Below are 57,671 nucleotides of genomic sequence, written 5' to 3' on the forward strand. Positions count from 1 at the left end.
GACTTTACATGCTTTAGTGATTTGGAAAAATAGGAGCAGAAAAATGCGTTAAAGAGAGCTTTAAATACCCTTTGAAAAGCATTTGAAGACCCTTTAAAACTCTTTGAGAAAAAATAAATTGGTACAAAACCTGCTGGCAAGCTACAAATACAAAATTCAATGGAGCGGGCGATGGGATTCGAACCCACGACCCCAACCTTGGCAAGGTTGTGCTCTACCCCTGAGCTACACCCGCTTACCGATTCGATATATATCTTGTCTGTATGGCGTAGGCTTCTACGAATTGCAACAAAAAAATATCATTTTAGTTTGATTTATTTTGTCCATGTTTAAATAAAATGAAATAAAGATTGATTTTAGAAAATTCTTCAGTAATAAATTATTCCTTTTTTAATTTTTGCATGGAGAGGGGTGGAATATAATGTTGAAGAGAATAAATATATTAGGGATTATCATTGCAACTGTTTTTATGATGAACAGTGTTGCAAAGGCCGATGACCAAGTTAAACACGTTAAAGTTGCAATAACGCAAATTATGGTCCATCCTGCTGCGGATGCTGTTCGTAAAGGTGTGGAAGATGTGCTTGCAGCAAATGGTTATAAGCAAGGTGAAAATTTTCAACTTACCTTTTTATCAGCGCAGGGTAATATTTCAACAGCAACGCAAATTGCACGTAAATTTGTTGGTGATAAACCCGATGTTATTGTAGCAATTACCACGCCTTCAGCACAAACGATGCTTGCGGCAACAAAAACAATTCCTATCGTCTTTGCAGCAATTTCTGATCCTATCGGAGCTAAAATCGTTTCTTCACTTACCAAACCTGGCGGTAATATGACGGGGAGTTCTGATCGTATAGATGTTGCAGAAAGTGTTAGACTTTTACAAGAAGTAAAACCAGATTTGAAAAAAATTGGTTATCTTTATAATGCTTCTGAGGCAAATTCTGTTTCGACACTTAAAACGTTAAAGGATGTAGCAAAAAAAGCTGGAATTGAAATTATTCCCTCATCGGCACCAAAGCCTTCAGATGTGCAGGCAGCAGCACGCGCTTTAATCGGTAAGGTCGATATTATTTTTGTTCCTGCTGATAATACGATTTTATCTGTTTTAGAAGGTGCAATAAAGGTCTCAGAGGAAGCCAATATGCCTGTATTTACTGTTGATGCTAATACTATCGGGCGCGGGCCTTTTATGACGCAAGGTGTGAATTTCTATGATGTAGGGGTTGATGCTGGGAAATTGGTTGTGCGTATTCTAAAGGGTGAAAAGCCTGGTGATATTGATGTTGTGCAGGCGGCTAATAATGACATTCGAATTGATTTGAAAGCAGCCCAAAAAGCAGGGATTATTATTCCGCAGGCAGTTATTGATCGTGCAACAAAAGTGATTCAATAACTTTTATTGATAGAGTGTTGATACAATAAAAATACGTTAAGTTTTCATGGGGATTGTCTTTACATGAATATATTTGCGTTTTCTGGTGCTGTGGAATTAGGCCTTATTTATGCGTTTGTTGCTATAGGGGTTTATCTTTCATTTCGGGTTTTAGATTTTCCTGATTTAACGGTTGATGGATCGTTTCTTCTTGGATCCTGTGTCTGTGGTGTTTTGATTCTCTTGGGTTTCAATGCATGGACAGCTATGGCATGCGCTTTTTGTGCAGGTATGGTGGCTGGTTTATTAACAGCTATGTTGAATTTGCGTTTTGGCATTTTGAATCTTTTAGCTTCTATTTTAACAATGTCGGCACTTTATACGGTTAATCTTCGTATTATGGGAATTATGGGAGGGTCTAATGTTAATTTAGCTCTTGCTGATACGGCGTTAACGCCCTTTTATAATCTGTTTGGTTTGTCTGATATTTTTGTGCGTCCTCTTTTCGTTGGTATTGTGTTGCTCGTTATGGCGTTTTTGATTTGGCGCTTTTTGGAAAGTGAAATTGGTCTTGCTATGCGTGCAATGGGAGCTAATCCACGCATGGCGACGGCGCAAGGTGTTCATACATCAGCATTGATATATTTTGGAATGGGGCTTTCCAATGCGTGTGTGGCACTTGGTGGTTCTCTTTATATTCAAACTGCGATTGCAACAGATATTACCGGTGGAATTGGAACAATTGTTTTTGGATTGGCAGCCGTGATTATCGGTGAAACTCTCTTTCGTACGCGCAATATTTTTTGGATTATAATCAGCTGTATTGTAGGGTCTGTGCTTTATCGTGTGGCGGTGCAATTTGCATTTGAAGCAAATGGCATTGGTATTGATACGTCGACAGATCTTCAGTTGATTACTTCACTGTTGGTTATTTTAACCCTTATTGTGCCACGCTATTGGAGGAGGCATAAACGTGATTGAGTTTTTTCATGTTGGGGTCACATTTAAACCGCAAACACCTTTGGAAAAACAGGCTTTAATTGATATTAACCTGAAAATTGATCAGGGTAGTTTTGTTACGGTTATTGGTTCAAATGGTGCTGGTAAATCAACTTTGCTCAGTGTTTTAGCGGGTGCAACGCTTCCTTCAACAGGGAAAGTGGTTATCAATGGACAAAATGTTTCTAGGCAATCAGTCAGTGAACGCGCTGGAAAAATTGCTTGTGTTTTTCAAGATTCGTTAGAGGGAAGTTGTGGTTCTTTAACAATTGAAGAAAATTTGGCTCTTGCTGCTCTTCGAGGAAGTCGTCGTGGTTTGCGTGCGGCGTTAAATTATGAGAAACGGCAATTTTTTCGAGAGAAAATTGCTCAATTAGGCATTGGTCTTGAAGCGTATATTCATAATCCTATGGATAGTTTATCAGGTGGGCAACGCCAAGCAGTTTGTCTTGTGATGGCAACGTTAGCACATGCGGATGTTTTATTGCTTGATGAACATACCTCAGCACTTGATCCTGGAATGGCTGATTTTGTGATGCGGTTGACTGAAAAAATCGTTGAAGAGAAAAAATTAACGACTATCATGGTGACTCATTCTATGCGTCAGGCTCTTGATTATGGCGATCGCACCTTGATGTTGCATGGTGGAAAAGTGATTTTGGATGTCTGTCATGAAGAGCGTAAGGGCTTGAATGTCAATGATTTAATTGGCATGTTTCAGAAAGTTCGTGGGGAAGTTCTTGATGATGATGAACTGTTAATGGATTAATAGTGTGGCTCAGAAAAAAGCACATGAAGTTGATCAGTTTCTAATGCGTTTTTCACGTGCTTTTCCTATTGTTCTCATTTATGGGCCAGATCGTGGTCTTATTTGTGAGCGTGCACAATGTTTTGCAAAACTTACACGGGTAGCAATAGAAGATCCATTTTCGACAATTCGTTTGGATGCTGCTGAAATTGATAAAGATCCTGCACGTTTAGAAAACGAAGCGCGTACGTTATCTCTTTTTGGGGGAGATCGTTTGATATGGATCTCTAATGCTGCTAACCAAAAAGGTTTTCTTGCTGCTTTAAAACTTTTAATTGAGAAGCCACCAGAAGCTTGTTTTATTCTCATTGAGGCAGGGGATTTAAAAAAAGGAACAGGGTTGCGCAATGCTGTTGAAACAGCATCAAAAGCGATGGCTTTGCCCTGTTTTGCCGATGATATGCGTTCTCTTGACGGTTTGATTGATGAGGTTTTAGGACAGTTTAAGAAGACTCTTTCTTTAGATGCACGTAGATGGTTGCATGAATGTTTAGGGGCGGATCGCCTTGTATCACGAGGTGAATTAGAAAAGCTTTGTCTTTACGCTGCAAATGTTCATATTACTCTTGAAGATGTGAAAGCTGTTGTAAGCGATGTCAGTGCTCTTTCTCAGGATGAAGTCATTGATGCTCTTTTATTGGGCGATATATCAGGCTTTGAAGCGCATTTTAACCGACATGCAGCAGTGCAGGGGGCACTTTTTTTAATTTTGAGTACAGCTCAAAGGCATTTTCAGCAATTACAGCTATTGCGTTATCAGGTAGAGGTTGAAGGAAAATCGTCTTTTACGGTGGTTTCTGAAGCTCGTCCTCCCATTTTTTTTCAACGGAAAAAGGTCGTTGAACAAGCTTTAAAATATTGGAAATTAGAACAAATTTCTTATGCAATGGAAAGAATTCAGAGTGCTGTTTTAGACAGTCGTAAAAATCCACTTTTGAGCGAAGCTATCATTCGTCAAGTTTTGTTAGGGCTTACAATTATTGCACGACGCCAGATGGCAGCTTAACAGCCTAGAAATATAATGATTTTTTATTTTTGGTATACCACAGAGGCATTTTCAGTAATTAAAACTGTTATGCTATCAAGTAGAGGTTGATGGAACTTGTATTTTTGAGGATGCATTTTAGGAGCTTGAAAGCTTGATAGAAATTTTTCTTCAAAAGAAATAGTTTATTTTCAAAAGGCCATTTTGAAACAGTTTTATTATTTTGTTGTGTCGTAAAGTACTGTTTTTTAGAGTAGTGATACGAGGCTCATATCAAATTTTATGTATTCGATGTTTTTTTGTGTGGATATTTGGTGAATATTAGTTGGTTCATAGAGTCTTAATGGAGTAACACCCCCATGTAAAACAGAGTATCTCAAACAACAGAAGACACTTGTATGGTAGATTCATACGCTTTCTTAGAAATATTTTTCAATGCGCGTCATATCTATTTCGCGGCGGTGTTTATGGATGGTGTAGAAGTAAAGTTCCTTGTGAAGAATATAAAACCCATAGAGCAACTCTATCTTTACGCTTAATAAAAGTGAAAGTCGACACTCATTATATACTTTGCTAGCCTCTAATGTTGCTACAGTTTTTAGCATTAGAGAGCGTTTTCATCATTTTTTCTCACATGTCTTCTTGTGACGTGTAGACAAGAGATTTTAATTGATAAGAGGGTTTGTGATGGAAGAATTTTACAGTATTCGAAGTTATGATTCAAATTGAAAAAAAGTATTATTTTTATAAATCAATGTATTATAGATTAATTGAATCACTTAAAATAGTGAGCCAGAGGAATCTTTTAGACAAGAAAATGAATTGTTTGCAGATCGGTATGAATTAAGAATCTTCATGGGATGAGAAGAAAGTCAAAATAGATTATGATGAAAACCACAGCACCTATGGGGAAACTTTTATGTTTGATACAGAGATGATTATCTTAGCAATGAATGTGTCTCATAAACAGAGCTAACCATTGTTTATTATTAATAATTTATTATTTTTCATATTAAATCAATCAGAACAATGTCTTTTGCACGTCATAAGCGGGGGGGCGTGTGGATAAAAACTGTACAAGAAAGCACTAAAAATGCTTCTTATGAATGCTCTCAAATTCCAAGGTTTTTTGCAACATTGGGGGCAGGAAAATATAATGATAGTGTTTTATTAAGTGTAAAGAGGGTCGTGCTTAATGGATTTATAGTTATAACATTTACGAACATTGTCGTGAGATAGGCTGGGGAGCGAGATGCCTTTTTAAAACAAACGCATGAATTTGTAATCCAAATCTATTCTGTTGAGGGCGTTCTATTTTACGCGAGGGTTGTGATTCCATTAAAGGGATGTTCAGTGTTTTTGTTATCAAACTTTTTCTTTATTGAGAGGGCGTGTTTTTCTCATATTTATTTGATTTATGGTATCCGGAATCGGGAGAGGAAAATGTTTTTAATGGTATCTTTTGGTATGCGTTGTTTTACGGTGTTTTCAATATTCGCGAAACTCATGTTGATGTTGTAGGTGGAGGCGTAATACGTTTTTATATAGGTCTAATGTACAAATTAATGAACGTATCGGGATAATTGGAGAAGAGTTAGTGTCCGCTTACGCTTTTGATGTGTTTTTTTGTGAGTAAATTAGTAAGATAAAGTAAACTGATGAGATTTTATGTAGAGTCGTTGTTATCCTAATTGAGAGTGCATTTTATTTTGTTTCGGTGATGCGCTTTGATCAGTAATTAAGAGGGAGTTTTAGAGCGTGATGTTAGATTTCTCGTCATTTATTTTTTATGTGTTTTCTAGGTAAAGTGATCTGTTGTCAGCTTGCGCAGGTGATAATTGGTAAACTGCGTTATTCTTTATTCCCTAGTTGTCATTTTTTAATGTTTTACGCATAATTCTTGAACAAACAAACAAGAAAATTGTGATTTTACAATTGTCTTTATTGCCATTTGCAAAGAATCTTTGAAGGTGAAAGATGCTCCATATTCAGTTTGAAAAAATAGCACTCATTGGGATCGGTCTGATTGGGTCTTCTTTAGCAAGAGTGATTAAAAAGAAAAATCTTGCGGCTCAGATTTCTATTGCAACACGTCGTCCAGAAACCCTGAAAAGAGCGCGTGAATTGGAGCTTGGGGATTTTTATACGACAGATAATGCAAAAGCTGTTGAAGGAGCAGATTTGGTTATTCTTTCTGTTCCTGTTGGGGCTAGTGCAGAAGTGGCAAAAACCATTCGTGATCATTTAAAACTTGGAGCGATTGTGAGTGATGTTGGTTCTACGAAAGCGTTGGTTATTGCGGAAATGGCACCTTTATTGCCCAAAACGGTTCATTTTATTCCAGGGCATCCAATTGCTGGAACGGAATATTCAGGACCGGATGCTGGTTTTGCTGATTTATTTATGAATCGTTGGTGTATTTTAACGCCTTTTGCGGATAGCGATGCTGCTGCTGTCGCACAATTAACAGCGTTTTGGGAAGCTTGTGGTGCGCGTGTCGAAAAGATGGAACCTAAGCATCATGATCTTGTTTTGGCTATTGTTTCACATTTACCCCATTTGATTGCGTATAATACTGTTGGGACAGCGAGTGATTTAGAAAAAGTAACAAATTCGGAAGTGATTGCTTATTCCGCTTCTGGTTTTCGTGATTTTACGCGTTTGGCCTCTTCTGATCCCGTTATGTGGCGAGATATTTGTTTGCATAATAAAGATGCTATTTTAGAAATGTTGGGTCGTTTTAGTGAAGGGCTTGCTTTTTTAGAACGTGCAATTCATTTAGGAGATGGTGAGACACTGTTTAACTTTTTTACACGTACGCGTGCTGTGCGTCGCAATATTATTGATGCTGGCCAGGAAATTGATGCTCCTGATTTTGGACGTCAGAGTGTTTCTAAAAAAGGGTGAATAAAAGCAAGGGGGTTTTGTTGAATTTCGTTGGTTTTTTCTAGAAATCAATAAGAAGTTTTTTCTTTCTTCAGTCATAGATTGCAATGAAAAGGAGGGGCGATTGCTCCGATACAGATAATCATGACTTTAAAAGGTTTTATGTGTGCACGATCATCTTGCCTTAGCTCTCTATAGGGCATATGATGTACAGAAGAGGTTACTGATCTGTAGAAGTAACAAAAAAATGAGGTCGTTGTAGAACTTCATAGAGTGGGTTATTGTTTTTGTTTTCGTATAAAGTCGGGCTTGACCGTATTGATTATTAACCTTTATATTGCAACATTGCAAAATGTTTATTTGCAGAGTTTTGATGATTTTTATAAAACTTGAAATAGACTGAGGAAGAGTTTTACCAGAAAGTATTGAGTTTTGTTAAAAAATATCTTTTGGTATAGCTATCGTATTTTTGGTGACGCAGTAAGTCATTATTGGCGTGATAGTGGGAGTGCTTTTGCAAGCCATGTTGCGCTATCGGGGCTTTTAGCATTTTTCCCTTTTTTTATTTTTGGAACATCGTTTGCTCGTTTTCTAGGTGCTTTTACCTATACACCGCAGAAAATTAAAGCACTGGTGCAGTTATTGCCTGATGTTATTGCAGAGCCTTTATCTCAGGAAATTGTTAATGTTTTAACCATTCATCGAGGAGGTGTGTTGACGCTTTCTGTCATTGGAACGGCTTATTTTGCTTCTAATGGGATAGAGGCTTTGCGTACGGCTTTAAATAAAGCTTACCGTGTTACTGATCGACGGAGTTTGTTATTTTGTCGTTTTCAAAGTCTGTTTTTTGTAATCCTTGGAGCTGTTGGTCTTGTTGTGATTAGTTTTTTATTGATTCTGGCGCCTTTGTTGATCAAAATTATGCAAAATCATTCTTTTTTTATGACTGAATATATTGCTGTTATTCGTGTATGGCGTTATACAGTTGCAATCGTTATTTTGTTTATCAGTCTTTTGATTGTTCATAAATGGCTTCCAGCAGGGCGGCGGAAAATTATAGATATTTTACCAGGAATAGTGGTGACAATGTTTATATGGTTTATGGCTTCTATCGCTTTTGCGCAATATTTAACGATGTTTGATTATATTTCTACCTATGCAGGGTTGGCATCTATTATGGTTGCTATTATTTTTCTCTACATATTGAGTGCAATTTTTATTTTGGGAGGAGAAATAAACGCGGCGATAATGTTTTATCGCAAGGATTTGCAACATTCAGATGAATGAAAGAGTTTATTATTGCTTGAAAGCTAAGGTATGAATATCCCAATAAAGCCTGCTATCACTTTGTTGATTGATGCGGATGCTTGTCCTGTAAAAGATGAAGTTTATCGTGTGATGAATCGTTATCAGCTTAAGACATTTGTTGTGGCAAATCGTTCTTTGTCCCTTCCAGATGAAGCACTCATTGAAAGAGTGGTCGTTGCTGGTGAATTCAATGGTGCTGATGATTGGATTGTAGAACATGTGCATGAGGCAAGTATCGTTATTACCAGTGATATTCCTTTAGCAGCACGGGTTGTGCAAGCTGGGGGGTTTTGTCTTTCGCCAACGGGGCGTATTTTTGATGTAAATTCAATTGGTCAGGCTTTGGCGATGCGCAATTTGATGGAAGATTTGCGTGGACAGGGCAGTATAATAGGTGGTCCCCGTCCTTTTTCTCGTAAAGACCGTTCTGCTTTTTTGTCAGCACTGGATCTTGTTATACAACGTTTAAAAAGACGCGGTTATTAAAGTTATAGGGCTTCTTTAATGACTGCTTTTATAAGTGCTTTGGCATCGTCATTGGCCCACGGAGCTGCACCATTGAAAGAAGCAATGAGATATCCCTCTTTATCAATGAGCAATGTAATGGGGAGTCCTAAAGCGAGCCCCTGTTTTCTAACATTGTTGAAAATATCCATTGTTTCATCGCGATAGTAAAGCAAATTATCTGAATGAATATTCTGTAAAAATTGCTGAATTTTTTCAGGAGAAGCAGTTTTATCGATATTAATAGCTATGACATCAAAGTTTTCTCCACCTAATTCACGTTTTAATTGCGCAAGTTCAGGCATTTCTGTGCGGCAAGGTGCACACCAAATAGCCCATAGATTGACCAGCATTGGTTTTCCAGTAAATTCGCTGAGTGTGTGCTCTTTTCCTAGAATATCCTTGAAAGAGAGTTTATTCATATCTGAGGGCGTATCAGCAAATCGTATGTGGCTAAAAAAGCCTTTTGCTGCTTTTCGTATCGCCATCATTTTTTCTGCTCGTGCTTTATCAGTATTTATTTCTTGTGCTTGTGCTACTGAAATGAAATTGAAAAGAAAAAACTCTCTTTTGGTATCGTAGTTTATGGTTGCGTATAAACTCAATGCAATGATAAAGAATGCAAGGGAGAGTTGCCTTTTTTTATTGTTTTTTTCGCTGATGAAAATTTGAAAAATCATAATTTTGTCCTTTGGATGGGTATTTTCAGAATATGACAGATGAGAAGTTAAAGAACCAAATGTGGGGTGGTCGGTTTGCGGCAGCTCCTGCTGCAATTATGGAAGAAATTAATGCTTCTATTGATTTTGATCAAAAACTTTATCGACAAGATATTGAAGGTTCTCTTTCTCATGTGGCTATGTTAGCGCAAACGAAAATCATTTCACAATCAGATTATGAAAAAATTGTTCATGGTTTGAAACTTATTCGCCAAGAAATTGAAGACGGTAAATTTGTTTTTTCACGAAAGCTTGAAGATATTCATATGAATATTGAAGCGCGGCTGAGCGAATTGATAGGTCCTGTAGCTGGGCGTTTGCATACGGCGCGTTCACGCAATGATCAAGTTGCTGTTGATTTTCGCTTGTGGGTATGTGAAGCAACGCAAAAGATAGCACAAGCTTTAAAAGGATTGATAGAGCAATTACTTATTCGCGCAGAACAACATGTTGATACCTTTATGCCAGGCTTTACGCATTTACAATTGGCTCAACCTGTAACATTGGGTCATTATATGATGGCTTATGTTGAAATGTTTGGTCGAGATTTATCGCGGATGCGTGATGCTCTTGAGCGAATGAATGAATCGCCTTTAGGGGCGGCTGCTTTAGCGGGGACAGGCTTTCCAATTGACCGTTTTATGACAGCAAAAGCGCTAGGCTTTCGGGAACCTACACGCAATTCAATTGATAGTGTTTCAGATCGTGACTTTGCATTGGAATTTTTAAGCGCTGGCGCTCTTTGTGCAACACATCTTTCACGTTTAGCAGAAGAAATAATTCTTTGGTCAAGTGAACAGTTTTGTTTTATTCATTTATCAGATGCTTTTTCAACGGGTTCATCTATTATGCCACAAAAGAGAAATCCTGATGCGGCAGAGTTAGTACGAGCGAAAGCAGGTCGATTGAATGGTGCACTTATGGGATTGTTAACGGTGATGAAAGGATTACCGCTTGCTTATTCAAAGGATATGCAAGAAGATAAGGAATATGTGTTTGATGGGGCTTTGAGTTTGGAATTATCACTAGCAGCAATGACAGGGATGATTGCTGATTTGAAAGTGAATAAAAAAGCCATGAAACAAGCAGCGGATTTAGGGTATGCAACAGCTACAGATTTTGCGGATTGGCTTGTACGCAATTTAGGGATTCCTTTTCGCAAAGCACATCACATCACAGGGTGTGCTGTGGCATTGGCAGAAAAAAAACAGTGTCGCCTTCATGATTTATCATTAGATGAACTTCAAGCAATTTGTCCTGATATCAATGCAACACTTTTTGATGTTTTGACCGTTGAAAAATCTGTTGAAAGTCGTAAAAGCTTTGGGGGAACAGCGCCTTCAGAGGTTCTTCGGCAAATTGCGTATTGGAAAAAGCGTCTCGTGAGCGCTTGAGTGATTGTATTTTAAAGGTAAAAAAGAAATCGAGATGAGGAAAGAGGACAGATGAAAATTATATTAAAGGGGTTGATGATTGTCCTTTTGGGGGGCTTGGGTATCGTTGGGTGTGGGCGTAAAGGGTCATTAGAGTTACCTCCTTCAACAGGAGTGAATTCTTCACAAGGAACTTTTGTTTCTCAAGGCAAAACAGATAAACCTTTTATTCTTGATCGGTTAATACAATAGGGATTTTTATGCGTTTTTTTTCTTATCATCAGGGTGTGCTTCACGCTGAAGGTCTTTCTCTTTTGGAACTTGCGCGGGAAGTTGGAACACCTTTTTATTGTTATTCAGCTAGCGCAATCGTTGCACATTTTAAAGATTATCAGAATGCATTTCATGATATGCCGAGTTTGATTGCTTATGCGGTTAAAGCGAATTCCAATCAAGCAGTTTTACAACTTTTAGCTAACAATGGAGCGGGAGCTGATGTGGTCTCAGAAGGGGAATTACGGCGTGCACTTGCTGTTGGTATTCCTGCGCAGAATATTGTTTATTCTGGTGTTGGTAAAACAGTGAGAGAAATAGATTTTGCTCTTGCACAAGATATTTATTGTTTTAACGTTGAATCAGAGCCAGAACTTGAACAATTATCGGCGCGGGCTGCTGCGCTTTCAAAAACAGCTCGTATTTCTTTACGCCTTAATCCTGATGTGGATGCTAAGACTCACAAGAAAATTACAACAGGTAAGTCTGAGAATAAATTTGGTATTCCACTGTCTTTGGCGGGTGATGCATATAAAAAAGCAGCTCAATTGCCCGGTCTTCATGTGTGTGGTGTTGATCTCCATATTGGCAGTCAAATTTGTGATTTAAAACCGTTTGAGGATGCATTTGTTATTGTTGCAGATTTTGTGCGTCAATTATGGAATAATGGTTATGCGATAACCCATATCGATATTGGGGGCGGGCTTGGTATTCCTTATGGTTATGAGCAGAATCCAGTACCTTCTCCTTTTGAGTATGCAGCACTGGTAAAAAAACATATTGCGCCTTTAGGGATCAATATTATCCTAGAACCTGGGCGTAGTATTGTTGGTGAAGCCGGTGTGTTGGTGACATCGGTTGTGTATTTAAAAAAGGGGGAAGGACGAAATTTTGTTATTGTTGATGCGGCGATGAATGATTTCATGCGTCCAACGCTTTATGATGCGTGGCAAAATGTAATGCCAGTGAAAAAAACACCAGTAGATGCCCTTCTGATTAATGCTGATATTGTCGGTCCTATTTGTGAAACTGGTGATTATTTAGGCTTGGAACGTTCTTTGCCAGTGTTGAAAGCGGGTGATGTTTTGATGTTAACAGGAGCAGGGGCTTATGGCGCAGTGATGGCAAGCACTTATAATAGTCGACTTTTGGTGCCGGAAGTTTTGGTTCAGGATACACGTTATGCAGTCATTCGTCCACGCCTTGATTATGCACAATTGATAGGCTGTGATCATATTCCAGATTGGATTGAGCCCAAATTAGATTGAGCATTATTAAATATTTTGGGTCTTATTTTTACTAAACTTTGATGAAACAATTTATTTTCTAGAAATTGTCTTGTATGGGGTTTATGATCTTAATGCACCACGATAAAAGGGGATAAATGCTTGTTTATGAAAAATAAAAACATCAAAGGTTTTGCAATGAAGCTTTTGTGTGTGCGCATTTTGATGTGGGGGATTCTTTCATTTGAACGGATGTGGGTACGGTTGTTGCCATTTTTCCTCGTTCTTAGTCTCTTTTGTTCGTTTAGCTGGTTGGGACTTTTTGGTATTTTGGGCTATTGGTCACATTTGCTCTTACTTGGGGTTATACTATTTTGTGCTGGGGCGAGTTTATTTTTTCTTATTCGTTTTCGGTTTCCCACAATGCGGGAAGTAAATTGCCGCCTTGAACGCGTTAATGATCTTAGACACCAGCCTTTGAATATTCAGACAGATCGTTTATGTTCTGAAAATGATGAAGATTTTAGTGCTGTTATTTGGCATGAACATCAACGCCGAATGGCAAAGCAATTATACCATTTAAAAACTGGATTTATCTCTCTTAATAGTGCGGATTATGATCCTTTAGCTTTGAGGGCTTTGTGTGCTCTTCTTTTTGTGTGCGCTTTTAGTTTTTCTTTTGGTTCACAAGGGGGGCGTTTGGCTGATGCCTTTGATTTTCGTCCTATCGTTGATGAAAAACTCATGCGGATTGATGCTTGGGTAACACCACCTGCTTATACCGGTGTGGCACCGATTTATTTGACAAAAGATGAGAAAACACAACTAGAAATCCCTGAAGGGAGTAATGTTGTTGTGCGTGTTGTCAATGGGGCTGGCATTACAGTAAAAGCAAAGTCTGTAGAAGATGGGAGGGAAGTTTCGTTTTCAGAGAAAACGGAACAAACAGCTTTGAATGATCCAATTGTTCATTTTGAAACACATTTAAAGCATCCAATAAATTTATTTGTATCATCACGTCGTAAAAAACAGCAATGGCATTTGCAGATAATTAAGGACACGCTTCCAACAATTCATTGGTTGGAAAAACCAGGGAGGATTTTAACGGGATCATTGGAGTTACGATATGTGGTGGATGATGATTATGGTGTGACAAAGGCTTTTGTTGAAATAGAGCCTTTTCTTCCTCAGAATAAAAGTGCTTCTTCTCTTTATAATGCTCCGGAAATAGAACTTCTTCTTCCGCGTGGTGGAAAGGGGAAAATGCGAATGGTACAGGATATATCAGCGCATCCATGGGCGGGTTCGCAAGTCAAAATTACTTTGGTGGCAGAAGATGGTGCGGGGCAGAAAGGGCGTAGCAAAACTTTTGTTATGATATTACCACAGCGTGTTTTTTCGAATCCTGTTGCACGCGCAGTGGTTGAACTGCGTCGTTTATTAGCTCTTAATCCTTTAGCGCGAGAGCGGGTACTTGATATGCTTTCTGCTTTGCTTGTACGTCCAGAAAAGGGGTTGCAAAATGCATCGCATTTTATTGTTCTACAAAGTGCGTGGACAAGACTTTCTTTAGCACAAACAGACGAGGATTTGCGCGATGTGGTGGATTATTTATGGCAAATTGCTTTGGGTATTGAAGACAATCAACTTGAATCCGTGCAAAAAAAGTTAAAACAAGCACAAGCTGCTTTACGTGATGCATTGCGTTACGGTGCTTCAGCGGCAGAAATTGAACGGCTTATGGCAGATTTACGTCAAGCTATGGATGAGTATATTCGTGCTTTGGCTGAAAAAGCACCGGATAGTCAAGTTTCTAAAAGCTCAAAAAGTCCTAATCTTTCTGAAGCTACATTACAAGAAAAGCTAAATTTAATTGAGGAAATGGCTAAAACAGGCTCTTCTTTAGCAGCTGAACAACTCTTGGCGGAAGTTGAACAGACGCTTGATCATTTGCATGTGCAAAAAGGCAATCAAAATGAGGGAGAAAAAAGCCAATCTGCACAAATGAAAGAAAAGATGGACCAGCTTGGAGATTTAATGCGTCGTCAGCAAGAAATTCTCAATGAAACACATCAGTTAGAGATGGAACAAAAACGCGGAGAAAATGTACCGGAAACACAAAAAAAATCTTTAAAAAAACGTCAAGCTGAATTGCAATCTGAATTATCAACATTAGAAAAAGAATTATCAGAACAAGGATTTGAAACAGGGGGGGCGTTGAAAAGGGCAGAAGAAAAAATGAATTCTGCGGAAAATGCTCTTGATAATGGAAATCATCAGGTATCTATACAAAATCAGTCTGATGCTTTGGAATCTTTGAGGCAAGGTGCACAAAATGTTTTGAAAAAAATGCGCGAAACACTTAAAGAAACGGGAGATGATCAAAATGCTGATTTTGGTCCTAAAGATCCGTTAGGACGTCCACTTTCTTCAACAACAGATGAAGAACAAGAAGGCGAGGCACTACCACAAGAAAGTGATCAAATGCGTACGCGGCAGATTTTGGATGAAATTCGCAAACGTCTTGGTAAAGAGCATCTTTCAGAAGAAGAAAAAAACTATCTTGAAAGATTGCTTCATTTTAATTAACCAGTGTTGGCTTTTTTCTTAATTGATGTCAAAAACAGTATATGAAGAACCTCTATGGGGTTTATCTCCAAAAAAATGATTAAAGTGCTTGTAAGGCAATAATCATCCTGTTGTACTGATTTTTTAATCATTTAAGTTTAAAATATGCAATATTGAAATGTTCGCTATTGCGGAAAAAAAGCAGAAGTCCATATAGGTTTGGTATATGAAAATCTGTAATGTTTGAAATTTGTTTCTACATGGTATGTTGAGTTGGATATCGTTACGCTGAAAGATTTTTATGCTTCTGCACTTGGACTGCGTGTGCAAAAAACGCTGTGTGACCAATTGAATTTATGGTGGCCTGATCTTACGGATAAACGGATTATGGGATTGGGTTATGCACTTCCTTATCTTTCTACATTGCGTGAACGTGCCCAACAATGTTTTGCTTTTATGCCAGCTTCTCAGGGTGTTTCGCCTTGGCCTTGTTCTGAGCAAGTTGCTACAGCGCTTGTTTTTGAAGAAGATTTGCCGCTTCCGGATGCGTCAGTTGACTGTATTTTATTGGTACATGCATTAGAATATACAGAAAATTCATTTGAAACGTTGAATGAAATATGGCGTGTTTTAGCACCCAATGGCCACTTGATCGTTATTGTACCTAATCGCTCTGGCTTTTGGGCGCGCAATATTACTACGCCCTTTGGTTATGGCGAACCCTATAGTCGGCAACAAATTACTCGTTTGTTCGAAAAAACAAATTTTGTTTCTGGGCCAATACAAGAAATTGTACATTATATGCCCTCTACGGGGTATTTTTCGCGGTTGTTCTCATTTTTTTACGAGCCATTTGCTCGCTATCTTTTGCCTTATTTTGGTGGACTCTTAATGTGTCAGGCACAAAAACGTGTTTATCAGGGTTTGCTCGTACAGCGTCGTCAGTCGCGACGTATTTTTATTCCTGCTTTATCACCACAGACAAGAAATATTTTAATTTATAAAAATAATTAATCATTTTGTCATTGTCATAAGAATCGCAAATATAGAGGCATTCTCTTATTTCAATTTTTTGCATTTACAATTAAAAAATATTCTTTTGTACATTAATATGTGGAATTGGTATGTGAATAAAAATCTCAAGTATCTATATACCAAACCATATTTCATGAATAGTGGAAACATTTTAAAAGAAAAAAATGCTGGTATCTTCGTAAACGTAAAAATAGCAGAGTCCAAGAGATCTTACATAATATGGTTTATGGTGGTTAAAAACTGTACAAGGAAGGATTACAATGCTTCTTATAAACCATCTCAAGTATCAAGGGCTCCTCTGCAACATCGAGATCTAACATAAGTGTGATGGTGCTGGCTTGTTCTTTTATAAGCGTAAAGATGGTGGTGCCCAGTGGCTTTATCGTTAGGATAAACATTTAGCGTTATATCATGAATTATATAACCTCTTAAGAGGAGATAAAGTCATAAAGAATAGAGGAAAACTATAAAGATAAAAAACATCTCTCAATTTAGGTTAGTGAATGTGAGATAAAGCAGTGCGTGGAGCGGTTTTTCTGAAAAAAATAATCATAAATAGCACTCATCTAAAGATGATAGTTATGATCAAGAATGTTGCTAAAAGATATCACGATTATTTATATGCGAAACATATTAAAAACTTTAGAAAGAACAAAAGCATGTGAAACAGAAGTTACAAAGTATATCGTGAGGGTTGAAAGCATTTTTGTTTTTGGTTCTCATGTTGGAATATTTCGTTTTTTATTCATAATGTTATATATTTTGTCATAAGAGTAAGTTCTATGTAATAGCATTCGAATTATATGCGAAGGTTTTTTCATCTCGTTTCTGTTTTCATTTAGAATATTAAAATTATTTTTGAAACAGAAAATCTCGAATTAAAGATTTAAACGGTAACCATTTTGATCTGTTATGAGAATTTGCGCATTGGAGGGATCGTTTTCGATTTTTTGTCGCAAACGATAGATATGGGTTTCTAAAGTATGGGTGATAATATTTTCATTATATCCCCAAACTTGTTCTAACAATGTTTCACGGCTGACAATTTTATCATTGGCATGATAGAGACATTTAAGGATCGCTGCTTCTTTTTCTGTGAGACAGATTTTATTGTTGCATTGATCAAGAAGAAGTTTTTGTCTTAGTTTAAAAGTATAGGGACCAATATGAAAGGTTGCGTCTTCATTTTGTTCATATTGGCGCAACTGTGCTCGAATTCTCGCTAATAACACCGCAAAGCGAAAGGGTTTTGTTACATAATCATTGGCGCCTGTTTCAAGATCTAAAATATTATCACAGTCTGTATCATAATTTATTATCATGATAATGGGGGCACGAAATCCTTGGGTGCGTAATTGTTTAACGGCTTTGTAGCCATCAAGATCAGGAAGTTGAAATCCCAAAATAGTGAGATCAATATTTTCTTCTTGGATTATTCTCATTCCCGCTTCTGCTGTTTTTGCTTGGAAAATTTTAAACTCTTGATGCATTTGCAATTGTTCTACTAAAATAGGGCGTAGATCATCGTCTTCAACGATTAAAAGAGTATAGTGGTTCATGTTTTTCCTTATAGGCATGTTGATGCACTGATTGATATAGTTTCATGAAAAATAAGATTTCATGCAAGAAAAATTAAAAGAGGAAAATTAAAAAAGAGCGCTTCTAAAAAATAAACTTTTATAATTTCTAATGGTTGCTTGCTGAAAAGACGGTATTCCGTCTGCAGGGTATTTTACGTATTGGTTGGAAGCGTTTTTTTATGTTCTAGAACGTGTTTTAGCTATTGAGTGTCATCATCTTTACGCTTTATGGAGAAACAAGGTGTGGCACTATCATTCACTTTGCCAGCTCGTGGGTGTTGCGGACAGTCCTTGGCACTTGAGACGATTCATAGGAGGAATTTTTAGTCCTTTCTTTCACGGTTTTTTCCATATGGGACTTTCTCCGTTTAGAATGTGCAAGCAAATAGCCTTTGATTGATTCAATATAAACAGGTTGGGAATGAGAGAATCCTGCGGTATGAGGCGCACTCGTCCAACATGCAAAACAATGAACACGCAATATGATGCGTTTTTTAAGCGTGAAGAGAATTGTGCAACACCTAGCACATATGCACTGTTTAGGAGAATTTCACGATCATTTTTATTGTTTTTTATCCACGTTCAGTTTTGTTTTTTTGTTGCATTTGTGTGTGAAGGGGCTGTGTGTTATGTTCGTGGTGTTGCTTATTATAATTGTTGAGCAAGCTTTGCCTTTAGCAATGCCGAAAAGATGCATCATAAAGAGGTTTTTTGTGTAATTTGGAAGGAGACTGTATTGAGAAAGAGTGCAGGATAAAAAATGACAAAAAAATATCATATTTATGCATTTAGCATGAGAATACCTCAACAGAAGGAGGTGTTGTGCTTATTCTTCTGCGCTATGAAGCATCTTTTTATATGAGTTAATGAATAAAAATTATTGTTTTAAGATAAAAGCATTTCCCTCTTAAGGTTGCCCATCAAACAGACTTCTTTCCATTCATCTTCTGTCACGGGTTGCACTGATAAGCGGCTGGCTTTGACCAGCACCATATTTGCTAGTTTGGGATTAGCTTTAATTTGTTTTAATGAAACAGGTGTTGGCATGTCACAAAGTGCACGGATGTCCACACATTCCCAGCGTGGATCAGAGCTTGTAGAATCAGGGTGTGCTTCAGCACATATTTCTACAATTCCTACAATTTCTAAACCTTTATTTGAATGATAAAAAAAACCTTTATCACCATATTTCATAGTGCGCATATTATTACGAGCTTGATAATTGCGTACACCATCCCATTGTTCGCCATCAGCTCCTTTTTTCTTTTGCATCTCCCATGACCATTTATGGGGTTCAGATTTAAAAAGCCAATAAGCCATGAGTTCTCCTTTTTCATAGACTGTTATGTATTTATCATACGGATTTTTATAAGTATTTTCGTAATATCCTTAACGATAATTTTAAAAATGGGGTAAAGAATTTCTTATTTCAAAATAACTTGTATATAGAAAAATGCGCTCCATTGATATTTTATGTTGTATAAAGGTATTTTGCTTATCTTGTAGCAGAAAAATATATCAGTGTATCGAAGTAATAGACTTAAAATTGCTCAGCCATGTGGAAGCTTAATCATCTTTTCAGCTGCTGTTTGAAATGTAGTTACTATAGGATCATTGGAGCATTGCGTTGGAGAGAATTTAGCAAGAAAATTGGTTCTAAAAAGCTTTAAAATTACAATGACAATGAAACGAATAAATGGTCAAAGATGATGAGGTCAACGAATGGCATTCATATCTATGCTTTGTGGCATAGAGTGCGTCTTATTATGCTGTAAAATACCGTCATTTGAAGTGTAATGATATAAGGCAGTTTTTTGAAACATGAAGTTTTTAAGAATGTGTGGTGAATATTTAGGTTTACGTATCGATCTTTGGGTTAAGTGAATTGTGTGAGTGGGAAGCAGGTGGAATCTGCTCGATAGAGAATTCGGACTATCTATAGACCGGATTGAGTAGAAATCTTCGTTCTTTAAGATGTGTGTAGGACGTCAATTTTATTATGCTTTTGTTCCACGGCGACCCATCCCAATCAAGGGGGGGGCTTTTTCATCTAATGGCCAGCGTGAGCGAGGGGCAATATCAAGAGGGCTTGTTTCTCCTCGTGCAAGCTTTTGTGCACCGGCAAAAGCAATCATTGCAGCATTATCGGTACACAAGGAAAGAGGAGGGGCTATAAATTCAAAGCCATGTTGATGGGCAAGTTCTTGTAATGTAGAGCGAATGGCTTGGTTTGCGGCAACACCGCCTGCGACAACCAAAGCAGGAGAACGCTTTTCTTGATCATGAGAGAGAGGATATTGGTGGACAAAGTGTTGTAGAGCGAGGTGAACGCGATCACGTACTGTATCGGTTACGGCGGCTTGAAAACTTGCGGCAATGTCAGCAATATCATTTTCTGTAAGAGGAGCTATGGCTGTTGCGGCTTGTCGAACAGCAGTTTTGAGTCCTGAAAAAGAAAAATCTAATCGTTTTTCACCTTTTAAAGGACGTGGAAGAGGGATGCGATTTTTATCACCAAATAAAGCTGCTTTTTCAAGTGCTGGTCCACCAGGATAAGGAAGACCTAAAAGTTTTGCTGTTTTATCAAAGGCTTCTCCTAATGCATCATCAATAGTGGTTCCTAAACGTTGGTAGTTGCCTACTCCATGAACAATGATTGTTTGTGTATGACCTCCTGAAACTAAAAGTAATAAATAAGGAAAGCTGACGTTGTGCGTTAACACGGCTGTTAAAGCATGTCCCTCTAAGTGATTTACCGCAATAAATGGTTTGCCAGTGGCAAGAGAGAGTGCTTTTGCGCTCATAACGCCTACCAACAATCCTCCTATCAAACCAGGCCCACTGGTGGCTGCAATGCCATCAATATCTTTTAATTTTGTGTTTGCTTCTGTTAGTGCTTGCAGAATTAAATGATCAAGAACTTCAACATGGGCACGAGCAGCAATTTCAGGAACAACACCGCCGTAAGGTGCATGGTGATCAATTTGACTCCAAACAACATTGGAAAGAATTTGGCTGTTTGATTCGTTGTTATATTCAATGACAGCCGCTGCCGTTTCATCACAACTTGTTTCTATTCCCAGCAGACGCATTTTAAACAAAACCTTATATTGAAGCTTCTTTCCTGCGTGCGTACCATGAACAGAAAAAGATGCAAAGTATTTCTCTTAGAATTGTTTTTTCTATGAAAAATATGTGTTTTGGCATTTTCTTTGAATTTTATGATATCGTTGATTAAAAAATAAAGCTGTATTTTCGAGTATAAAATGCAAATGTTTTTTAAAAACTTGTCTATTAAAGGCGATACTTGTAAATATTATTGAGAAAAGCTGCGTTTTTAAAACTTTTTTCATTTTATTATTTTATCATTAAAAAAAGTGTGCACGAAAAGTGACAGAGATGGTCGATTCTTCAAAACCAAAAGTTAAACCACATTATGCTGGTACGCGCCGTAAGAAACCAGTTATTGAACATGAAGCTGTTCCCCATGATTCAGAGGAAAAAATCCATAATTCTGTAGAATCTCAAGCGCGAGAAGAACAGAATATGCAAGGTCAGGATAAAAGTATCTCTAGTACAACTTGGCTTTTCTTATCCCTTTCTGGGATTTTGGGGGGATTCATTGCTTTGGGAATTTTTATGGGGCTTCAATGGGCTGGTTTTTTTCCTTCTCCTTTTGTGGAAAATTCTGCTAGAGGAGAAAAAGCTTTGCAGATTGCTGAAGCCGCAAAAAGTCAAGGTGAAGACACAAAGGAACAATTGAGGCGGGTCTTTCAAGAAATTGATACGTTAAAAACAGAGTTTTCTTCTTTTTCATCACAACAGTTTAAAACAACGAAAAATGATGAACTATCGAAAGAAGAAAGCAAAAAAGCTTTTGCGATTTTAGAGGAAAAAGTAAAAGCTCTTGAAGAAACTGTACAAACTTTTGTTAGAAAGTCGAAAGAGATAGAGACGGCTTTGTCTGTTGGGCAGAGCAATGCAAATGATCTTGCTGCGTTAAAACAACAGTTAGAAGCACTACAGGAAGAAACTGCTGTTAAAAATAGTGAGAAAAAAGAAATAGATACCGCGCTCTTTACTGCAATTAGTTCATTAAAAAATGCTGTAGAGCGTGGTGGATCTTATAATAATGAATTAAAGCTGTTACAACAATTATCGCCTTCGATTAATGGACTTGATGTGTTGCAAAAAACAGCTACTGTGGGTCTTCCAAGTTCAGCACAACTTTCAGTTGATTTTGCTCATGTTGCTGATGCAATTGTTGGTACGCAAAATCTTGTTGCGTCAGATGCTGGTTTTTTTGACCGAATTTTAGCGTGGATAAAAGGGCTCATTGTTTCGCGACCGATTGGAAATGTTGAAGGGACAACGCTGGGGGCTATTGCGGCACGCATGGAAGTTGCCATTCAAGCTGGTGATTACGAAAAGGCTTTGAGCGAATGGCAATCATTGCCCCAAAGTGCAAAAGATGTTTCAATGGATTTTGTTAAGCAGCTTGAAAGACATATTGCTATTCAACAGTTGTTGCAGCAATTGTTATTGTCTGTGCAACAAGGATCTTTTAAAGCAACAAAGATGTAAATAGGCCCAAGATGATACGTGTTTTTATTTATATTTTTGTTGTTTGTATCCTCGGTTTAGCTTTCACGTGGGTTGCTAATCACAATGGTATTTTTGTTCTCACATTTTTGCATTTCAGATTTTCTGCTTCATTTCTTACAGTGTTAAGTGTGCTTATTTTATTTTTTGTAACGCTGGTGCTTTTATGGTGGTTATTGTCTTTCTTTTTTTCCATACCGAATGCTCTTTCCAATTATTTTTATAAACGCCATCAAAAGCGTGGTTACGAAGCTCTTTCAAAGGGGATTCTTGCAACTTTTGCTGGTGATAGTATGGTTGCGCAAAAAATGGAAGCACGTGTTGCTAAATATCTTGCAGGGAAACAAGAGCCATTGGTAAAACTCTTACAAGCGCAAACCTTGTCTTTACAAAATGACTCTGTTCGCGCCATCGGTCTTTATGAAGAGATGAGAAAGGAAGATCCGACAAAACTGGTTGGACTTTATGGTTTGTTTCGTGAAGCAATGAAGAGTAAAGCTTATGAGGCAGCGCAACAATATGCTGAAGAGGCACTGACTTTATCGCCAGCACTTTTATGGGCGCATCAGGCGGTGCTTGATCGGTTAAGTACTGAGGGTAAATGGGATAAGGCACTTACTATTTTTGAAAGAACGCAAAAAGCTCTCCCGCGTTCTATTCGCGCGATTCCAGAGCGGCAGCATATACAGGTTTTACTACTAAGTGGGCAGGCACTTTCTTTGTTTGATACACATCCTGTACAAGCACGTGAAGCTATTTTGAAAGCCCATAAATTGGCGCCTGATTTTGTTCCAATAATAGTTATTGCTGCTGATATTCTTTATAAATTAAACGAAACGCGTAAAGCGGATAAAATGATTATAGCGGCTTGGCAAAAGGAGCCTCATCCTGACTTGGGAGCGCTTTATCTTGAAAGAGAAGAAGGAGCCATTGGGCGATTGAAAAGGGCTAAGACACTTGCTTCTTATAATAAAGATGCATTTGAGTCGGCTTTCCTTATTGCTAAAGCAGCTTTGGATGCTGGTGAAACAGCATTAGCAAGAGAGAAGGCACAAAAAGCATTACAATGTCATCCACGGGAAAGTGTTTATTTATTGTTGGCAGATATTGAAGAGGCACAGGGAAACAATCAAGGTGCTGTGCGTCAATGGCTTTCTTTAGCACTTCGTGCTGAACGTGATCCAGTGTGGATGTGTGATGGGGCCATTTTTTCTTCTTGGTCAGTGGTTTCTCCAATCAGTGGACGTTTGGGCTGTTTTGAATGGAAGGCGCCTCCTTGTATGCCTTCTCTCACATTAGAGGCGGACAATATTGTGTCGAAAAGGCAAGACAAAGAGTATGTTATGGGAAAAAGTGATGATGTTGGAGATAAGAAGCTTGAAAAATTAACACCTGTAGATGATTCTCTTTTGCATAATGTGCAGGTGGAGAAACAAGATATAAAAGAAAAAGATGTAAAAATGTTCAGTCAAACTCACTTAAATGTTGATGATCCAGGGGTTAAAATAGAAGAAGAAACATCTTTATCGAGGAAAAAATTTCGTTTATTTTAAATTGCACCAATGTTGATAATACGAATGTTTTCTCAGAAGAAACAATTGACCTAGAAGAAAAAATATCGTTAGTCTTGTCCAATAAAATTATTCTCTTATGCTTTAAAAATAAAGTTTTGCTTGGTAGCAGAGGTGATTGGTTAAAAAATGTTTTTAAATCAGAGATGTCTTGATAAAAAACAAAAAAATAACAAACCAAGGATTGCTGTCGTTATTCATCGGCGCTCTACCTATACTGGTCGGTTGGGAAAATTTTTACAACAAAATGGTTTTGTTCTTGATATTTATCGTCCTATTTTTGGACAAAAACTCCCTGATACATTAGAGCATTATGCCGGCGTTGTTATTTTAGGGGGACCGATGAGTGTGAATGACAGCGAAGCCTATATTGGTGAGGAAATTGATTGGATTTCGTTATCACTAAAGGAAAATAAGCCTTTTTTGGGTATTTGTCTTGGAGCACAAATGTTAGCGCGAAATCTAGGGGGGCGCGTTGGTACAAGAAGTGATGGGACTGTTGAAGTCGGCTGGTATCCACTAGAAGCAACCCCACAAGGGAAGGAATTGATGAATTGGCCAGAGATGGTCTACCATTTCCATGATGAAGGTATTTATGATTTACCGAAAGAGGCAATGCTTTTGGCAACAGGGAATACATATCCTACACAAGCTTTTCGTTATGGAAACAATGCATGGGGTTTGCAGTTTCATGCTGAATTTACACGCGCTATGATGCGGCGTTTGGTCGTGCGTTCGGCACATAAATTGACTGAAAAAGGTGCTCAACCTGCTTGTGCACATTTGAAAGGTCGTTTAATCTATGATCGAGCTTTGAGCCAATGGTTTGAAAGCGCATTACACCAGATTTTTTGTACACCGCCCGTACTTGTGTGATTGTTGACAACGAATTGATTTATATAGGTAATTCACGGTTTTGTATATTGAATGAGAACCCCGAATATAGTAAGGTTTTTTCATTCCAAACCTGTGTATGTTGACTCAATAAAAACCTCTTGTTTGCATGTCACAAGTAGGGCTGGCGTGTGGGCAAAAACTGTATAAGAAAAGACTAAAAATGCTTCTTATGAACTGTCTTAAGTGCCAAGGGCTGTCGCAACATTTGGGGGCTAGCCAAATATAATGATGGTGCTGGCTTTGGGGTCTCCATAAGCGTAAAGATGGGGGGCTCAATGGCTTTATCGTTAAGAAACACTATTCATTATCATTTTTGTTGTGCTGTAAAACAGTATGGTTTAAGCTAGAGGTAGAAAATCTATGTAAAACTTTACACATGAGGTGTTTTTTGTTAAAGGGTGTAATGGGTTTTTTTAAGAAAATCTTGTTTATTGAGCTTATGAGATACTGTACTTTAGAACGATGTATAGGGACTTCTTGAAGTGATCAGTAGATAAAATCCGGTGGATTAAGAAGTTGGATTGTGTATAAACTGAACGTGGTTGGGAATCTTTATCCTTTTTAGGGTGGGGAGGAAGTTAAGAGATAAAGAAAGTTTGAATATTGTCTAAATCCTTTCAAATACCATCATCACAAAAAAGTTTTTCTTTGAGTTATTTAATTTGTGGGCTCTTTTGTCTTGCTCTGATATTTATTTATAGCGCACTCTGGTTTTTTTTTCGCGTAAAATAGAAGACTATGTTTCTAATATATTCACAAAAGTATCTTCCCATAATATGGCGGCGGTATGTGAGAATGTGCACAGGGATGGTTATCCTTTACGTGTCGGTGTTGTTTGTGACAAGTTTCAATTTTCTTGGCCTTTACATGGGGTTTCTTTATCGACGGGGCGTTTGACAGCTGGTGCACCAATTTACGCACCTCATTTGGTCGAGTTTAATGTTCATTCTCCTGCATTAATTGTTTTTTCCGGAAAAACTCCCATAGTATCGCATTGGCGCAATTTGGTGATTGAAACAGAGCCTTATTGGAAAACGGGTAAAACATTGAAGTTTATAGCTGAAGGGCTTGAGATTTCATCTTTTTCCTCTTCCCCTGAAGATCAAAAGCTTCAAGAAGCATTAAGAGCACCAACGACAGATAAAAAAACGACACAAGAAAATATTGAAGATCCGGCATCTTTGCAAAATACGCATGACGTGATTATTCAGCCGTTAGAGCCACAAGATATGCTTCAAAAAATAACGGCAGAATTTTTGCGTTTTGATCTAAAACATGAAAAGAATAATTTATCGGGACATATAACTTTTGACGGTTTTGATGCTTCTCCCTTTTTAAAATCTTCTTTTGTTGATATTCCTAAAATTGATGGCAATTTGAAATGGATTTTAAATGACATGTCTTTTCTGTCTGAAGATGAAGAAAAAAATTGGCAACAACGACTGTATGGAAAAAGTGGACTTTTAAAGCAAGGTGAATTGACTTTTCATACAGGTGGTGCAGTGCGTATTAGTGGACCTTTTTCTTTTGATGATGAAGGATATTTGACAGCAAAATTTGAACTTGTCCTTATTCAGTCTATGAAGCTTCTTGACACTCTGCAGCGCTTATTTCCCGCGCAAGCCAATAATCTTCAAGCGTTATTTTTTATTTTGGGTGCTTTGCCTAAAAATGCGGATGGCGCTCCCGTTCTTTCCTTGCTCATTAACAATGGGTGGGTAAAATTAGGCTTTTTAAAACTTGGTCGTCTTGCTCCACTTTAGGTATTGTACCGAAGCCTTTTTTCATCTTTACTACCAAATTTCGACTTTTTCTGATTTTCACACTTTTTTGCAATTTTAGAGTGTTAAAAATTTATTTTAACAAAATGCGTATTTAATGGTAAAAAAATAGCTATAAAAATAAAAAATTACCACCTACTCCTAACTCGTCCAACCTCTTTTCACTTAGTACAAAATCTTATGTCAAACTACATATAGTAACAGTGTTTGTATGGAAAAGTGGTATTTTAAAGTATGCTGAATTGCCTTTTTATACAGGTGGTGTGGTTCTTTTTAGGAACCTTTGTCTTTATATATGGAATGAGCATATTGCATATATCTGTTTGGGTGTAACCTCTTAAAACAAGTAAATAGCCTAGTTGTAGGAAGATATGAAGTTGTAAAGGGGAAAATCAACATCCATCTTTACTGTCATTTTTTATTCGATTTTACGCATTTGTTAAAAAAATATTTCTCAGTGCTTCCTATTTCACGATGTCGCCTGTGAATGGTATAAGGATAAAGCCATTAAGCACCATCATCTTTTCGGTTACGGAGTAACAAGCTAGGGGAAAACATCATCATATTATATTTGCTTATATTTGCTAATTCTCAATCTTACTGCAGCTTTTGGCACTTGAGGCGGTTTATGAGGGGCATTTTTAGTCCTTTCTTTACTGCTTTTAAGTCTGAAAGTTTATGTTTTTAGGGTGAGAAATCAATCCTGTTGTTTTTTTGAAATTGTTGCAAACAATTCTATTGTGATAAATAGCGAGATTTTTATTTTTGGTGTTATGTCTAAAATGCAAACTTCTGCTCTGTCTTAGTTGGTTTGTTGTGGTGGTGGGATAGAACGGGAGATTGAGAGGGTCGTTTTGTATTTTCTTTAGGTTTGAAAGCCAATATTTTGAAGTTGAGAAATCAATCCTGCTGCAAAAGTAAAACGAGAAATATTGAGATCATTTTCAATAAGGGCGCTAATGCGGTTTGTAATGTTGTGAATATGATCTTCTTCTGTTTTTTTCCAAGTGTCAAAAGGATCTTTTTTCTTTCCATAATTTTTGAGGATTTTCATAACGATTTGCCGAAAGCTTTCAGAAACATTTTCTTTGGCTTGGCTTAAAGCCATACTATCATAATAATCTACTACAGGAATTATACGACTTGCTTCGTTAATGCGGTTTATACGAATGATTTGCGCAAGTGAAAAGTAGATCTCTGCGGTTTTAATAAGATCACTGTTGCTTTGTTTTGCAATCAAAGAAATATCACAGATTGTTGAAGCAGCTTCCAAGAGAGCTAATTGTTTCGCTAATGCTTTTGGTGCTCCCTCTTCGCTGTAGTGTAATGCTTTTTCTTCAATCTTTTGCTTAATATCGTTGCCGTGAGAATGCATAAGCTCTTTTTCAATAACGCTACGGGCTTGTTTTATTGTTTTTACAATTTCTTCTAATGGACGTGAGAGATCTATGTTGTGCAAACCCCAATTGGTTGTTTCAAAGAGCATTGGGGTCATTGTTGCGTAGAATTTATTTTGGACAAGACCGGGTATTTTATTATCAAGCTTATCAATTTGCTCAGACAATTGAGGAATTTCAAAACCATCGCGGATGGCAATGAAAACGCGAATAATATTTTCAGCTTTTTGTTCTGTTGCATCGTGTAATCGATTAACAAAAGTGGGGCCTCCACGATTTACAATATCGTTGGCAATCAGCGTTGCGATAATATTACGACGCAATTGATGGTTAATAACTTCCTTCTTAAAATTTTCTTGAATTTGGGTTGGAAAATAGTTCAGCAGGGCTGTATTGAAATAGTGATCATCAACAATGGGGCTATTAGCAATTTCTTCTTTTAAGGTCAATTTAGCATAGGCAAAAATAACGGCGAGTTCTGGGCGGAGAAGACCTTTGCCTTGGGTTGTTCTTTGCTGTAAAACTTGTTCATCAGGAAGCATTTCAACTCTGCGATCTAGAAGATTTTTTTGTTCCAAGTCGTGCATAAAGCGTATTTGATAGGGCAAATCAGTAGTGCTTTGGTTTTCCGACAAAGAAAGCGCAAGAGGTTGTAGATAATTGTTGCGCAAGACAAGTTGCTCGACTTGAGGCGTCATTTTTTTCAAGAGCTTATTGCGTTCTTCGCGGGTTAACGTTTTGGCACGTAGTGCTGATGCAAGAACAATTTTGAGATTGACCTCAATATCAGAACAATTCACACCAGCAGAATTGTCAATGGCATCCGTGTTGCATCGACCACCATTTAAGACATATTCAATCCGTCCACGTTGTGTAACACCAAGATTAGCTCCTTCACCAATAATTTTTGCACGCACTTGTTCTCCGGTAATGCGTATTGCATCATTTGCACGATCACCTACTTGGGCATCGTTTTCGGTTGTTGCGCGGATATAAGTACCAATGCCACCGAACCATAAAAGATCAACAGGGGCTTTGAGAAGAGCAGAGATAATTTCAAAGGGTGTTCCTGTTTGTTTTTCGAAACCAATGGCTTGTGCTGCTTCAGGTGAGAGGGTAATGGTTTTTTCTTTTCGTGAGAAGATACCACCGCCCTTTGATAATTTGGTTTTATCGTAATCCTGCCAGCTTGAGCGAGGTAGTCTGAAGAGACGCGTACGCTCTGCATAGCTTTCGTCTATGTTCGGATCTGGATCAATAAAGATATCGCGGTGATCAAAAGCGGCAATCAATTTTGTTTGTTTGGAAAGCAGCATTCCATTGCCAAAGACATCACCAGACATATCGCCAACACCGACACAGGTGAAGGGCGTTGTTTGAATATCGTGATTAAATGACTCTCTAAAATGTCTTTTGACGGCTTCCCATGCACCTTTAGCTGTAATACCAATGTCTTTGTGGTCGTAACCTGCTGAACCTCCAGAGGCAAAAGCATCATCAAGCCAAAAGTGGTTTGCTTGGCTGATGGCGTTGGCTGTATCAGAAAAAGTTGCTGTTCCTTTGTCCGCTGCAACAACAAAATAGGGATCAGGGTCATCATGACAGATGACATTGTGGGGAGAACTTATTTTGCCGTTAATCAGATTGTCTGTAATGGAGAGCAAAGCTGTTATAAAGTCTGTATAAGCTTGTCGTGCTGCTTCTATGATGACAGCACGGTCATTTGTTTGGGGAAGCCGATGGGGATAGAATCCACCTTTTGCACCTGCAGGAACGATAACCGCATTTTTAACTTGTTGGGCTTTGACTAAGCTAAGCACTTCGGTGCGGTAATCTAATGCACGGTCAGACCAACGAATGCCGCCACGAGCGATAGGTCCAAAACGCAAATGGACCCCTTCAACTTCTGGTCCATAAACAAAAATTTCTCGGTAAGGGCGCGGTTCAGGCAAACCTTCAATCTGGCGTGGATTTAATTTGGTGGCTAAAATACGCCGTGGACTTCCATCAGGAAGAGTCGTAAAGGCATTCGTTCGTAAACTCGCCTCGATAAGGTTACAATAACGGCGTAAAATGAGATCATCGTCTAAACCAGAGACTTTCCGTAATTTTTCTTCAATGCGCTTTTGAATAACTTGTTGGTTTTTTTTTCGTTCTTTTTCTGTATGGCTTTGATGAAATTTTAAATGAAATAAAGCATAAAGATCTTGGGTAATGTCAGGATAAGCATTTAAAGTTTGGGCAACGCGATCTTGCGAATAAGGAATTCCAGCTTGTTGGAGATAGCGCCCATAATGGCGCAAAATAACAATTTCATGCCAATCAAGCTCAGCTGTTTGGGTGAGAGCATTAAAGCCGTCATTATCAGCATTTTGTGCCCAAATGGCTTCAAAGGTTTCGGCGTGTTTTTGACCGTCTTTTTCAAAATTGATACAGCGTTGGAAAGTACTTTCTAGCTGCATATCATGAAGATACACAGAGCGCCCATTGCCATCTGGTAATTCAAGGGTTTGTTCAGCAATAACGCGAAACCCCATATTTTCAAGGAGTGGTACACGTTTGGAAAGGGCAAGTGCTTCATGGCGGTGAAAAAGCCGAAGAGAAATGCACTGTTTTTCTTTGTTTTGTGCGTGATAAAAGATCACGAAAAGGGGCTTTTCATCATGAAGACTTAGAATATGTCCGGCATCGTTAATAGCGTCTTCAGCTGAAAATAAATCACGATAGCTGTTGGGGAATTCGCTGGCTAGACGTGTTTGTTGCTCTGTTATTTTCTGGGTAAGAGCGATGGCTTGAACCCTGTCTTCCCAACTTCGTGCAATCGAACGTACATGTTGTTCAAGTGTGGAGCGCTCATGAAGGGGAACAGTTTCGTTTCCTTTGCGATGGATGATATAATAGACACGTATAAGGGGGCTTTCCAAAAATAGCGGATAAGATTCAAAAAAGTCACCTTTATAAAGCTCAACAAAATGTTCGCCAACTTTTTCACGCAGGCTGCTGCTATATTGGTCACGCGGTACGTAGACAAGGATAGAAACAAAGCGTCCAAAAGAATCAGTGTGGGCAAGAACTCGTAAACGTGGGCGCTCATCTAATTGTAGAATAAGCTTAGTGTTTTCTGTCAATGTATCAACATCAGAGCGAAACATTTCATCTCTTGGATAGGTTTCTAAAGCACTGATGAGTGCTTTTCCTGAATAATCGGCGTGATTGTGTCCAAGACGTTGAATAATAGTTCGGGCTTTTTCTTTTAAGAAAGGAATTTGCAAAATAGAACGTGTATAAGCTGAGGAGGTAAAAAGCCCTACAATGCGTAATTCTCCACAGAGTTGGTTTTCTTTATCAAAGATTTTAAGACCAATATAATCGAGCCAAACAGAACGGTGAATTTTGGAGCGGCTGTTCGCTTTTGTCACGATAAACAGATTATCGCTTTCCATGAAGGATAAAACTTCTTGAGGAGGTTCTTTCATGCTTTTATCGTCAACAATATGAATAGAAGCATCCGTGAGTATACCAAGTTCAATATTACTGGCTGTAAAGGATTTTAGGGGTTTTTGGTCTTTGATGAAGTTGTAAGTGCGCATACCAAGGAAAATGAAATTATCGTCCATTAGCCAGTGAAGAAATTCAATAGCTTTTTCGCCTTCTTGTTTGTAGTGTGGGGGAAGACTTATTTGGTAGGCATGAATCTGCTTTTCAACTTCTTCAAGCATAGGTTTCCAGTCTTGTACAGCAGCATTAACCTGTTCAAGAACTAAGGTGAGTTCATTTTCAAGTTTTTGTATTTGCTGTTTGTTTAATGACTCGATGTGAATTTGCATCAGACTGATGCGTTTTCCAGAAGCACAATCAATAATGGGGTGTGCAATCAAATAGATATGGTTTTTGTGTTGATTAAAAACATTTAAAATAGAATCGAGAAGGAAGGGTTTGTTATCATTGACAAGCGTGATAACGGTTATAGGTCTGTTACTACGGGTTAAATTTTGCTCAAAGCAGATGGTATTTTTTCCCGTCTGATGGAGATTAAAAGCTTTTACCGCGATGGCTGTGGCTTTTTGAAGTTCTTCATTTTCGTAATAAGCAATATCTTCTTTATCGGTTTGGGCAAAAAGGATTTGTTCTATTTTATCTTGGGTGTTTTTTGTCTCTGTTTTTTTTTGTTGCAACACATTCACTCTCCCTTTTTGCTCTTAAGGGGTCTTTATTAAAAGCAGACCATTATATTTTTTATATACTGTAACACCTTCTTTCTAAAGAAAATAGCTCTTTATTTGGAAAGAATGAGTTTGTTTTTGCTATTTTTTAGTAATATTTTGTACTTTAAAGAAATATTTTGCTTCAAGGAAAGGGCACTTTTAGTATTTTTGTATGTTAATAGTTTGTTTTTTAAAATATACAAAATGAAAGTAAAAAAAGAAGCAAAAGTAAAGAGAGAATGGCGCATTTACCAGAAAGACTTTTAAGTGGTTACCAAAACTTTATAAACAATCATTTTTTATATAAAATAGCAGATTATCAGCAATTGGCGATTGAGGGGCAGAAACCTGAAGTTTTGGTCATTGCTTGTTGTGATTCGCGTGCAGTACCAGAAATGATTTTTGATGCTAAGCCAGGGGAAATTTTCACCCTGCGCAACGTGGCGAATGTGGTTCCTCCTTTTTCTCCTGATGACCAATATCACGCAACATCAGCAGCTCTTGAATATGCTGTGCAATTGCTTGAGGTGAGACATATTGTCGTTTTTGGTCATGCCCATTGTGGAGGCATTCGTACTGCTCTTAATGAGACATATAAATCTTTATTATCAAATGATTTTATCGGTCAATGGATAAGTCTCTTAGCACCAGCAGCAGAAATCGTTTTGAATAATAAGTCGCTGTCTTGGCCAGAAAAACAGACGGCATTAGAGCAGCTTTCTATTCGCCATTCGTTGAGAAATTTAGAGACGTTTCCGTGGATAAAGCTTCGCAAAGATCAAGGTTTTTTGACATTGCATGGTGTTTGGTTTGATATCTCTAGCGGAAAATTATGGAGCATGGAACAGGAAACAGGTTGTTTTATGCGTGTTGAAGTTGAAAGTTTTGAAGTATAGTATTTGTTGTTTTTATTTCTTCGTATAAAAAGATATTTTATGATAAAACTTGACAAAGCTGGGGTTTTATTGTTTGAAGGAGCAAGCTTTCAGTGACAAAATTAACTTGGAGCCACCGACTGAGACCCCAGTTTAAGGGTATAAAGAGATCTCAGAGGTCAACATCCGACGGCGCGATGCGTTCTCGGATGCTATTTTGGTTTGTTTGTTATGCAACAATGAGGTAAATGATGTTTGAATCCTTGCAAGAGCGACTTGGTTCTATCCTGTCTCATTTGACGGGACGTGGCGCTTTATCGGATCAGGATGTTGTAGAGGCGCTGCGTGAAATTCGTCGCGCTTTATTGGAAGCTGATGTTGCTCTTGATGTTGTGCGCTCTTTTACCGATAGAGTTCGGGAAAAAGCTGTTGGGGCCGAAATCGTTAAATCAATTAAACCAGGCCAAATGGTGGTTAAAATTGTTCATGATGAATTGGTTCATATTCTTGGAAGTGAAAGCGTTCTGAGTGATTTAAATGCACCAGCTCCAGTTGTTATCATGATGACTGGTTTGCAAGGTTCGGGAAAAACAACCACAACAGCAAAGCTTGCAAAACGTTTTACTGATAAGCACAATAAAAAAGTTCTCATGGCGTCATTAGATACACGCCGTCCCGCTGCACAGGAGCAATTGCGCCAATTGGGAGAACAGGCAAAACTTGCAAGCTTGCCTATTATTGCGGGTCAGCTGCCCGTTGATATTGCATCACGTGCCGTACAGGCTGCTAAATTGGGTGGTTATGACGTGCTTCTTCTTGACACAGCAGGACGTAATCATATTGATGAAGCTTTGATGCTCGAATTGGCTGAAATTAAAGCATGTTCCCTTCCTCATGAGATTATGTTGGTGGCTGATAGTTTGACGGGGCAAGATGCCGTTCATCTTGCTCGTTCTTTTGATGAGCGTGTCGGGATTACGGGGATTATTTTAACACGGATGGATAGTGATGGGCGTGGTGGCGCTGCTCTTTCTATGCGTGCTGTTACAGGTAAACCAATTAAAGCAATTGGAACTGGTGAAAAAATAGATGCTTTAGAAGAATTTCATCCCAGTCGTATTGCTGATCGTATTCTCGGAATGGGGGATATTGTTTCTTTGGTTGAAAAAGCTGCTGAAACAATGGATCACGAGAAAGCTGCTGCTTTTGCAAAAAAAATGCAAGCCGGAAAATTTGATCTGAATGATCTTGCAGAACAGTTGCAGAAAATGAAAAAACTGGGTGGAATGGGCGGTATTATGGGCATGTTGCCAGGAATGGGGAAGGTCAAAGAGCAGATTGCGGCTGCGGGGTTTGATGATCGTTTGTTTGATCGTCAATTGGCCATTATTTCATCTATGACACCCAAAGAGCGGGCGAATCCAGAGCTTTTAAAACATAGCCGCAAACAACGAATTGCTAAGGGGTCTGGTACGACAGCGGCTGATATTAATAAACTTTTGAAGATGTATCGCCAAATGGCTGATATGATGAAAGCCATGGGTGGTAAAGGAAAAAGTGGTTTTATGGGAAAAATGTTGGGAGGCCTTGGTTCCAAAATGGGTTTTGGTGGTATGGGAAACTTGGGAGGGGATTCTCCAGCTATACCGGATTTGTCGGGATTGGATCCAAAGCAATTCTCAATGCTTCAAAAGCAAATTGAAAATGGTAATGGAGGGAAGCTCTTGCCCGGACTTCCTAAGCGTGGACCTACATTTCCTGGTCTTTCCAATGGCATTGTCGATGGGGGAAATTTTCCTCAGCATCCTAAGAAAAAATAAGATGTAAAGAGGGAAAGGAATATAATGCAGGAAACAGTATTAAACGAATTGGCACATTTACGAGCATCCATTGATAATTTTGATGCAACCTTGATTCATATCTTAGCAGAGCGGTTTCGTTGTACGAAAGCTGTTGGGCGCTTAAAAGCCCGTTATGATTTGCCTAAAGTAGATCCTCTGCGTGAGCAATATCAGGTAGCGCGTTTGCGGCAATTGGCTATAGATAGTCATCTTGATCCTGATTTTGCTGAAAGATTTTTAAAATTTATTATTAAAGAAGTTGTGAGTCATCATGAAGTTATTGCTGAAGAGCAAAAAACAAAAAAGTCAATTTAAACGAAAGCCAGAGCTGACAATAGGAGATAAAATATGGCATTGAAAATTCGTTTGTCCCGTGGAGGTTCAAAAAAACGTCCTTACTATCATATCGTCGTTGCAGATGTTCGTAGTCCGCGCGATGGGCGGTTTCTTGAACGTGTTGGTGCATGGGATCCAATGTTGCCTAAAGATGGACCGAGGGTGAAACTTAATGAAGAACGTATCCAATATTGGCTTGGGCAAGGGGCTCAACCAACAGATCGCGTTTTACGGTTTTTAGATGCAGCTGGCTTGAAAAAGCGTCCAACTCGTAATAATCCACATAAAGGTGAACCGGGTAAAAAAGCACAAGAACGTATAGCAGCAGCAAAGCAAGCGGCAGAAGAAGCAGCTGCAGCGGCTGAAGCAGAATCTGCTACAGCATAAGAAGCATGGTTGTTTAATCAACGTGTTTTTAAAAGCTTTAGAAAAATAAATATTATCCGTTTTTGTCTATCAAAAACGGATCTTCTTTAAAAAGCTGCTTGTTTAAATCGCGTTGGTTTTTTTAAATCAATGGTTTTAAAAATCAATGGCGCGGCCTTTAATTTCCCAATCTCCATAGCGGGAAGGGTCCTTGCCGCCGCGTCCACCATTTTCTAAAGGTTGTTCTTTTTTTGCTGCGTGTTTTCGTCTTTCTTCAGCTTCTTGGAGAGCGCGTTGTGCTGCGGGAGAAAGAGATTGCTGTTTAACGTCAGTTGCATTTTTTTTGCTTGTTTTCTCATCTTTTTTATTCATTTTACACCTATTCCATTGAAGAAGCAGAAAGAAAACACCATCATATAGTATTGATTGACTTTTATCATGGAGTTTTTTGAGTAATGAATATAATGCGTACAGCTATGCTTTTGGCTTTTTTAACTGCTCTCTTTATGGGAGTTGGTTATCTTGTTGGAGGGGGTGGTGGCATGGTCATTGCTCTTTTAATGGCAAGTGGTTTAAACTTTTTTTCTTATTGGAATTCAGATAAAATCGTTTTACGCATGTACGGGGCGCGTGAAGTTGATCAGCATTCAGCACCAGTTTATTATAAGATTGTAAGCGATTTAGCTAAAAAAGCTTCTCTTCCTCAACCAAAAATTTATGTTATTGAGAATGCACAGCCAAATGCTTTTGCAACGGGACGTAATCCGCAAAATGCAGCTGTTGCTGCAAGTACTGGGTTGTTAGAGCGGTTAAGCGCTGAGGAAATTGCCGGCGTTATGGCGCATGAGCTCGCACATATTGAGCATCGTGATACGTTAACAATGACTCTAACCGCAACGATTGCAGGGGCAATTTCAATGCTTGGTAATTTTGCTTTCTTTATGGGAGGACAGCGTAACTCTTCAGAAGATTCTCATGGCGCTGGGGCAATTGGAGGATTTATTGCATTGCTCGTGGCGCCTTTTGCAGCGATGCTGGTGCAAATGGCGATTAGCCGTACACGGGAATATGCTGCGGATCGGAGAGGGGCTGAAATATGTGGTAATCCTTTATGGTTGGCTTCGGCATTGCGTAAAATTGCTGATGGGGCGCATGGGGTATATAATGAAGAAGCAGAGCATAATCCAGCAACCGCGCATCTGTTTATTATTAATCCTTTGAGCGGTGAGGGAGCGGATAGTCTTTTTTCGACACATCCAGCAACTGCAAATCGTATTGCTGCTCTTTATCGGCAAGCAGAAGAGATGAAAGGGGCTCTTACCAAAAGTGTGGGATGGAATAAAGAAGACGCTATACATGAAAAAAGCAGCGGGATGAATTATGCAGATTTTCATAGTGGTCAGGCTCATGTATTAGGTGAACAAGAAAACAGTTCTTTTCAGCGTGTTACAAAACGTCCTTCTTGGCTTCGTTATGAAAATTCAAAAAGATCTCGTTCATAGAGTTATTGAGGGAGATTTTGAGAAAACTGTGATATAAAGGTGGTGTTTTGAAACACAAAAAAGCGGGGCATGTGTCTGAAAAAAATGTTCCAGGATTAGCTGTTCGGCAGGTGTGTGTACGTCTTTTGGGGGCGGTAATTGATAAGTACACGCCTCTGTCTGGTTTGACGGATAATGAACACGGACATCCACAATATTTGAAGCTTTCACAACGAGATCGTTTGTTATGTCGGGCTATTTTAACAGCTTCATTGCGTCATCGAGGGCAGATTATGGTGGCTCTCTCACGCTTTTTGGCGCGTCCTTTGCCTTCACAAGCACTTTCACTTCAGCATCTTTTGCATATCAGTGTTGCACAAATTCTTTATCTTGATATTCCCGATCATGCGGCTATTGATTTAGCTGTGCGTGTGGCGAAACTTGATCCTCGAATGCGCCGTTTTTCAGGGGTGGTGAATGCTCTTTTGCGCAATGTTGCACGTGAGGCAGAGCCTTTACGTCAACAAGTTTCTACCATTGAAGGTGTTCCAGCGTGGTTTGGACAGCTTTTAGTGTCAGCTTATGGAACAGAAAAGGCGCATAAGATTATCGCAATTCAAAGTGTGGAACCTCCTTTCGATTTGACAGTGAAATCTGATAGTGGTGGATGGGCTGAAAGGCTTGGCGGTGTGGTATTGCCCAATGGTTCTGTTCGATTGAAGCGTCTGGAGTGTTCTGTTTCTGATTTACCAGGCTATCGTGAAGGGTCTTGGTGGGTCCAAGATTTTGCAGCAGCTTTGCCTGCTTGTTTACTTGGGAATATTGAGGGTAAACGCGTTGCTGATCTTTGTGCGAGCCCTGGAGGAAAAACAGCACAATTGGCTTTGCAAGGGGCTGAGGTGACTGCAATTGAGCTTTCTGCTAACCGCATAAAGCGTTTAAAAGAAAATATGGAACGGCTTCATTTTTCAGTTCACATTTGGCAGGGCGATGTGAGAAATTTCTATCCCACACAGCTTTTTGATGTGGTTCTTCTTGATGCTCCTTGTTCTTCTACAGGAACAATCCGTCGTCATCCGGATATTTTATGGACGAAATCGAGGGAAAATATCGTCAAGTTAGCGGCGTTGCAATATGATTTGCTTGTCGCAGCAATTTCTTTGGTGAAGGAGGGGGGGCGGATTGTTTTTTCCAATTGTTCATTGGCAAGAGAAGAAGGTGAACATCTTATTGAGAAAATTTTATCGACACGCAATGACATTGTTTTAGACCCTATTTATCCAGAGGAAATGGGAGCACTGGAACATTTGCTTTGTGGGGGGATGTTACGGACAACGCCTGCGGATTTTTGTCATAAAAATTTTGATGCTGAGAAAACCGTATTTTTAGGAATGGATGGTTTTTTCGCTGCGCGCTTACGAAAAATTGCTTAATTAACGCTTCATTTACAAAAATGGTCGAAATTGTATTTGATTCAGCATAAATGGAGATGAAATTTTGGCGGTTGCGGTAAAAGCTCCTCAGGTAAAAGTGGCAGCCTGTATCGATACGATACAGAATGTTATGCGGCGTTTATGGGTTGGACCATTGTTTCGTTGGCGATTTTCAGGGTTTCGTCCTCATAAAATTTTAGCGCATCCCATGGATTTGCATGTAGCTGATCCGATGATGGCGCATGAATTTTATCATGGTCGTTTTGCTTTTGCTGGTCACATTGTTCATTCTGGTGCTGTTTCGCCGTTTTCATTGGTTCCACCAACGCTAGAATGGGAAGCGGCTCTACATGATTTTCATTGGTTGCGCCATATGGAGGCAGCAGGAAGTGATTTAGCTTCTGCACATGCACGCTCTCTTTTAGAAGACTGGTTTGACCATGCTGGTAAGAAGGTAAAAGGGCTTGCTTGGAGTGATCCTGTTGTGGCGCGGCGCTTGATTTCATGGATTTGTCATTCGAAAATGTTGTTAGAAGGGGCAAGTGAACGGTTTGAAAAACGCTTTTTACGTGCACTTGGTTTGCAATTTCGTTATTTGCGCGTAACAGTTTGTAGTATGGAGCACAATGATCAACGTTTACAAGCAGCAGTGGCTTTGACATTCGCATCTCTTGCTTTGCCTGTTTCAGCGGCAGTGAAAAAAAAGGTACAAACCACACTTATAGAGGAGCTTTCCCGTCAAATCCTAGTTGATGGTGGGCATATTTCCCGTAGTCCTGTTATTTTGCTGAATTTGTTATCGGATTTATTGTCGTTACGGCATCTTTTTATGCGTAGCAATGAAACAGCACCCCGTATTTTGATTGATTCTGTTGAGCGTATGTTGCCAGCTTTACGATTCTTTATCCATGAGGATCAAACGTTGGCCCATTTTAATGGGGTTGGTCCCCTTGTATCGGAACGATTATCATCACTTTTGGAGCTTGATGAAACAGGAGGACATCCTTTTAGTTATGCCCGTTATTCAGGATTTCAGCGCTTAAAAGCCAATCAGACAACAGTGCTTGCAGATACAGGAAAGTTTCCACCTCGCTCTGTAGCACAGCAGGCTTGTTCGGGGTGTTTGTCTTTTGAAATGTCTTCACAAGGGCACCGTTTTATTATCAATGCCGGTGTTAATCCTGATGGGCGGGAAGAGTATCGACATTTAGGGCGTGTTACTGCAGCACATTCAACAGCTACGCTTAATGATTGTTCAGTGGGTGCTTTTTATCATAAAAAGAAAAATGGCGCGCCATTTTTGTTTGATGGACCAACAGATGTTCAAGTGTGCCGTATAGAGGATTCAGAGAAGACAGGTTTTATTGCGAGTCATAATGGTTATGTGCGACCCTTTAATCTTATTCATGAGCGTGGTCTTATTTTGGCGACAAATGGAGATATGATTGAGGGTTTTGATCGCTTTTTTATGCCAAATAAAGGGAGAAAGAGACACAAAAGTGTGCAAAATGAACAAAATTATGTTGCTGTTCGGTTTCATCTTCATCCACAAGTTGAAGTTAACTATGATGGCAAACGTGTGTGTTTAGCCGTAAAGAACGAGAACGTGAAGAGTGAACAAATATGGTATTTTATATCGCCTGACGCAGATATTTGTCTTGAAGATTCGATTGATTTTGCAGAATTAACAGGTCCACAACGGACACAACAGATTGTTTTATATTTTCGTCCTGCATTTCAGGAAAAAGTTCGTTGGCGTTTTATCCGTAAAGCGTTTGATAAAAAATTAGAACATTGTTCCAACCCATAGTATATTGCGTTTTATTTTGCGTGTCGCAAAACATTATTGTTTATTGTGGTAATATTCTCAAAATTTGAAGATCATATCAATTTTATACATGAAGAGTTTTGTTAGAGTATGGGTTGGATGTTTTTAGGCAAGGTTTGCTCATAGAATCTCATGAGGTGATGCTAAAAGGGATTGGCTCCAGAAAAAAGGTTTTTTGAAAGACCATTGTTGACAGATGAGTACTAGTTAAGGATTTTGATCCTTTAAAGATATGGAGAGAAAATTAAGCCGTTGCTTATCTTCTATAAGTTTTTAAGTGTGCTGTTGGGATCAATATTTCTCTCTGAGAGAGTTGCATTAATAGGATTACGCTCTTCACGAAAAACAGAGCGCTATTGTATTGTATATTCACGGACTTATTTTAAAGAAAAATCCCTTAATGCTTCCAAGCCTATTTTGCGACGATGCCCGTGATGGGTATAACGGTAAATCCATTAAGCACCCCCCATCTTTATGCTTATGAAGGAGCAGTTCGGCACTATCACACTATTTATCAGTGCCCAATGTTTGTAACAGTTCTTGGCACTAGAGATGGTTCATAAGAGGCATTTTTAGCCTTTTCTTAATAGCTTTTATCCATACAGCTCTCCCCGCTTGTAACGTGCAGGCGAATGGTTTTTGTTGATTCAACATACACAGATTTGAAATGAGAGAATCTTACGGTATTCGGGGTTCTAATTTAATATGAATAACGCTAAATTATTATTACAAATCAAATGTTGTACATCACAGAAGCATTGAAAATTCGAGAAACAATACATAACAATGGCCGAGAAAAATAATTCTTCTGCTCTTTGTTATTATACTAAAAATGAAGTTATAATAACAAACCACAAAATGCGCGCTTTTTCATAGCAAAGCATTCTCTCAAATATCTCAAACAACTTTCATAAAGATCTACGCGAATAACGTCGTGCAATTGAATCAATATCACCTCGACAAATTCCAAGATCGTTGAGTTCATATGTTGAAAGACGACTTAACGCATTAACGGTTCGACGATAACGGCGCCAATTACTATAAAAACGTAGAATATTCATATCCTCTACTCAAACTTTTCATTACACTCTTTAGTTTAAGAATAGAGTATATTACTAAAAAGAGTTGTGTTATAATATCATAGCAGGTATGCATCTACATACAAGATAATGTCCCTTTAACATTTTTCTCATGCGAAAGGGTAACCATTAAAAATATCAACAAGAACATCTTATCCCTAACCAATGGCTAAATTATGTGCATTGGCTAAATTATGTGCATTTCTGCGGTGATAAACTTCTTCACGTGTAGCTTCTTTGGATTGAATAACTGCTTCCATTTCAACAGTTATCAATAGTCATACGATAATTATGAAAAATTCCTTGAAACATTTGTCTCATACGAAAAGAAAAGCAGCAAAATTATTAATGGCGGAAGTGACGTGTTCCTGTAAAAACCATCGCTAACCCCTGTGCATCAGCAGCGGCGATAACTTCTTCATCACGCATGGAGCCTCCTGGTTGAATAACTGCTGTTGCCCCTGCTTCAGCTGCTGCTAATAAACCATCTGCAAAAGGAAAAAATGCATCTGATGCAACAACAGATCCTTTTGTGAGAGTTTCTGTTAAGCCTGCTCTTTGCGCACTTTCTGCTGCTTTACTTGCAGCAATTTTGGCTGAATCGATGCGGCTCATTTGTCCGGCTCCAATTCCAACTGTTGCGCTATTTTTCGCGTACACAATAGCATTTGATTTAACGTGCTTTGCTACACGAAAAGCAAATTGAAGATCACACATTTCATCTTGAGTTGGTGCCCGCTTTGTCACTACTTGCAATTTAAGATCATCGACTACCACGTTATCACGTGATTGCACTAAAATACCTCCTGCAAGTGTTTTCGCAAGAAGTCCTCCACAGCGTGGATCAGGAACTCCACCTGTAATGAGCAAACGAAGATTTTTTTTCTTGGCAATAATTTCACGTGCCGCCATTGTGGCATCAGGAGCAATAATCACTTCTGTAAAAATTTTAACAATTTCTTCAGCACATTCCTCATCAAGGGTTTGATTTAAAGCAACAATTCCACCAAATGCCGATACATTATCACACATAAGAGCTTTCAAATAAGCTTCTTTCAAATTTTCTCCTTCCGCAACACCACAAGGATTGGCATGTTTAATAAGAGCGACAGCAGCGGTTTTTTGCGGATCAAATTCTGCCACAAGTTCAAAGGCTGCATCTGTATCATTCAGATTGTTATAAGAAAGCGCTTTGCCTTGTAAAAGTTTTGCTGTTGCAATACCAAAACGTTTTTCATTATTGCGATAAAATGCTGCCTGTTGATGTGGATTTTCTCCATAGCGCATAACACTTTCAAGATGACCAGAAAAACTCTGCCACGATGGAGTTTCAATTTCTAAATCCCTTGCAAACCACGATGCTATTGCCGTATCATAAGCAGCGGTGTGTGCATAAGCGCGCATTGCTAGCTGATGACGCATAGATAAGCTTAAACATCCATTATGCTGCTTTAATTCAGCTAGAATCGAATCATAATCTTTTATCGCTGTTACAACACCGGTATAAGCATAATTTTTTGCCGCGGCGCGAATCATCGCCGGTCCACCGATATCAATATTTTCAAGAATCGTTTGCCCATCAGCTCCCGAAAGGATCGTCTCTTCAAAAGGGTAAAGATTCACCACTAAAAGATCAATTCCATGAATGCTGTTCTTTTCCATAGCTTCCCTATGGTTAGGATCTTCTCTTACCCCTAACAAAGCACCATGAATCAAAGGATGGAGTGTTTTTACACGCCCATCCATTATTTCAGGAAATCCGGTAACTTCAGCAACATCTTTTACGGGTAAACCAGCTGCTATGAGGGTTTTTGCTGTTCCTCCTGTTGAAATCAATTCAACATTGTAAGTAGCATGAAGGGCTTGTGCAAAAGCAACCACACCCGTTTTATCAGACACAGAAAAGAGAACACGACGAACCCGATGAAGATCAGGTATGGGAAAATTTTTGGCAACAACACCCATAACAGAAGCCTTAAAAATGAAAGAGTTAAAATTCTAGTAAAACACGCTTATACGTTTATAGCATAAGCCTTTAGCAAAATACACTGAAAGGATAAACTGTCTTTTTAGAATATAGGATGATTCACCTTTTTCTATTATCCTGTAAAAACCTCTCATTTGAGGTGTGGTGATAGGTATAAAAGTCTCATTGAGACATTAAATATTTTTTTGTTGCTTATAACTCAATATCTCATCTTCATAGCAGTTTTGAAACAAAAAATGCATCCGTATGTTCTCCGCTATATTAGCCTTTATACTAGATGAAGGCGAAAGTATTGCGTATATAAATTGGAGTAATCTCTGAAATGGGAAATAATCTAATGAAGCAAGAATATAAAATTATAAAGGCAAAAATGAGTGCTCATCTTTCCTATCATTTTTAAATTTAACTTTATATTTTTCAAAAGCGTTTATGACAATGTTTTTTAAGAGTGAATTTTTTATAGAGTGGAGATAATGCATTGCTTCACATTTTTGGGCATTACATTTTTAATGAATAAACCCTCGTTTTATGATGATTTTTTAAAGAGTGTCGCGTAAATCTTTTGTGGATGGTATAAAGTTCATTGTATGCCTGTGATCTTTAATTTAACAAAGGCGCAAGTTGGTAGATTTTATTCTCTTTATCAGTTTTCAAGATTCTAAAAATTTTTGTTACTTGAGATGGAAGAGGTATTTTTTTAGTTTTTTTGCCGTAGCAGAAAAAGAAAACCTCCTAACACACCAGCAGCTAAAATAAACCACGTGATTGCATAAACGAGATGATTATTTCGAAAATGGATAATCGTAAGACCAACGACGGGAAGTTTTGCTTGTGGGGATGTTTTTCTGGCATCAATGAAATAAGGGGCAACAGTGGACAAACCAAGTTTTTGTGCCATAGCGGGGAGATCGCGCGTATACCATAAATTTTTGTCAGGATTATTTTTACGCGGGAAAAATCCATTTTTTTCACTCATGCGTAATAAACCTATAATCGTTGTTTGTTCTGTGTCCGTGGTAGAATTTTGCTGAGATAAGGCATTTGTATGCGATTGCTCTGTGTTTTGAAAATTGTTACGTTCATCCATAGGGATAAAGCCACGGTTGATAAAGATCAGTATATTATCAGCAGTTTGTAAGGGAGTCAAAACCCAATAGCCTGTAGTATTTTGAGCGGCAGCAGTGACTAAAATATTTTTATCTGTTAAAAATTTTCCTGTGATAATAACAGGTTGATATTCATATTTTTCAAAAGTAACATCTGACCATTGATTTTTTGGAGGGGCTTTTATGGGGGGTAAATGAATGCGCTGATTGGTACTGGTGATAAGATTTGTTTTCCAGTTTAACCGTTGTACTTGCCATATACCTAATGCACTGAAGAGAAGAAAAAAACAAATACATAAAGTTCCAAATAAAAAAGAAGAAAAACGGCAAGAATTTCCCTGAAGCTTTGTCATGGGGGGGTCTTTTTTGCTCATGATTTGTGCTTCCTTTCGGGACAATAGGCTTTTATTCTAACATGGTATATATTAAAAGAAACATTTTGTACGCTTTTTGGCAGAATTTGCACGCCTTATTGAGGAAAAAGATGAAAAATGAGCCAACAAGAGATGAAAAAGGTTTTATAAAAGACTTGACCTTTTGTTGTCGACCCCCTATTAGAAAGAAACTTCCCAATGATGCCCGTTCAAGGTTGCATTGCGCGTGTTTTGCGTTCATTGTGTCCTTTGGGTATGGGGATTTGAAAGTTTCTTAGAGTTTAAGGGTGAAGTTTATGTCTCGTGCATGTGAATTGACAGGGAAGACGGTTCTGTATGGTAATAATGTTAGCCATGCGAATAATAAGACTCGGCGTCGTTTTTTACCAAATCTTTGCAATGTGACATTGATTTCAGAGGTGTTACAGCAAAGTTATCGCTTGCGTATTTCAGCAAATGCATTGCGTTCTGTTGAGCACCGCGGTGGTCTTGATGGTTTTTTGATTAAAGCAGACGATAAAGAGTTGTCGCAACGTGCGCGTTTGCTAAAACGCCAAATCATTAAGAAAAAAGCTGAGCAAGAAGGTGAGCAAAAGGCTGAACAGGCAGCATAATTGTTAGCGCCATTCTTTTTGGTTTATTAATGCTTTGATTTCGGTTTTCTGTTCTAGAAGTTAAGTTTTTTGCAGGTTGATCGTTTCATTTTATTGGTTCCATATCCCAGGTTAAAAAAAATGTCTTCAAGCGGTCTTTTATTAGAACAGCAAAAGAAAAGGTATGTTGTTTTTTCTATTTTTGCAATGTGCCTTGCTGTCACGGCTTCTAATATTTTAGTTCAATATCCTGTCTATTGGTTTGATTTGAATGAGCTGTTGACTTACGGGGCTTTTACCTATCCATTTGCTTTTCTAATCAATGATTTGACCAATCGTTTTTATGGTCCATCTGCTGCGCGGCGTGTGGTTTATGCTGGTTTTTTTACGGGTGTCTTTGTTTCTTGGATATTGGCGACACCACGGCTTGCACTTGCTTCTAGTTTTGCATTTTTATTTGGGCAACTCCTTGATATTGTGGTTTTTACTCCTTTGCGACGTAAAACATGGTGGAAAGCACCTTTAGCAGCAGCGTTGGTTGGTTCAGCTTTGGATACAGTGCTGTTTTTTGCTCTTGCTTTTTCTAGCTCGTTTGCTGTTTTTGATAAGATAACAGGGTATGCAGATAGTTCACTGGTGGAGAGTACTGTTTTGGGAGGGATAGGCATGCCAGTTTGGCTATCGCTTGCTTTTGGTGATTTTTCGGTAAAAATTATTATGAGTCTGTTGATGTTGATTCCTTATGGGACAATTCTTAACATCGTAAAGCTTCCTCTTTATCAATGTCATTCAAAAGATGATTCCTCTTTTGTTTGTCACAAATAAGGATTTTTGTCTTTTTGTTTTCCTGAAGCCAAGAAAATTGTACGCTATGCTTGGTGTGACACGTTAGTTATAATGGATACTTTATCATTTACCAACTTAAGTAAGAACTCCAACACAAAACGCTTTTTTATTTCAAAATTCTCTTGTGAGGAAAAGATAAAGTCATTTGTTTGAGAAGGGGCTAAATATGCTTTTACAAATGATTCAATGTGACAGAAATTGCAACTGATGTTTATTAATAGATTGATTTAAAATGATAACTTATATTTTTCATTTGAGTGAAAGAGCCCAATATCATAAAATTTTACGCGTTTTAAATACTCTTATATTGAGTTAATAAAAATCATTTGCTTGCCTATGTTATAAGAGGAATTGGCGTGCGGACAACGTCATTTGAGAAAGAAATACTTCTTATGAAGAGCTTTAATGCAATAAAAGTGCAATATTAGGCGCTGAAAGTATATTGATTTATCTTAAAAACATTGGAAACTTGAAAGTAGGATTCTGCTTTTGGCTTGTAGCTTGTAAAGTAAAGGATGATTCTGGATTTTGCATTATGCCATATATGGGCGCTGTTGTGAAATAAGCTTGGAAGCAAGGAAGAATGTAGGAGTGCGGATAAGATATATAATGGTGTGTTCTTTTTCGTGAATGAAGTAATATTTTTTTTCGTGTTTTTCTTATATTTTATGTGAGTAAAGATTTTTTCTTTTATCCATGAGATGGGAGCTTATGTTGATAGATCACCCGTGGTGAGTACTGTTTTGGGAAGGTTAGGGGACAGGTTGGCTTTCGCTTGCTTTAGCAATTTTTGCCGAAAAATTGCTATGAATCCATTTATGCCGATTCTTTTATAAAGAAATTCTTAGTGTTTAAAATATCCTCTTTTTTTTCGTATAATAAATACAACTTTTATCTTTTTGTATTACTGAAGGTGAAAGTTTAGGTATTATATTTTCTGTGAGAGCAGCATTTTAGAGCTATGTCTAGTGGAGATATTTTTCTATATACGTGTATTTCAATATAATGAAATAACACAAGATCGAGACAAAAATGGGTGATTATTCAGTCTTTGAATTTGAATGGTACTCTGGGATATGGTCGTAAATGGAAAGTTCTAAGCAAAACTTTATCAGTCGCAATATAACCAGAAAGTAAAAACAAACTCATTACAATTTTTGAAGATGGTTGGAGCATTTCTTTTAGAGCTCATAATGCATCCAGTAAAGTAGAAGCTTCTTTAAAATTCGATATTCAATTTGTGGGATTATCTTCTCAGGTTGTTAGCCATCAAATTCCGATGGTTTAATGATAGAGATAATTTTTTAAAATGTAATCGTTGCTAATTCAAGGCAGGTTCATTTCTTATGAATATGAGTTCTTTTATCACTAAAAAGTATTTCTAATTGTTTTGTTATGGCGTCGGCGAGTTCTTCAGCATTCATAATTGTTACAGCACGTTGATAATAACGTGTGACGTCATGACCAATTCCAATGGCAATGAGTTCGATAGGGGAGTGTGTTTGGATTTCTTGAATCACTGCGCGTAAGTGTTTTTCTAAATAATTGCTGGAGTTGACCGATAGTGTCGAATCGTCAACAGGAGCGCCATCAGAAATGACCATGAGGATGCGACGTTGTTCACGCCGTGATAAAAGGCGTTGATGAGCCCAAATTAAAGCTTCTCCGTCGATATTTTCTTTTAATAATCCTTCTTGCATCATTAAACCTAAATTGCGTCGTGCGCGACGCCATGGGGTATCAGCACTTTTATAGATGATATGGCATAAATCATTGAGGCGTCCAGGATTATGGAGTTTGTTTTGGGTAAGCCATTGTTCGCGCGATTTTCCCCCTTTCCAAGTTTTGGTGGTAAAACCTAAAATTTCAACTTTGACACCACAACGTTCAAGAGTTTGTGCCAAAATATCAGCACAACTTGCAGCAACGCTAATGGGGCGTCCGCGCATTGAGCCAGAATTATCAATGAGGAGTGAAACAACTGTGTCCCGAAATTGGGTGTTGCTTTCCATTTTAAAAGAAAGGGGTTGCATGGGGTCAATAATTAGACGTGGAAGCCGTGTTGTATCAAGATATCCTTCTTCAAGGTCAAAGTTCCAGTTGCGATTTTGTTGCGCCATCAAGCGGCGCTGGAGACGGTTTGCTAAACGTCCAACGATGTTTTGCAGATGATTGATTTGCTTATCAAGATAACGGCGTAAGTGATCTAACTCGTTTTCAGAACAAAAATCTGTTGCTTCCAAAATTTCATCAAATTGACGGGTGAAGATTTTATAATTGCCAAGTCTTTGCATTTGTTCCGAATCAGAAAAAAGGTGTTTGGGTTTGCTCGGCTTTTCTTGCCAAGGTCCATTTTTTTGCTCGCCGTCAGCTTGATCATTGTTGTTTGATTGTGTCGCTTGTGTTTTTCCATCATCTTGCACATCACTTTCTTGTTCAGTGCTGGTTTGTTCTTCACTTTGAGCGTGTTTTTTGTTTTTACTCTCTTCTTCTCTTTGGTCTTGAGGTTCACACGCATTTTTTAATTTTTTATTGTTTTCACTGTTAGAAGCTTCAGCTTGTTGCACTGTCATTTTGAGTGTAACAAGCATTTGGCGAACAATCTGTGCAAAAGCTTGTTGGTTGTAAATATGATGTGGGAGTTCATTGAGTTGTGATGCTGCTTTTTGTTCGAGTTCTTTACGCCACAATTCTAAGACAGAACCCGCTTCTCTTGGAGCTGCGCGCTTTGTTATTTTTTCACGCAATAAAAGTGCAATCGCTTCTTGGATGGGGGCTTCACTTTGGTTGCTAATTTTATGATAATGGGCTCTTTTGTATTTATCGGCGAGCATGACATCAAGATTTTTTGCAAGTCCCTCCATGGCTAAAGTACCAATTGCTTCAACACGTGTTTGTTCGAGGGCATCAAAGACAGCACGTGCTTCTGATTCTAGTGGAGAAAATTGCATGTGAATGCGGTTGTCATGCCATGCTTTGCGCAGAGCCATGGAATCACCTAGTCCGCGGGTAATAGTGATGTCTTTATTCGTTGCGTATTGAGGTAATTCTGGTAAACGCGCGCAACTTTCGCTTAAAGATGGTCGGTTATGACTAAAGGAAACTTCAAGGTTGTTTGTGCCTGCAATCGCACGCATACAGGCGGAAAGTGCTTTTTTAAAAGCTTCAGCATTAAGAGTGTTGTTGGAAGAATCTTTTGCCGGATTTTTGTTGTCGCCAATATCGGTAGCCATGAGTGACAGATTCCTTAAGGCGAAACACCATGAATGAGTGATTCGGGAAGCTCTTGTCCAAAGGCGCGTTGATAAAATTCTGCAACAGTGGCACGTTCGAGTTCATCACATTTATTGAGAAAGGTTAATCGGAAGGCAAAGCCGACATCTTGAAAAATTGTTGTATTTTCTGCCCAAGTAATGACGGTACGTGGACTCATGACAGTTGAAAGATCTCCATTGATAAAAGATTGGCGTACCATATCAGCAACATGAACCATTTGTGAAATTGTCTTTTTTCCCTCAGCCGTTTGAAAAGATTTGACCTTTGAACAAATGATATTAACCTCTTTATCATGGGGTAAATAATTGAGTATCGTAACAATAGACCAGCGGTCCATTTGAGCTTGATTAATTTGTTGGGTACCATGATAAAGACCGGTTGTATCGCCAAGACCAATGGTATTTGCTGTTGCAAAAAGACGAAACGCTGGATGTGGAGAGATGACACGGCTTTGATCAAGTAAGCTTAGTTTTCCAGAGGTTTCAAGAACGCGTTGGATGACAAACATAACATCGGGACGCCCCGCATCATATTCGTCGAAAACAAGAGCAATATTATTTTGATAAGCCCATGGCAAAATGCCCTCTTTAAATTCAGTGATTTGTAAGCCATCTTTTAAAACGATAGCATCTTTTCCTACAAGATCGATACGACTTACATGACTATCGAGATTAATGCGAAGACAAGGCCAGTTAAGACGTGCAGCAACTTGTTCAATATGCGTTGATTTCCCTGTACCGTGATAGCCAGAAACCATTACACGGCGGTTAAAGGTAAAACCTGCGAGAATCGCTAAAGTTGTTTGCTGATCAAAAAGATAATCAGGATCGATATCAGGAACATGGGGACTTTTTGTGCTAAAAGCAGGGACTTTCAGATCTGTTTCAATATGAAATAGATCGCGAGCACAAAGTGTAATATCGGGCACATTTTCAACGGTAAGATTTGTCATTATGTTTCTGGAAGGGAGAGGACGCTATTTATTCATTAGAAACGATACAAGAGTTAAAGTATTTATGCAATGCTCTATAATGAGAGCCTTAGATATTGAAGAAAGATTTTTTTACGTATTCTATAATGTTTTGCAAAAAAAGTAACATTTTGCGCAAATAATGATGGTCTAAATGAAAATAGACTCATATAAGCGCATGTTTTCAGCACAAACCAGACTTTTTTAGCAAATTGTAAGCATGTAAAACATCACGAAAGCGCTCTTCTGAAGCACGATTACCACCATTGGAATCAGGATGGTGCTTTTTTACCAACTCTTTATATTTCATTTTGATGTCTTCTGCTGAAGCGTTTGCCTGTAGTCCCAGTGTATCAAAAGCTTTTGCTTCTAAGGGCTTTAATTTTCGTGAGAACTTATTGTTTGAATGCTGCCCAGTAAAAAGCGTGAAGGGATCGCGCATGCGATTTTGATAGGCAGCTGTTCCAGAGCGAATCTTTGCATAATTCGCGGCTGTTTTTTTCGATGTACCATTGCTCAGATCTGTAGGCCATGTCGGACGATGTCCTGTGAGAGCATCCTTTTGAAATTTTGCGATATCTTTATTGCTAAGACCAGAGAAGTAATTAAAATTTTTATTATAGGCGCGTACGTGTTCAATACAAAAATATAAATATTGTCCTTCGTGATTTCGACCTGCTGGTGCTTTATGGGACCCTGTTTTTTCACAACCTTCCCACTGACACTGTTGTGCTTCTGGCTCAGCTTTTTGTTTTTTATTTGAGCTTATGCGAATTGAATCGAATAATTTAGATGTTATTGTCATATTATTGGTTTATGCAAAATTGATTAATTTTACAAGAATTGACTTTTGAAAAATTTGTTTTCACACTTATTCTATTATGAAAAAGGTGTATTTTTGCACGTTCATTTTGTTTGAGGAATGAAAAATGTTTATAGAAACAATAATTCAGAGAAAGCTTCAGGATGCTTTTCATCCGCAACAGCTTGAAGTGATTAACGAAAGTCATCTTCATGAGGGGCATCCTCATAATGAACATGCTTTTGATGGTAAAGGAGAAACACATTTTCGAGTGAAAATTTTATCTTCTTCTTTTTCTAATATGACACGCGTAGAAATACATCGAGCGATTTATAAAGTTTTACAAGAAGAGTTAGCTACTTGTGTTCATGCTTTGGCACTTGAGGTTGAAACACTCTAATTTTTTGATGAGACGTTTTTAGGAACGGGGATGGGCCTTTTGATAGATTTTTAACAAATGGTCTGTATCGACGTGGGTATAGATTTGTGTGGTGGAAAGACTAGCGTGCCCAAGAAGTTCTTGAATCGTGCGCAAATCTCCCCCCCGTGATAAAAGATGGGTGGCAAAAGAATGGCGCAGTGTATGAGGCGTTGCAGTTTCTGGTAAACCAAGGCTTGCACGTAAATTACGGACAGCTTTTTGAATAATGGCAGGCTGTAGGGGACCACCCCGCGCACCACGAAATATGGGTTGGTTATCCAATAAAGGATATGGGCAGCATTGAAGATAATTTTGTACGGCTTCGTAAACAATTTTTATGAGGGGAACAAGGCGTGTTTTGCCGCCTTTTCCTGTTATAAATAAACTTGTTTTTTTAGGATCAGAAAATTGTTCTGGTGTGAGGCTTAAGGCTTCTGATATTCGCATTCCACAGCCATAAAGAAGCATGAGGACAGCAGCATTACGAGCGCTAATCCAAGGTTCATTTTCCAGTTGATTTTCTTGTTTGACTATGTGAAGTGCTGATTTTATCGCTAAAGGTTTTGGGAGCAATTTGGGGTGTTTGGGGCTTCGGATAAGTTGAGCCGCGGGAACATTGACGATTCCTTCACGTGATAAGTATTTGAAAAAAGAACGGATGCCTGCCACCCCTCGGCTTAAAGAGCGCGCACTTATATTGTTTGTACGCCGATAAGCAAGATAAGCACGCAAGTCACTGATGCGTAAATGAGCAAGATCTGTAAGGGTTGGTGTATGATTTAAGTGCTGACAGAGAAAAGACAAAAATTGCCGCGTATCACGTTCATAGGCTTGCACTGTTTGTGCTGACATACGACGTGTTTGGGTAAGACACTCTAACCAATTTTTCCTTGCTTTTAAAATTGCATGGTCTGCTGGAATGAGAGGAATATTTTCATCTTTTCTCTTGTCGTTTTTGATGGGCATTATCTAGTTGAGAGTTTCTTTCTTTTTAGATTTTTCATCGTTAGAATGACCATTCTTGTTTTGGGGTTGCTCTTCACGATTGATAAGTTGCTTTTCACCTTTGAGAGAGAGTATTTTCACAAGATTGTGTGTTGACATCAAATGCGCAAAAATTAATCCTAAAAAGCCATTTTTATGAAGTTTGGCAAGTTGGCTTGCTGATAATTTATTCAATTTTTCTTCATCAACAACCCAAAAATGTTCCAATTGCGCTGAGAGACCTTTATCGTTTTTCACATTGATGGATTTTTGGCTTAGAAGATCCATTTCTACAAGAGCATCAATAAACTCAGAGGTTTTCTCCATAGCGATTTTAAAACTTTCAAGAAAGCGAATACGTTCTTCCATAAAAGGAGAAATAGAGCCATCGGAATTAAAAAGTTCTGTTCCTGCAACTTCATTAAACATACCGGACTGTTGATCAAAGCAGACAGAAAGTTCTTTTTCATTGCTAATTTGTGCCAAAACAAAAGGATAGCGACGGACAAAAGCTGGAACATAAGTATTGTTTTTCCAACTTTTATCAGAAGCGATATAGTCATTTTCGTCATTAGAAAGACCGACAAGAGCTGCGGATGTGTAGTGCCGTTTTTTTTGTTCATCTTCGGCGCACATAAATAAAATAGGATAGTCTAGCGCTGCTTGAAAATATTCAGTACTTGCTAAAGGAACCCAATGAGTATCCTTGGCAAAAGACATATCAGTTGGAGGAGCAAATTTTAGATTTTTATGGGAAATTTTGTTGATTGGTGTGATATCTTTGTAAAATAGCATAATATTTGCCATAAGACTTTCTCCTTTATTAATTTGTTTTTTGTTACCAAGAAAGGTCTTTTAGAAGATTGTCTCATATGGCAACAAGATTGAATAGAAAACTATAAGATTGAAGGGTTCATTTTTGAGAGATAATATTTTTGCATGAAGTATAATAAAGAAAAGCTTAAAAATAAAGTCTATCTTGCCATTATTGGTATGCCTCATGGTATAAAAGGAGATGTTTTTGTTAAAATTCTAAGTGCTGAGCCACAGCGTTTCAAGTTTTACAGCACTCTTTATGATGATATGGGGCGTTCTTATGAAATTGTAACTCTTCGCATACAAAAAAATAAGGCGATTGTACGTTTTAAAGGGGTAGAAAATCGTAATGCGGCTGAGTCTTTAAAAGGTATTCGCCTTTATGTGACGCGTGATCAATTAATTGATGATTTGATGGAGGATGAGTTTTATCAAGTCGATTTAATAGGCTTGTGTGTCCAAGATTGTGGGGGGAAAATCTTAGGTGAAGTGTGTGGTTTTTTTAATTTCGGGGCTGGTGATTTGCTTGAAATACGTTTGAATACAGGTAAAAGAGTTCTTATTCCCTTTAGTAAGGCGGCGGTACCAGAAATTTGTATGGATTCTGGTTTTCTTGTTGTTGATCCCATGGCCGCTGGTTTAATTGATGGGGGAGACAATGAGAAAAAGGAAATAGCTTGAATCTAAAAATAAAGATGAAGGTAAAAAACAACAGATGAATTTCGTCAATAAAAAGTGGAATGTGTGAAAATATTAAAAATGCTCTTTTGAGCAGATATTGTAAGCACTTTATCTCGAAATAGTCCTGAATTTTTAGAGTCTTTTTTAGTGCAAGTATTTAGAAGGATCGTATTGAATATGGCGCAGATCAAGAAGACTCAGATTAACGCTATAGCGTTAAAAGTCTTGTTTGTGCTATTTTTGCTATTAAGAGTCTGTTTAAGAAAATAAGGATAAGAAATAAAATGAAATTTCAGGCGCGCGTTTTAACCCTTTATCCTGAAATGTTTCCTGGTTTTTTAGGGTATTCTTTAGCAGGGCAAGCTTTAGAGCGTGGAATTTGGTCACTGGAGACGGTACAGATTAGGGATTTTGCTTTAGACAAACACCATAGCGTTGATGATAAACCTGCTGGTGGGGGAGCTGGTATGGTAATGCGGGCGGATGTATTGGCGGCTGCTCTTGACTGCTGTCCACAGGATTCGCCAAGATTGTTGATGAGTCCACGTGGGCGTCCTTTTGACCAAGCTTACGCGCATAGCTTGGCTCGTGATACGGGTGTAACGTTAGTTTGTGGACGTTTTGAAGGGGTTGATGAGCGAGTCATAGAAGCACGAGAATTAGAAGAAGTTTCTATTGGTGATTATATTCTTTCAGGGGGTGAAACAGCTGCATTGGTTATCTTAGATGCTATTATACGTCTTCTGCCCGGAGTGATGGGGAATGCAGCTTCTGCAAGGTGTGAAAGTTTTGAAAATGACTTGCTGGAACATCCGCAATATACCCGCCCTTCTCTTTTCGAAGGGCGGGGTATTCCGCCTGTATTGCTCTCAGGTCATCACAAAGCGATCGCAGATTGGCGTCAAAGCCAAGCCGAATTGTTAACACGTCAACGTCGCCCTGATCTTTATGCGCGTTATAATAAAAATCATCAGAAAACTTGATTCATATGATAAGGTGGTGTATTGCATGGCTCTCTTTTTAGAGAGTTTTTTATAAAAGGTTTTCTGTAGTTCCAAAATTAAAATGAAGGAATGGTGTATTCGCTCCTGTGTAAGACATAGCCTAAAGAGCTCCTTATTCTTAATAAAGGCTTTTTTGGTAAGAGTTGAGCGCTCTGACTGTTCGATAAAGAACATGAAGGATAAAAGAAATGAATATTATCGCACAGCTTGAAGCTGAACAATGTGCAAAAATTGAAGAAAAGCGCCAATTTCCAGCATTTCAGCCAGGAGATACAGTCCGTGTTATGGTGCGTGTGACAGAAGGTACACGGACGCGTGTTCAGGCTTATGAAGGTGTCTGTATTGCGCGTTCAGGCGGTGGGTTGAATGAGACCTTTACAGTACGCAAGATTTCTTATGGTGAAGGGGTGGAGAGGGTATTTCCTGTTTATTCTCCTTTGATTGAAGGTGTTGAGCTGGTGCGCCGTGGTAAAGTGCGCCGTGCAAAACTCTATTATCTACGTGGCTTGAGAGGTAAAGCTGCACGTATAGCTGAAAAGAGAGATTATCGGAAAAAAGCTGAAAAGGTTGTTGAGAAAGTAGAAGCAGCATCTGTCAGCACAGATGTTGAAAAGCAAGTTTCTGAGTAAAGATTATATCGGCTAAACTTTATGCAAAAGCGGCTTTTATGCCGCTTATTTGTGTCTTTCTTGATTCGTTTTGCCTTTTAAAAGGCTTGGAGTGGACATAAAAATGTTCAATCTATCAATTTTTCCTCTTTTTATTCTTAATTATGGGTGCAGTTTAAGAGACTATTGCGTATATCGTGAATACTCAAAAGGATAAGTTTAATCTGAAAAAATGTCTGTTTATATTTGGAAAAGATTTTAGACCTTTGACGTGAAGATAAAAGTGTATTAGATTAAGGCGAGTTTTGCGGATCATATCCAGGGAGTAATCGGTTTTTTTATGCGTGACCTTTAATCCGTTATTTGAGACAACCGACCTGTAATATCGGTATCTTGAGATGCCAAACAAGTAAAAACGAGAGAGTATGTTTAGTCGTTTTGCGCGAACTTTCTCGTTCATTGCGGTTGCAAAAACCAGGTCAGGATATTTTATGATAAACCAGGTCAGGATATTTTATGATAGAGACAACTAGGATAAAAGAGCGCCCTCGTTCCCCTCATATAAGTATTTATCGTTGGACAATTACTATGGCCATGTCCATTGCACACCGCATTACGGGTATGGCACTTTATGTTGGAACGGTTTTTCTTGCTGTTTGGTTAATTGCTATTGCGTGTGGCGAGGAGACATTTAGAACAGTTTACGAAATTTATAGTTCTTGGTTTGGATTGTGTATTTTGTTTCTTTATACTTTGGCAGGGGTTCATCACATGGTTGGTGGTGTTCGCCACATTGTTTGGGATCTGAAGCCTTGCCTTTTGGCAAAAGAAAAGGCAACAGTCACTGCTTGGGCGACAGTGTTTATTTCTCTTATTGTTACTTTTGCGATTTGGATTATTGGATATACCGTTGTTTAGCTGGGGGTGAAAAGAGACATGAAAAAAGATTTTCGAACGGAACTTGGAAAAGTACGGGGGCGTGGCAGTGCTCATGAAGGAACAGAGCATTTTTGGCTAGAACGTTTGACGGGGTTTATCAATCTACCACTTTTGATATTTTTTATTGTTCTTATTCTTTCGCTTGTGGGAAAGGATTATAGTATTGTGCGTGCAAGACTTGCACATCCTATTGTTGCTATTTTGATGGGATTGATGACTTTTTCGGTCCTTTATCATATGAAACTTGGTATGCAGGTAGTGATTGAAGATTATATTCCACGTGAAGGTTTTCGGATATTCTTTTTGACGTTAAATATTTTATTTTGTTTTCTCATAGGTGGTATCATTATTTTTTCTCTTTTGAAAATTGCATTAGGGGGTTAAACAAGTATGGCGGGTACAGGATCATTTCTGGGTGCTAAAGCAGGTAACGCCCCTTATCGCACTGTAGATCATAAATTTGATGTTGTTGTTGTTGGGGCAGGTGGTGCAGGATTACGTGCGACACTGGGTATGGCAGAACAAGGATTAAAGACAGCTTGTATTACGAAGGTTTTTCCAACGCGCTCACATACGGTTGCAGCACAAGGGGGAATTGCTGCATCGCTTTCAAATATGGGACCTGACAATTGGCAGTGGCATTTATATGATACCGTGAAAGGTTCTGATTGGTTGGGCGATACCGATGCAATGGAATATTTGGTGCGTAATGCTCCTGCTGCTGTGTATGAATTAGAACATTATGGCGTTCCTTTTTCGCGAACGCAAGAAGGCAAAATTTATCAGCGTCCTTTTGGTGGACATACGACACAATTTGGTGAAGGTCCGCCTGTTCAGCGTACTTGCGCAGCAGCTGACCGTACAGGCCATGCCATTTTGCATACGCTTTATGGACAAAGCTTAAAGCATAATGCGCAATTTTTTATTGAA

At 38.5% G+C, this 57,671-nt stretch carries 45 protein-coding genes, 1 tRNA gene and 2 pseudogenes (1 of these 48 running past the window's edge); 33 read left to right on the forward strand and 15 right to left on the reverse strand.

Annotated elements, in window-relative coordinates; all coding sequences use genetic code 11:
* Positions 1-160 precede the first annotated feature (160 nt).
* Positions 161-235: transfer RNA gene (locus tag ACFIM6_RS06850), tRNA-Gly, on the reverse strand.
* Between the two features lie 186 nt (positions 236-421).
* On the opposite strand from ACFIM6_RS06850, the gene ACFIM6_RS06855 reads away from it, so the two are divergent.
* From ACFIM6_RS06855 to ACFIM6_RS06885, 7 genes are all read left to right on the forward strand, one after another.
* Positions 422-1,399 (forward strand): ABC transporter substrate-binding protein, encoded by a 978-nt coding sequence (locus ACFIM6_RS06855; protein WP_375612209.1) that lies wholly within the window; start codon positions 422-424, stop codon positions 1,397-1,399.
* A gap of 63 nt (positions 1,400-1,462) precedes the next feature.
* The gene (locus tag ACFIM6_RS06860) at positions 1,463-2,359 is read left to right on the forward strand and encodes an ABC transporter permease (protein WP_375612210.1); all 897 of its coding nucleotides are present in this window, start codon (positions 1,463-1,465) and stop codon (positions 2,357-2,359) included.
* The gene (locus ACFIM6_RS06865) at positions 2,352-3,146 is read left to right on the forward strand and encodes an ABC transporter ATP-binding protein (protein ID WP_273790094.1); all 795 of its coding nucleotides are present in this window, start codon (positions 2,352-2,354) and stop codon (positions 3,144-3,146) included. The genes ACFIM6_RS06860 and ACFIM6_RS06865 overlap by 8 nt, the downstream gene beginning before the upstream one ends.
* Positions 3,147-3,150: 4 nt before the next feature.
* A complete protein-coding gene (gene holA / locus ACFIM6_RS06870; RefSeq protein WP_375612211.1) occupies positions 3,151-4,191 on the forward strand; it encodes a DNA polymerase III subunit delta in 1,041 nt (346 codons plus the stop codon).
* 1,956 nt (positions 4,192-6,147) lie between these two features.
* Complete coding sequence (locus tag ACFIM6_RS06875; RefSeq protein WP_375612212.1) at positions 6,148-7,077, forward strand: prephenate/arogenate dehydrogenase family protein; 930 nt, start codon at positions 6,148-6,150, stop codon at positions 7,075-7,077.
* Positions 7,078-7,488: 411 nt separating this feature from the next.
* Positions 7,489-8,343, forward strand: a complete 855-nt coding sequence (locus ACFIM6_RS06880) for a YihY/virulence factor BrkB family protein (protein ID WP_375612213.1) — start codon at positions 7,489-7,491, stop codon at positions 8,341-8,343.
* Between the two features lie 30 nt (positions 8,344-8,373).
* Positions 8,374-8,850, forward strand: a complete 477-nt coding sequence (locus ACFIM6_RS06885; RefSeq protein ID WP_273790302.1) for a YaiI/YqxD family protein — start codon at positions 8,374-8,376, stop codon at positions 8,848-8,850.
* 2 nt (positions 8,851-8,852) lie between these two features.
* On the opposite strand, the gene ACFIM6_RS06890 is transcribed toward ACFIM6_RS06885, so the two are convergent.
* Entirely contained in the window at positions 8,853-9,548 is a 696-nt protein-coding gene (locus ACFIM6_RS06890) for a TlpA disulfide reductase family protein (protein ID WP_375612214.1), read from the reverse strand.
* 32 nt (positions 9,549-9,580) lie between these two features.
* Here ACFIM6_RS06890 and argH point away from each other — a divergent pair, with 32 nt between their 5' ends.
* The 5 genes from argH (at position 9,581) to ACFIM6_RS06915 (ending at position 16,041) form a co-directional block, all read left to right on the forward strand.
* Complete coding sequence (gene argH / locus ACFIM6_RS06895; RefSeq protein WP_375612215.1) at positions 9,581-10,981, forward strand: argininosuccinate lyase; 1,401 nt, start codon at positions 9,581-9,583, stop codon at positions 10,979-10,981.
* A 51-nt stretch (positions 10,982-11,032) separates the two neighbouring features.
* Positions 11,033-11,212 (forward strand): LPS translocon maturation chaperone LptM, encoded by a 180-nt coding sequence (locus ACFIM6_RS06900; protein WP_375612216.1) that lies wholly within the window; start codon positions 11,033-11,035, stop codon positions 11,210-11,212.
* 8 nt (positions 11,213-11,220) lie between these two features.
* On the forward strand, positions 11,221-12,501 hold the full coding sequence (gene lysA, locus ACFIM6_RS06905) for a diaminopimelate decarboxylase (protein ID WP_375612217.1): 1,281 nt from the start codon (positions 11,221-11,223) through the stop codon (positions 12,499-12,501).
* Between the two features lie 126 nt (positions 12,502-12,627).
* Complete coding sequence (locus tag ACFIM6_RS06910) at positions 12,628-15,048, forward strand: TIGR02302 family protein (protein ID WP_375612218.1); 2,421 nt, start codon at positions 12,628-12,630, stop codon at positions 15,046-15,048.
* 222 nt (positions 15,049-15,270) lie between these two features.
* Positions 15,271-16,041: a class I SAM-dependent methyltransferase gene (locus ACFIM6_RS06915; RefSeq protein ID WP_375612219.1), complete on the forward strand. Its 771-nt coding sequence runs from the start codon at positions 15,271-15,273 to the stop codon at positions 16,039-16,041.
* Between the two features lie 899 nt (positions 16,042-16,940).
* On the opposite strand, the gene ACFIM6_RS06920 is transcribed toward ACFIM6_RS06915, so the two are convergent.
* The 3 genes from ACFIM6_RS06920 to tsaD form a co-directional block, all read right to left on the reverse strand.
* Entirely contained in the window at positions 16,941-17,621 is a 681-nt protein-coding gene (locus ACFIM6_RS06920; RefSeq protein WP_375612220.1) for a response regulator transcription factor, read from the reverse strand.
* A gap of 906 nt (positions 17,622-18,527) precedes the next feature.
* The gene (locus ACFIM6_RS06925) at positions 18,528-18,962 is read right to left on the reverse strand and encodes an EVE domain-containing protein (protein ID WP_375612221.1); all 435 of its coding nucleotides are present in this window, start codon (positions 18,960-18,962) and stop codon (positions 18,528-18,530) included.
* Positions 18,963-19,639: 677 nt separating this feature from the next.
* On the reverse strand, positions 19,640-20,734 hold the full coding sequence (gene tsaD, locus ACFIM6_RS06930; protein ID WP_375612222.1) for a tRNA (adenosine(37)-N6)-threonylcarbamoyltransferase complex transferase subunit TsaD: 1,095 nt from the start codon (positions 20,732-20,734) through the stop codon (positions 19,640-19,642).
* Positions 20,735-21,041: 307 nt separating this feature from the next.
* On the opposite strand from tsaD, the gene ACFIM6_RS06935 reads away from it, so the two are divergent.
* The 4 genes from ACFIM6_RS06935 (at position 21,042) to ACFIM6_RS06950 (ending at position 26,475) form a co-directional block, all read left to right on the forward strand.
* Positions 21,042-22,226 carry a hypothetical protein gene (locus ACFIM6_RS06935; protein WP_375612223.1) on the forward strand — a complete coding sequence of 395 codons (1,185 nt, stop codon included), beginning with the start codon at positions 21,042-21,044 and terminating at the stop codon, positions 22,224-22,226.
* 11 nt (positions 22,227-22,237) lie between these two features.
* A complete protein-coding gene (locus tag ACFIM6_RS06940) occupies positions 22,238-23,797 on the forward strand; it encodes a heme biosynthesis protein HemY (RefSeq protein ID WP_375612224.1) in 1,560 nt (519 codons plus the stop codon).
* A 147-nt stretch (positions 23,798-23,944) separates the two neighbouring features.
* Positions 23,945-24,691, forward strand: coding sequence for a glutamine amidotransferase (locus ACFIM6_RS06945; RefSeq protein WP_375606037.1), 747 nt, complete (start codon positions 23,945-23,947; stop codon positions 24,689-24,691).
* Between the two features lie 728 nt (positions 24,692-25,419).
* Positions 25,420-26,475, forward strand: coding sequence for a DUF2125 domain-containing protein (locus tag ACFIM6_RS06950; protein ID WP_375612250.1), 1,056 nt, complete (start codon positions 25,420-25,422; stop codon positions 26,473-26,475).
* A gap of 883 nt (positions 26,476-27,358) precedes the next feature.
* On the opposite strand, the gene ACFIM6_RS06955 is transcribed toward ACFIM6_RS06950, so the two are convergent.
* Complete coding sequence (locus ACFIM6_RS06955) at positions 27,359-32,068, reverse strand: NAD-glutamate dehydrogenase (RefSeq protein ID WP_375612225.1); 4,710 nt, start codon at positions 32,066-32,068, stop codon at positions 27,359-27,361.
* 266 nt (positions 32,069-32,334) lie between these two features.
* Here ACFIM6_RS06955 and ACFIM6_RS06960 point away from each other — a divergent pair, with 266 nt between their 5' ends.
* The 4 genes and pseudogenes from ACFIM6_RS06960 to rpsP all read left to right on the forward strand — a co-directional run bounded on the left by ACFIM6_RS06960 (position 32,335) and on the right by rpsP (position 35,534).
* Positions 32,335-32,991 (forward strand): carbonic anhydrase, encoded by a 657-nt coding sequence (locus ACFIM6_RS06960; RefSeq protein ID WP_375612226.1) that lies wholly within the window; start codon positions 32,335-32,337, stop codon positions 32,989-32,991.
* Between the two features lie 230 nt (positions 32,992-33,221).
* Positions 33,222-34,790: a signal recognition particle protein gene (gene ffh / locus ACFIM6_RS06965; RefSeq protein ID WP_375612251.1), complete on the forward strand. Its 1,569-nt coding sequence runs from the start codon at positions 33,222-33,224 to the stop codon at positions 34,788-34,790.
* Between the two features lie 24 nt (positions 34,791-34,814).
* Positions 34,815-35,143 (forward strand): annotated as a pseudogene (locus ACFIM6_RS06970) (chorismate mutase).
* A gap of 16 nt (positions 35,144-35,159) precedes the next feature.
* On the forward strand, positions 35,160-35,534 hold the full coding sequence (gene rpsP, locus ACFIM6_RS06975) for a 30S ribosomal protein S16 (protein WP_375612227.1): 375 nt from the start codon (positions 35,160-35,162) through the stop codon (positions 35,532-35,534).
* 135 nt (positions 35,535-35,669) lie between these two features.
* Here rpsP and ACFIM6_RS06980 read toward each other — a convergent pair whose 3' ends face one another.
* Positions 35,670-35,885 (reverse strand): DUF1674 domain-containing protein, encoded by a 216-nt coding sequence (locus ACFIM6_RS06980; RefSeq protein ID WP_375612228.1) that lies wholly within the window; start codon positions 35,883-35,885, stop codon positions 35,670-35,672.
* 83 nt (positions 35,886-35,968) lie between these two features.
* Here ACFIM6_RS06980 and htpX point away from each other — a divergent pair, with 83 nt between their 5' ends.
* From htpX to ACFIM6_RS06995, 3 genes are all read left to right on the forward strand, one after another.
* The gene (gene htpX, locus ACFIM6_RS06985; RefSeq protein ID WP_375612229.1) at positions 35,969-37,015 is read left to right on the forward strand and encodes a zinc metalloprotease HtpX; all 1,047 of its coding nucleotides are present in this window, start codon (positions 35,969-35,971) and stop codon (positions 37,013-37,015) included.
* A 47-nt stretch (positions 37,016-37,062) separates the two neighbouring features.
* Complete coding sequence (locus tag ACFIM6_RS06990; protein WP_375612230.1) at positions 37,063-38,427, forward strand: RsmB/NOP family class I SAM-dependent RNA methyltransferase; 1,365 nt, start codon at positions 37,063-37,065, stop codon at positions 38,425-38,427.
* Between the two features lie 64 nt (positions 38,428-38,491).
* Positions 38,492-40,237, forward strand: a complete 1,746-nt coding sequence (locus tag ACFIM6_RS06995; RefSeq protein ID WP_375612231.1) for a heparinase II/III family protein — start codon at positions 38,492-38,494, stop codon at positions 40,235-40,237.
* A gap of 926 nt (positions 40,238-41,163) precedes the next feature.
* Here ACFIM6_RS06995 and ACFIM6_RS07000 read toward each other — a convergent pair.
* The 3 genes from ACFIM6_RS07000 to ACFIM6_RS07010 form a co-directional block, all read right to left on the reverse strand.
* The gene (locus ACFIM6_RS07000; RefSeq protein WP_375612232.1) at positions 41,164-41,316 is read right to left on the reverse strand and encodes a DUF1127 domain-containing protein; all 153 of its coding nucleotides are present in this window, start codon (positions 41,314-41,316) and stop codon (positions 41,164-41,166) included.
* Positions 41,317-41,679: 363 nt separating this feature from the next.
* On the reverse strand, positions 41,680-43,299 hold the full coding sequence (gene purH, locus ACFIM6_RS07005; RefSeq protein ID WP_375612233.1) for a bifunctional phosphoribosylaminoimidazolecarboxamide formyltransferase/IMP cyclohydrolase: 1,620 nt from the start codon (positions 43,297-43,299) through the stop codon (positions 41,680-41,682).
* A 719-nt stretch (positions 43,300-44,018) separates the two neighbouring features.
* Positions 44,019-44,801 (reverse strand): SURF1 family protein, encoded by a 783-nt coding sequence (locus tag ACFIM6_RS07010; protein ID WP_375612234.1) that lies wholly within the window; start codon positions 44,799-44,801, stop codon positions 44,019-44,021.
* Between the two features lie 296 nt (positions 44,802-45,097).
* On the opposite strand from ACFIM6_RS07010, the gene rpmB reads away from it, so the two are divergent.
* The 3 genes and pseudogenes from rpmB to ACFIM6_RS07025 all read left to right on the forward strand — a co-directional run.
* Positions 45,098-45,415: a 50S ribosomal protein L28 gene (gene rpmB, locus ACFIM6_RS07015; protein ID WP_375612235.1), complete on the forward strand. Its 318-nt coding sequence runs from the start codon at positions 45,098-45,100 to the stop codon at positions 45,413-45,415.
* Between the two features lie 120 nt (positions 45,416-45,535).
* Complete coding sequence (locus ACFIM6_RS07020; protein ID WP_375612236.1) at positions 45,536-46,219, forward strand: VUT family protein; 684 nt, start codon at positions 45,536-45,538, stop codon at positions 46,217-46,219.
* A 1,162-nt stretch (positions 46,220-47,381) separates the two neighbouring features.
* Positions 47,382-47,528: pseudogene (locus ACFIM6_RS07025) on the forward strand (HaeIII family restriction endonuclease); the annotation flags it as partial.
* 49 nt (positions 47,529-47,577) lie between these two features.
* On the opposite strand, the gene cobT reads toward ACFIM6_RS07025, so the two are convergent.
* From cobT to ACFIM6_RS07040, 3 genes are all read right to left on the reverse strand, one after another.
* On the reverse strand, positions 47,578-49,473 hold the full coding sequence (gene cobT / locus ACFIM6_RS07030) for a cobaltochelatase subunit CobT (protein WP_375612237.1): 1,896 nt from the start codon (positions 49,471-49,473) through the stop codon (positions 47,578-47,580).
* Positions 49,474-49,487: 14 nt separating this feature from the next.
* Positions 49,488-50,468 (reverse strand): cobaltochelatase subunit CobS, encoded by a 981-nt coding sequence (gene cobS, locus ACFIM6_RS07035; RefSeq protein WP_375612238.1) that lies wholly within the window; start codon positions 50,466-50,468, stop codon positions 49,488-49,490.
* A gap of 202 nt (positions 50,469-50,670) precedes the next feature.
* Entirely contained in the window at positions 50,671-51,291 is a 621-nt protein-coding gene (locus ACFIM6_RS07040; protein WP_375612239.1) for a J domain-containing protein, read from the reverse strand.
* A 124-nt stretch (positions 51,292-51,415) separates the two neighbouring features.
* On the opposite strand from ACFIM6_RS07040, the gene ACFIM6_RS07045 reads away from it, so the two are divergent.
* Positions 51,416-51,688, forward strand: coding sequence for a BolA family protein (locus ACFIM6_RS07045; RefSeq protein ID WP_375612240.1), 273 nt, complete (start codon positions 51,416-51,418; stop codon positions 51,686-51,688).
* An 18-nt stretch (positions 51,689-51,706) separates the two neighbouring features.
* Here ACFIM6_RS07045 and ACFIM6_RS07050 read toward each other — a convergent pair whose 3' ends face one another.
* Both ACFIM6_RS07050 and ACFIM6_RS07055 read right to left on the reverse strand, forming a co-directional pair.
* Positions 51,707-52,675, reverse strand: coding sequence for a tyrosine recombinase XerC (locus ACFIM6_RS07050; RefSeq protein ID WP_375612241.1), 969 nt, complete (start codon positions 52,673-52,675; stop codon positions 51,707-51,709).
* A 3-nt stretch (positions 52,676-52,678) separates the two neighbouring features.
* Entirely contained in the window at positions 52,679-53,500 is an 822-nt protein-coding gene (locus ACFIM6_RS07055) for a SapC family protein (protein ID WP_375612242.1), read from the reverse strand.
* A gap of 132 nt (positions 53,501-53,632) precedes the next feature.
* On the opposite strand from ACFIM6_RS07055, the gene rimM reads away from it, so the two are divergent.
* The 6 genes from rimM to sdhA form a co-directional block, all read left to right on the forward strand.
* A complete protein-coding gene (rimM, locus tag ACFIM6_RS07060; RefSeq protein WP_375612243.1) occupies positions 53,633-54,190 on the forward strand; it encodes a ribosome maturation factor RimM in 558 nt (185 codons plus the stop codon).
* A 284-nt stretch (positions 54,191-54,474) separates the two neighbouring features.
* Entirely contained in the window at positions 54,475-55,173 is a 699-nt protein-coding gene (gene trmD / locus ACFIM6_RS07065; protein WP_375612244.1) for a tRNA (guanosine(37)-N1)-methyltransferase TrmD, read from the forward strand.
* 209 nt (positions 55,174-55,382) lie between these two features.
* Positions 55,383-55,823, forward strand: coding sequence for a 50S ribosomal protein L19 (gene rplS, locus ACFIM6_RS07070; protein ID WP_375612245.1), 441 nt, complete (start codon positions 55,383-55,385; stop codon positions 55,821-55,823).
* A gap of 495 nt (positions 55,824-56,318) precedes the next feature.
* Positions 56,319-56,720, forward strand: a complete 402-nt coding sequence (sdhC, locus tag ACFIM6_RS07075) for a succinate dehydrogenase, cytochrome b556 subunit (protein WP_375606014.1) — start codon at positions 56,319-56,321, stop codon at positions 56,718-56,720.
* A gap of 18 nt (positions 56,721-56,738) precedes the next feature.
* Positions 56,739-57,125 carry a succinate dehydrogenase, hydrophobic membrane anchor protein gene (gene sdhD / locus ACFIM6_RS07080; protein WP_375612246.1) on the forward strand — a complete coding sequence of 129 codons (387 nt, stop codon included), beginning with the start codon at positions 56,739-56,741 and terminating at the stop codon, positions 57,123-57,125.
* Positions 57,126-57,131: 6 nt separating this feature from the next.
* On the forward strand, positions 57,132-57,671 hold the beginning of the coding sequence (gene sdhA, locus ACFIM6_RS07085) for a succinate dehydrogenase flavoprotein subunit (protein ID WP_375612247.1). 1,305 nt of this gene lie beyond the right edge of the window; only the first 540 of its 1,845 coding nucleotides appear in the window; it begins with the start codon at positions 57,132-57,134; the stop codon falls past the right edge of the window.

The sequence above is a fragment of the Bartonella sp. AA9NXGY genome (genome assembly GCF_042196845.1).
GTDB lineage: Bacteria > Pseudomonadota > Alphaproteobacteria > Rhizobiales > Rhizobiaceae > Bartonella.

What these genes read in the sequence shown, in the direction of transcription:
- ACFIM6_RS06855 (WP_375612209.1), top strand. Translation starts at nt 422, where the DNA reads ATGTTGAAGAGAATAAATATATTAGGGATTATCATTGCAACTGTTTTT.
- ACFIM6_RS06860 (WP_375612210.1), top strand. Translation starts at nt 1,463, where the DNA reads ATGAATATATTTGCGTTTTCTGGTGCTGTGGAATTAGGCCTTATTTAT.
- ACFIM6_RS06875 (WP_375612212.1), top strand. Translation starts at nt 6,148, where the DNA reads ATGCTCCATATTCAGTTTGAAAAAATAGCACTCATTGGGATCGGTCTG.
- ACFIM6_RS06885 (WP_273790302.1), top strand. Translation starts at nt 8,374, where the DNA reads ATGAATATCCCAATAAAGCCTGCTATCACTTTGTTGATTGATGCGGAT.
- ACFIM6_RS06890 (WP_375612214.1), bottom strand. Translation starts at nt 9,548, where the DNA reads ATGATTTTTCAAATTTTCATCAGCGAAAAAAACAATAAAAAAAGGCAA.
- argH (WP_375612215.1), top strand. Translation starts at nt 9,581, where the DNA reads ATGACAGATGAGAAGTTAAAGAACCAAATGTGGGGTGGTCGGTTTGCG.
- ACFIM6_RS06900 (WP_375612216.1), top strand. Translation starts at nt 11,033, where the DNA reads ATGAAAATTATATTAAAGGGGTTGATGATTGTCCTTTTGGGGGGCTTG.
- lysA (WP_375612217.1), top strand. Translation starts at nt 11,221, where the DNA reads ATGCGTTTTTTTTCTTATCATCAGGGTGTGCTTCACGCTGAAGGTCTT.
- ACFIM6_RS06910 (WP_375612218.1), top strand. Translation starts at nt 12,628, where the DNA reads ATGAAAAATAAAAACATCAAAGGTTTTGCAATGAAGCTTTTGTGTGTG.
- ACFIM6_RS06920 (WP_375612220.1), bottom strand. Translation starts at nt 17,621, where the DNA reads ATGAACCACTATACTCTTTTAATCGTTGAAGACGATGATCTACGCCCT.
- ACFIM6_RS06925 (WP_375612221.1), bottom strand. Translation starts at nt 18,962, where the DNA reads ATGGCTTATTGGCTTTTTAAATCTGAACCCCATAAATGGTCATGGGAG.
- tsaD (WP_375612222.1), bottom strand. Translation starts at nt 20,734, where the DNA reads ATGCGTCTGCTGGGAATAGAAACAAGTTGTGATGAAACGGCAGCGGCT.
- ACFIM6_RS06935 (WP_375612223.1), top strand. Translation starts at nt 21,042, where the DNA reads ATGGTCGATTCTTCAAAACCAAAAGTTAAACCACATTATGCTGGTACG.
- ACFIM6_RS06940 (WP_375612224.1), top strand. Translation starts at nt 22,238, where the DNA reads ATGATACGTGTTTTTATTTATATTTTTGTTGTTTGTATCCTCGGTTTA.
- ACFIM6_RS06945 (WP_375606037.1), top strand. Translation starts at nt 23,945, where the DNA reads ATGTTTTTAAATCAGAGATGTCTTGATAAAAAACAAAAAAATAACAAA.
- ACFIM6_RS06960 (WP_375612226.1), top strand. Translation starts at nt 32,335, where the DNA reads ATGGCGCATTTACCAGAAAGACTTTTAAGTGGTTACCAAAACTTTATA.
- ffh (WP_375612251.1), top strand. Translation starts at nt 33,222, where the DNA reads ATGTTTGAATCCTTGCAAGAGCGACTTGGTTCTATCCTGTCTCATTTG.
- rpsP (WP_375612227.1), top strand. Translation starts at nt 35,160, where the DNA reads ATGGCATTGAAAATTCGTTTGTCCCGTGGAGGTTCAAAAAAACGTCCT.
- ACFIM6_RS06980 (WP_375612228.1), bottom strand. Translation starts at nt 35,885, where the DNA reads ATGAATAAAAAAGATGAGAAAACAAGCAAAAAAAATGCAACTGACGTT.
- htpX (WP_375612229.1), top strand. Translation starts at nt 35,969, where the DNA reads ATGAATATAATGCGTACAGCTATGCTTTTGGCTTTTTTAACTGCTCTC.
- ACFIM6_RS07000 (WP_375612232.1), bottom strand. Translation starts at nt 41,316, where the DNA reads ATGAATATTCTACGTTTTTATAGTAATTGGCGCCGTTATCGTCGAACC.
- purH (WP_375612233.1), bottom strand. Translation starts at nt 43,299, where the DNA reads ATGGGTGTTGTTGCCAAAAATTTTCCCATACCTGATCTTCATCGGGTT.
- ACFIM6_RS07010 (WP_375612234.1), bottom strand. Translation starts at nt 44,801, where the DNA reads ATGAGCAAAAAAGACCCCCCCATGACAAAGCTTCAGGGAAATTCTTGC.
- rpmB (WP_375612235.1), top strand. Translation starts at nt 45,098, where the DNA reads ATGTCTCGTGCATGTGAATTGACAGGGAAGACGGTTCTGTATGGTAAT.
- ACFIM6_RS07020 (WP_375612236.1), top strand. Translation starts at nt 45,536, where the DNA reads ATGTCTTCAAGCGGTCTTTTATTAGAACAGCAAAAGAAAAGGTATGTT.
- cobT (WP_375612237.1), bottom strand. Translation starts at nt 49,473, where the DNA reads ATGGCTACCGATATTGGCGACAACAAAAATCCGGCAAAAGATTCTTCC.
- cobS (WP_375612238.1), bottom strand. Translation starts at nt 50,468, where the DNA reads ATGACAAATCTTACCGTTGAAAATGTGCCCGATATTACACTTTGTGCT.
- ACFIM6_RS07040 (WP_375612239.1), bottom strand. Translation starts at nt 51,291, where the DNA reads ATGACAATAACATCTAAATTATTCGATTCAATTCGCATAAGCTCAAAT.
- ACFIM6_RS07045 (WP_375612240.1), top strand. Translation starts at nt 51,416, where the DNA reads ATGTTTATAGAAACAATAATTCAGAGAAAGCTTCAGGATGCTTTTCAT.
- ACFIM6_RS07050 (WP_375612241.1), bottom strand. Translation starts at nt 52,675, where the DNA reads ATGCCCATCAAAAACGACAAGAGAAAAGATGAAAATATTCCTCTCATT.
- ACFIM6_RS07055 (WP_375612242.1), bottom strand. Translation starts at nt 53,500, where the DNA reads ATGGCAAATATTATGCTATTTTACAAAGATATCACACCAATCAACAAA.
- rimM (WP_375612243.1), top strand. Translation starts at nt 53,633, where the DNA reads ATGAAGTATAATAAAGAAAAGCTTAAAAATAAAGTCTATCTTGCCATT.
- trmD (WP_375612244.1), top strand. Translation starts at nt 54,475, where the DNA reads ATGAAATTTCAGGCGCGCGTTTTAACCCTTTATCCTGAAATGTTTCCT.
- rplS (WP_375612245.1), top strand. Translation starts at nt 55,383, where the DNA reads ATGAATATTATCGCACAGCTTGAAGCTGAACAATGTGCAAAAATTGAA.
- sdhC (WP_375606014.1), top strand. Translation starts at nt 56,319, where the DNA reads ATGATAGAGACAACTAGGATAAAAGAGCGCCCTCGTTCCCCTCATATA.
- sdhD (WP_375612246.1), top strand. Translation starts at nt 56,739, where the DNA reads ATGAAAAAAGATTTTCGAACGGAACTTGGAAAAGTACGGGGGCGTGGC.